Genomic DNA, 57,671 nt, shown 5'->3' with positions numbered 1-57,671 from the left:
CGCCACTTCTTTTGCCTTGTCGGTCTTCAGGTTCTCGAATGCCTTCGCGTGCGCTTCAGCCTTCCACTTGTTGTACTGCTCGCCGGTGTCCTTCTTGTTGTGGCAAACCTTGCACGCGTCCGCGCCGATGTACGTGGCATCCTGCGCGAATGCGGGCGCCGAGAATGCGCACACGGCCGCGACGGCTACTGCTATGGCTGCCCAATGGGTGAGTCTAACTCGCATCTTTACCCTCCTTATGCTGGACGCTTCGCACGGGGAAGCGTCTTGACTGCTGCTTCCAAATAGACGAGCAAGACATATGCCATATTCTCAATGGCAGAATTTGCAGCTCACCGTTGTGTTCACCGCGTGCGGCGCGCGCCCCGGCGTCGAGCCCGGGTGGCATCGCCGGCAATTCGGCGGATAGATCAGCGCGCGGTGCGGCGAAGGCGGCGCGGTGATGTGCTGCACGGATTCATGGCATACCGTGCAATTGTCCTTCGTCGGCGGATAGTGGCACGACGTGCAGTGGTTGTTCGTTGGTGCGCCCCACGCCGCTTTGTGCGATTCCGGCTCCGTGTTGCGGTGGCACTTCAGGCACGAATCCTCTTCGTGGCAGACGCTGCACTTGTTGCGATCGTACGAGGCCTCGATACCGTGGGCCTTTCGCCGCCACGTTGCGGTGTGATCGTCCGGCGCTTGCGTTGTGTGGCACGTGTCACAGAAATTCTGTTCGGTGTGGCACATCGCGCAGAATTTCGGATCGACGCGCGACTCGCTGCCGTGCGTGTGGGCCCATATCTCGGGCACATCGTGCTGGATGCGCGACTTTCCGCGATACTGCGGCACGACCTGCGCGCTCATTTCGTTGTGACACACGGAGCATTCGTTCAATTTCGGGTCGGTCTTGCCATGACAGTCCATGCACATCGGCTTGAGCGAACCGCCGGGCAATCCATCGACGTCCGGGTCCGCGCCGTGGCATTGGTCACACGCGACCTCTTTCGCGGCGTGCGGCTCGTGGCCCCATTTCAGCTCTGGCTTGATTCGCGACACGAGTTCATCGACGGTATAGTCGTCGCCGCGGGTGTGGCATTTGTTGCACACTTCGGGGGTCGGTTGGTCCATGTTAAACTCGTGGCAGACGACACAGGTTTCGTGATCGGCAATCGACATCCTGCCGCCTTCGGCGGGCTCGTGGCAGGTCGAACAATCGAGACTCTGCTCGGCGTGAATCTTGTGGTTGACGCGGACCCCGCGGTCTTTTTTGGCGGCCTTGGGCATAGTCGACGACACGCATGCGCCGATAACGACGCTTGCGGCCACCGCAAACACCAGCCAAAGTATCCGCTGACGCTGGGTCATGTCTTCACTCTCCACCTCTGCCCTAGAACCGAATCGTGTAGCCAGACCGAATCCGCCAATATGGCGAGTCGTCTGTGTCGTCATCCTCGAAGGTCACCCCGAGCGACAACGACTGGTTTGCTGCGAACGCCCACTTTCCTTCCAACGATACGGCGAAGATATCGTCGCTATACTCGACGGGCTTCACGTCGCGCAGCCGCACAGTGAAGTTGGAATCATAATAGAACGTATTGAGGGGGCTGTTGTTGCCGCCCAGCGAAGCGAGCGCGCGCCGGAACTGGTTCCGCGCATAGGGCCAGATGTTATAGTCGGTGTCGAGGGTTTCGTAGTGGCGGTAATCGACGCCGAAGGTCAGCGTGAATTCGTCCCACGACTTGCTCACTTCGCCGCCGACGTTCCAACTGTCCTCGAATTCGTCGATGTCCCAGTACTCGAACACGATGTTGCCGTCGAGACCCCAGACGAGATCGTCCGCCGATAATGTGGCTGCGTAGCGGACGAAATCCTGGTTCGTCTTATCGGGATACTCGAACGCCTGGTCCCAGTAGCTCCAACCCCAGCGCGGATAATCGTTGTCCACCTCGCGAATCTCGCCCTCGAGCGACAATGTAATCTTCTTGGTGAGGGGGCGATGCAGAACGAGCAGGAAATCGTCGTAGGACTGCTCCGGCCCGAGGATGCGGTAGAAGCTCGTAAGGCTGCTGGCGCGGTCATCGAGATCGCCGTAGAGCCCGCGGTAGCGCAGCTCGTAGCTGAGCAGCCATGAGGGGGCGTATCCGGTCGCTTGGAGCGTCAATTCGGAATGGGAGCCGTCGTGCAGATCGAGGCGCGCCATCAATCGAAGATTCTGCGTAATCGCCTGCCAAAGTGTAAGCGAAACAACGGAGTCGGCGATGTCATTGTCAGTCCCGCGCGGGTAGTCGTTGTACAGCAGGTCGCTCAAGCGCGGGCGGTAGTAGTGTTCGTAGTGAATTCGGTCCTCTTCGAGATAGTAGGCGTCCAGCGCGATGCGTGTGTTCGCGCCCGCCTGCCAGGCGATACCGCCGCCAACCGCGGGGTCGTCGAACGACTGATCGTACAGCGACGCCTGCCAGCCGCCGAATGCGTACCAGTCCCACGCGCCCATATTCTTTTTGAAGTACAAGCCGTCAATGCGCGCGAACGAGGGCCCTTCCTGTATCCGTTGGCGTCCGATTCGCAGTAGCGAATCTCCCCAGACGTCGTCAATATCGAGGTGAAGGTACACGACGTCGCCGGTGACGTCCGACCCTTCATTGTCATCGATATCGCGTAGCGGGTTGTTGCGTTCGCTGTCGGAATCGATGTCCTCCCGCAGCCAGAACATGCTGCGCACGTGGAAGTTCTCGTAGCCCGGGATTTCCAGGTTCAACTTGAGTGTCTGGTCCAGATCGACTTCTTCATTGTGCTTGGACCAGATCGCATCGGCGTCCGCGCTGAATTCGCCGCTAATCCATTTCTTCGGTTTTTCGGCGTCTTCCGGCGCGGCTTCCTCGGCCTTCACATCGGCCGAAGGCTCCGCCGGCGGCGTTTCGGCCGTTTTTTCAGCGGCCCCGGTCTGAGCTTCCGCGGGTGGTTGCGCTTCGGGCGACGCCTGTGCCGCATCGTCTGCCGCGACAACGGCCGCGGCCAGCACGCACACTGCGGCAATCAACCACGTGCAACGGATCACGCGCCGCATATGCCATCACTCGCATCGTAACCGCTCATAGTCCCCCGCACGTTGCTCACGGTCCGCTCGCGCCCCCAACCTTTTCGGGATAGAAGAAATCGTACAAGGCTTGCAGGCCGGTCATTTCCACGGGATCGTCGATGTTGAAGATGGGCGCCGCCGCGACGCTGCCATCGTGACATCCGGCTGTTCCTGCGCACGAATTGGGCAACACGGTTTCGCCGTCCGCGGCCTGGTTCGCCGAGGTAATCGGCGGGATGGGCATCCACGTGTGGGAGTGCAGCCTGTCCTCCTGCCCGGGTTCGTCGGAACGCGTCTGCGCCGGCATGTGGCACCCGACACAACGCGACGCGCCGGTACCTGCCGGGTCAACGGGATGGTTCGTATGGGCTTCGACCGCGGCCTCGGTCGGCCAATCGAACAGGTGGCAGGATTGGCAAAGGAGATTGTTTTCGTAAGGCCCGCGCGTGCGGACGGGCGCGTGCACGTCGTGGCAACGGTCGCAAGCGATGCGCACCGCGGCGTGCCTGCTTTGGAGAAAGCCCTTCACTTCTTTTCTGTGACATTGCGCACAAACGGCGGCCAACTCTTCGATGGGCCAGTTGGCCGGATTGATGAGCCCGCCCCCCACGCCGCCTGCCTGCACGTGCGCTTCGCTTCCGATGTGGCAGGTAGCGCACGCAATTAGGCGATGGTTTCCGATCAGGTGGTAGCGCATGTCTTCGGCGACACGGCCGTTATGGCAGGCAAGACAGGTCGCCGCACTGCCGATGTTCCCCGGCGTGCCCGTCGGACATCCGGCAAATAATACGGACGAAAAGGCTACGCCCACCGCCAGGGTAAAGCTGCCAACCCTGCTCACGCGTTCCCCCTTCTTGCCGCGCACTACCCCACGCAGCACAGGCATGAAAACACACGACCGCTTTCATGTCAAGGCCGGTCTGGCCGGGTTCGCGAATACAGGGTCGTGGGCGGCCCGTCGCAAATCCGGTGTAGCAAGTCCTGTTCCCTGTGTTCCCGCCGTGGCCGGATGGCCTTGCGATTTCGCAAAAACCGGGCTATAAGAGTGATACGCGGGCATCATTTGACGTATAGCGCCGGGAGTATCAGGCTTTGCCGTGGGCTACGGCACCGCCCTTGCTTAGTGGGTACCGGAACGGGCAATGCGGCTCCCGGAAGCCGTGGCCCTTCATGGGGGACGCATGAAGAGTTCTTTCGGTAATGCACTACGGTATTTCTTCTGGCTGTTGGGCCGGAACTGGCTGACGATTTTCGGCGCCACGCTGACGACGTTCAGCTTCATCATCATTGTCTCGCTGATTTGGTCGCAGGCTGTCGGGATCATTCGCGCGCCATACATCGGCATGATTACTTTCCTGTTCATGCCGGGATTCTTTGTGCTTGGACTGCTCATGATTCCGGTTGGCGCGGTTATCGCGCGGCGGCGTGACCGCAAGGCCGGGGTCGAGTCGGGACCGGGCAAGGACCTTGGGCTGCCGAAAATCGATTTTAATAACCCCCGCACCATTCGCGTGATGCTGATGATTGCGTTCCTGTCCGCCGTGAACTTCGTTGTGCTGGGCACGACAAGTTACAGCGGCGTTGTCTACATGGATTCGGTTGAATTCTGCGGCAAGGCGTGTCACTCGGTGATGGAGCCGGAGTTCGCGGCGTACGAGAATTCGCCGCATTCGCGTGTCGAATGCACCGCGTGCCACATCGGCCCCGGCGCGTCGTGGTTCGTAAAATCGAAGTTGTCCGGCGCCTGGCAATTGTTCGCTGTCACCTTCAACACCTACGAGCGGCCGATCGCGGCGCCGGTCGAGAACCTGCGCCCGTCGCGCGACACCTGCGAGCAGTGTCATCAGCCGAACAAGTTCACCGGCGACCGCGTGCGCGTTATCACGCACTTCTCCGAAGACGAAGCGAACACGCCCAATTACACCGTGCTCTTGATGCACATTGGCGGCGGCGGCTCCGAACACGGGATACACAGTTGGCACATCGATCCACGCCGCGAGACCACCTACACGGCGCTCGATCCGCAACGCCAGGAAATCGCGTCCATCCGCGTCAAGGAACCGGATGGCTCCATCACCGAGTTTTTCAAGGACGGAAAAGAACCGGCCCCCGAAGACCTCGCGAAGGCCGAAGTGCGCACGATGGACTGCATCGACTGTCACAACCGCCCCACGCACATCTTCGAATTGCCGAAGGATGCCGTCGATAAAGCGCTGAATCATGGAAAGATTGACAAGTCCCTGCCCTACATCCGAAAAGTCGCCGTCGAAGCGCTGACGGAAGCCGTAGGCGAAAAGGGCGACCTGGAAAAGATTACCCGAAGAATCGAATCGCACTTCCGCGAGAATCACCCCGATGTCCTGCAGGCAAAGGCTGACGCGGTGAACGCCGCAATCGCCGAAACCCAGGCGATATACAGCCGCAACGTGTTCCCGGGCATGAATGTCACCTGGGGGACCTACATCAACAACATCGGGCATTTCGACACGCTGGGCTGCTACCGCTGCCATGACGGCAGCTACAAGACAAAAGACGCATCGAAGATCGTCAGCGACGACTGTATGATGTGTCACACAATACTGGCAGTGGAAGAACAGAACCCGCAGGTCCTGACCGATCTGGGGATTCTCACTGCGTCCGAACCGGCTGGAGGGCAGGAGGCCACTCCCGGCGAAGAGACGGAATCCGGCGCGCAGCCCGGTTAATGACGACAGAAGCGACGGAGTCAAAACATGCTCAATCGCGCTACATTTTGCGCAGATGTGTTAGGACAATCCTGCGCAGCAAAAGACACTGCGGGATGTCTATTCATCGAGGGCAGAGTACATATTTGGGAAAAGTACCTATTATTGGGGCAAGTCTGTGGAAGTACAAATCGTGAAAACTGGCACGATTAGTGCGTGATTCGCATGCCCTTATGCCCATTGTGCACCGGGCTGATGTGAAAGGAGGTCGCCGTGTTGAGAACTTATACCCCAAATCGAACGGCCGGTGTGGCGCTGATGGTGCTTGCACTGGCCCTGGCGCTCGCGACAACGGGATGTCCCCGCACTACGAAAGTGGCGGGTTCAGTCCCGGACTTCGAGGTGGTCATCGACCAGGCCGGGGTAGATACCGGGGTGGTCGATGCCGCGCTTCTCGAAGAAGCGGACGAGAAGGCGGCGTACCCAGGGCAGTATAGCGGGCACGCTCCCGGGCTCGTGGTCACAATCACCAAAGTGAAGATACCCAAAGACCTGCGTCCGATTGTGGAATTCACGGCGACCGACGAACGGGGCGAGACGCTCGGCAAGAACGAACTCACCGACGTACGGTTCCTGCTCGCCTATCTCGAGGATCCCGGCAACGGCAGCACGATGAAGTACGTCAGCTACAACACTCGAGTCGAAAACCCGGATGGCGTATTGGACAGCGGGGACGAGGAAATCCAGGCGACGTACGATTTGGCGGCGCTGACCGGCGTGAAGCAAAAGAACAACGGCGTATTCAGGTATAAGTTCGCGACTGCGATTCCCGCGGATTACGACAAGGCCGCAAGCCATCAAATCGGCGGCCAATTCCGCCGGGTCTTCGGCGCGACGGGCGAGACGTATCGCGCGAATGCCATTCAGGCGTTCCGGCCCGACGGCGGCAAGGAAGTACTGACCCGCGACGTGGTCGACACGCAGACCTGCAACGAGTGCCATACGCGTCTGTCGCTGCACGGCGACATCCGCCGCGAGATTCAACTTTGCATCATGTGCCATACGCCACAAAGCACCGACGCCAACTCCGGCAACTCGGTCGACATGGCGGTCATGATTCACAAAATCCATATGGGCGAAGCGCTGCCGAGCGTAGAAGGCGGCACGCCCTACCAGATCGTCGGTTTTGGCAACACCGTCCACGACTATTCGGACGTGGTATTCCCGCAGGACATTCGCAATTGCGAAGTGTGCCACTCCGGAACGGCAAAAGACGGTTCGGCAACGTACCATCTCGACAATCCGACGATGGCGGGTTGTGCATCATGTCACGACCGCACATGGTTCGGAGATGACGCGGAGACACCGAACGGATACGAGCCGCACTTGATCGGCGTTCCGCTGGAAGACGATTCGCTGTGCTCGACGTGCCATCGTCCGACCGAGCCGGGTGTGGCGCCGATTTTCGAGGCGCACTTGCTTCCAACGGAGAGAGAAGAAGCACCCGGGTTGAAGTACGACGTTACCGGCTACAGCATCGTCGACGCCGATACGGCGCCCAAGCTGCAAATCACGTTTAACGCGATGAACGGCGACGGAACGCCGATTACCAACCTTGAATCCGATACGACAATTTCGCTTAGCGGCGTGATCGCGTGGCCGGTCGAAGAGTACACGACACGTATCCAGAATACGTTCAAAGGCTCCGGCGCGACCGGAACGTTCGTGAACAACGGCGGCGGCGCGTACACCTACACGTTCGGCAGTTCGCTTCCGCTCGGATCGGAAGACACGTTTGCGATGGCGCTTCAATCGCGCCGCACCTTCACGTATGACGGCGCGTCCGTCACGCAAGGCGTCGAAGGCAACGAGCGCTTCATCTTCACGTTGGGCGCGAAGGCCCCGGTCGAGCGGCGCGTGTCGGTGCTCGAAGAGAGCTGCACGAAGTGCCATAGCGAGATTCGCGCGCACGGCGAGCAGCGCGTGGGTGTGGACTACTGCCTGATGTGCCACACGACGCTTCAAACCGACGAGACACGCCGCGACCCGGCGCTCGGCTCCGATGCGGATCCCGAAACCGTCAACCTGAAAGACATGCTGCACGCGATTCACCGCGGCGAGGAACTCGAAAACGGGTATACCGCGTACGGGTTCGGCAACGTGGCGCATGTCTATGACGACGTCCGGTTCCCGGCCGACTTGAGCCAGTGCACGGTTTGCCACGCGGAGGGCGCGAGCAATCTTCCGACGGCACCGGAAGCCCTGCCAACGGTTATTACCGAGAATGGCGGCCAGCCCGTGTTGACGAAGCTTCCGCAGTCGGCGGCGTGCAATTCGTGCCATGACAGCTTTGCTGCGGTACTGCATGCCGCATTGAACTCCGACCTGCTTGGCGGCGAAGAGTCCTGCGAAGTGTGTCACGGAACCGAAGCGGAGTTTGCAGTGGAAGAAGTCCACATGATGACACCGTAACAGCCGGCAGTACGTCTCCTCCCATCGGGAGACTGTAGTTAGAAACGGGTCCCCCTCGCGCTGAAGCGGGCACGAGGGGGACTCGGCTTTTGTCGTATATCACGGCGTACTATCGCGTGTATTCATACATGCACTTCAACGGTATGTTCGACCGGCGCTGTCCGGAACTCTCCAGGCCCATCCGTGTTCTAACTGATGTGGCAGCAGTCAGCGGCCATGCGAGTTCCGGCAGCTCGTTCGGGGGAACGAGACGCTTGGCCGGCGCATGAGGGGGAAACGGATGAAACGGCTATCGTTCCTCGTGTTATCCGCTCTTGCCGGCTTTGCGCCCGCGGCCGATGCGCAGCCAGACGACCCAAGTCCTTTTGACAGCGGTACTCCATTCGCTTCGCACGGCGAGCTTGATGCGCTTGTACTCGCTTCGCTAACGGCGCGCGGCATCGAACCGGCGAATCTATGCGCCGACACTGTGTTTCTACGGCGTGTGTATCTCGACGTAATCGGTACGCTGCCCGAACCGCCAGAGGTCCGCGGGTTTTTGCAGGACGCCCGGCCCGACAAGCGGTCCGCCGTCATCGAATCTCTTTTGGAGCGCGAGGAATTCGCGGACTATTGGGCGCTCAAGTGGTGTGACGTGCTGCGAACGAAATCGGAATTCCCGGTAAACCTTTGGCCAAACGCCGTGCAGGCGTATCACCGTTGGATTCGCGAAGCAATCCATCGAAACGTGCCATACGACGAATTCGCACGCGAACTGCTCACGTCAAGCGGAAGCAACTTTCGCGTGCCTCAGGTGAATTTCTACCGCGCCGTCCAATCACGGGAACCGGAATCGCTTGCGGCGGCCGTGGCACTAACGTTCATGGGAGTCCGGCTAGATACGTGGAGCCCTGAACAACGCGCCAATCTGGCTGCATTCTTCTCGCGGGTGGCATACAAGAATACGAACGAGTGGAAGGAGGAAATCGTCCTTCTGGATCCAGGCCAGACCTCCCCGCTCAGTGTAGTTTTTCCAGACGCGACGGCAACGACAATTCCCGCGCGAGACGACCCAAGACACGCGTTCGCAGCGTGGTTGACTGCGCCGGCAAACGATTGGTTTGCGCGAAACGCCGTCAATCGCGTATGGGCCTGGATTTTTGGGCGTGGCATCGTTGACCCCGCGGACGACTTCCGCCCCGATAATCCGCCGGTGAATCCGGAGTTGCTGGCGTACTTGGAACGGCAATTTGTGGACGCCAAGTACGACGTTAAGCACTTGCTTCGTATGATTCTGAACTCGAGCACGTACCAGCAGTCACCGATTCCGCGATCCAAGGCCGCCGACGCCGAGCGGTATTTTGCGTGCTACCCCGTGCGCCGCCTGGATGCCGAGGTCGTTGTCGACGCCGTAAGTTGGTTGACGGCGACACCCGTCGAGTACTCGAGCGCCATCCCGGAGCCGTTCAGTTTCGTACCGGCATCCGAACGCACGATTGCCCTGGCCGATGGAAGCATTACCAGTTCAATGCTCGAATTGTTCGGCCGCCCGGCCCGAGACACGGGACTTCTGTCCGAACGGAGCAACGATCCTACTGACGAGCAACGCCGATTTCTCTTGAACTCGAGCGATATACAGCGCCGGATCGAGCGGAGCGAGCGGTTTCGCCGAATGCTCGAAGCAACGAAGAAGGACCGTGTCAACGCGATTCGAGCGATCTACGTCGCCGTATTGTCGCGACCTCCCACGGTAAACGAAATTGCCGTCGCAGGGCGATACGCGTCGGCCGAAGGAGTCGCGCCGCGGCAGGCAGCCGACGATCTGATATGGGCGCTAATCAACAGCAAAGAGTTCATGTACAGGCATTAGCGAATTGCCGGGAGATTTGGAGAGCGATGTTCGAGCGAACGCTTACAAGGCGAGAGGCGCTACGCAGCGCGGTCTTTGGCGCGGCGGGTTTGACGTTACTCGACCTGGGATTTGTACGGGTGCACGCCGCGCCAGCGTCAGCGACGGCCGCCATCCGGCAGGCAAAGGCGAAATCGGTCATCCAGATTTGGATGTGGGGCGGTCCATCCCACTTGGACACGTTCGATCCCAAACCGGGCGCGGGGTACGACTATTGCGGCCCGCTGAACAAGGCCATACCGACAAACGTCGACGGCATTCAAATCGGTGAACTGCTTCCCTCGCTGGCAAAGCAGGCCGACAAGTATTCGGTTGTTCGCAGCATGACGCATGGTGTGAACAGCCATGAGACAGCGTCCTACCGCGTGCAAACCGGGCACATGCCCGACCGGTTTGTGTATCCGACTGTTGGCGCTGTCGTCTCGAAGTTCAAAGGATACGACCACGGATATTCGGGAATGATCCCGCCGTACGTTATCTTGACGGAACTACAGGGTCGGTTTTCCGAAGAGGGCCTGCTCGGCCCGCGATACAAGCCTTTTGCGACCGGCGGCGACCCCAACCGTACGCCGTTCGCGGTCGAAGGTATCGTCGCGGACGGGATTTCGCTGCAACGGCAACAGAGCAGGCGCGAACTCCTTCATGCCCTGGACACGCTCGGCAAAGCCATACCGGAGAATCGGCAATTCCTTCTGTTCGACGCGTGCGAGGAACGGGCCTACGACCTGATTCTCGGTGACGCGCGCAAGTTGTTCGATCTATCCGACGAACCTGAAGGGCTTCGAGAACTTTACGGGCGAAATACGTTTGGCCAGTCGTGTCTGATGGCGCGACGCCTTGTCGAACGCGGCGTACCGTACGTTACGATCAATTACAAAGGATGGGATACGCATAAGCGGCATTTCGAGACCATGCGCCGCAAGTTGCCCGAAATGGATAAGGGCATGGCCGCCTTGTTGCAGGACATCTCCGATCGCGGGCTGCTCGACAGCACCATCGTCTGGTGGACCGGCGAATTCGGCCGCACGCCGCGGGTCCAATGGGAAGCGCCGTGGAATGGCGGGCGAGGCCACTTCGGCGCGTGCTTCAACAGTGTCGTCGCGGGCGGCGGGTTCAAGGGTGGGCACGTAGTAGGCGCCTCGAATGACACCGGCGAGGAGGTCACGGACCGCCCCGTAGCGCCCGAGGACCTCATAGGAAGCGTTTACGAACTTATGGGCATCGATGCGGAGCAGCCGTTGGCAAACGTGCGTGGCGTCACCGTACCGGTTTTGCCAGACAGCCAAGCAGGCGGCCACGGGGCGGGCCGCCTTCACGAGATCATGTGAACTCCATGAAGAAATGCGCATTGCTTCTGGTTGCGTCGCTTGTGTTCGTCGCATCGGGCCAATCGCCGCTTGCGCGAAACCCGCGCGTCGGCTACGTATATCCGGCGGGGGGTCAACAGGGGTCCGTCGTTCAGGTCACTGCCGGAGGACAGGCTTTGGCGGGAGCGGCAACCGTGTACCTTTCGGGGGAAGGAGTGCGTGGGACAGTCACGTATTACGCCAAGCCGCTGAACAACCAACAACTTCAGACGTTGGGTAGAAAGCTGAAGGACAGGCGCGACGAACTCGCAGGCAGGGCGAAGCCCGCCGCCGGAACGTCCGACTCGCAACGAGTAGCGGCCGAGCCGCCGAATGTCGACAAGGACCTTGTACCACTGCCCAACCATCCGTGGATTCAGAACATCGAGACAATGACCATGGACGAATTGGAACGCGTCGCGAGAAGGTTTTTCGACAAGAAGAACCAACTAAACGCGCAGATCGCGGAAATCGTCCTCGTTGACGTTACCATCGATCCCGCAGCGGTCCCCGGCGTACGCGAGCTGCGCCTGAAAACCGCGGCGGGCCTGACGAATCCAATACCGTTTCATGTCGGCACGTTGCCTGAAACGTCCGAAGTAGAACCAAACGATCCTCGCCCCTTCGCCGCCGACCATAGCGCGACGGAAATAGGATCGCCCACCGTCGTGAATGGGCAGATCATGCCCGGAGATCTTGACCGTTTCATGTTCCAAGCGAGCGCGGGCCAAAGTATCGTGGCTCGCGCGCGGGCGCGCGAACTCGTGCCGTACCTCGCCGATGCGGTCCCTGGCTGGTTCCAGGCTGTGCTCACGCTGTACGACGGCAATGGCCGCAGAGTCGCGTCAGCCGACGATCAATTCTTCAGTCCCGATCCGGTCCTCGCATGCACGATTCCCAAGGATGGGACGTACGTTTTGGAAACCCGCGACGCACTGTTCCGCGGCCGCGAGGACTTTGTGTACCGCATCGCGCTGGACAACACGGAGTCCGGAAGTCATAACTCCACCCGGCCCACCAGTTCGTCGCCGGAAACAAACGAAATTGAACCCAATAACACCGGGCAGTCAGCGCAGGCGATTGCGCCACCATGCATGATTGAGGGAACGATCGATCGGGAAGCCGACGCGGACGTGTACCGTTTTGAGGGCAAAAGCGGCATGGCGATTGTCGCGGAAGTGTATGCGCGGCGACTCGATTCTCCACTGGATTCGTTGTTGCGCCTTACCGATAGCACGGGCAATGTCCTCGCGTGGAATGATGACCATCCCGATGCCGAGAGGGGGCTCATTACGCATCACGCGGACTCGTACGTGACGGCGCAGCTACCGGCGGACGGCGCCTATTGCGTCGAAATATCGGACGCACAACACAACGCCGGACCCGACTTTCGGTATACGCTCCGGATTAGCCCGCCCCAACCTGATTTTGCATTGCGGATCGCTCCTTCCAGCATAAACGTTCAGGCCGGCCGCAGTGCGGTCGTCCACGCATACGCGCTCCGTAAAGACGGGTTTACCGGAGAAATCCGTCTTGCGATTAAAGGCGATCCCGCTGGCCTTACGCTGGACGGTGCGACGATTCCCGCGGGCGCAGACCATGTCCGCATGACACTTACCGCGGCCCGCGCATCGTCGGAAGAGCCAATTTCGATAGAGGTGGAGGGCCGCGCGGAAATCGCGCGAAGGGAGGTGTGCCGCCGTGCAACGCCCGCGGAGGACATGATGCAGGCGTTCAGCTACCGGCATCTGGTGACCGCCGAAAACTTGCTCGTATCGATCCTCGGGCCCAAAAAGCCGACTGGCCGGATCGCGCTTGCATCGGACGAGCCGGTCCGAATCCCGTTGGGTGGCGCGGCGCAAATATACGTGAAGGCGCCCATCGGCCCGATCCTGTCGGAGATAGAGCTGCGACTCAGCGATCCCCCCAAGGGCATAGCCCTCACCGACGTGGTCGTTGTTCCCGATGGAATGGTGCTCGAAGTTGCCGCTTCACCTGATGCAGCCGCTCCGGGATTGTCCGACAACTTGATTGTCGAAGCCTATCGAGAAGTGGACGGCCCGCAGCGAACGGAAAAACCTTCAGCGGCGAAGCGCCAGGTACCGGTTGGCGTGTTGCCGGCAATACCTTTTGAGGTCGCGGCACGATGAAACAGTGCGCGATATGGGAGGGTCGCGTGTCGAACGGTACCCAAGTGCTGCCCCGCCGGCTCATCGAGGTCGAAGGGGTTGCCGTCGTACCCGCGGCCAATCCGGCCCTGCCCGCTTTTTGAACGTACGCGCGCGACGTTACACCGTTACGGTCGTGCCGTCGAACTTCGTTAGCGTAAATCCGCTGAAGTCCTCGAAGTAGCATTTGCGCTGGTCTCGCAGAATCCCAAGCGCGACGGCCTCCCCGAGTTTGACCGCCTCCCAATAGTCCGAGCGCCAATGGATACCCGCAAAATTGCGCCCCGACGCTATATTGGCGGCAACTTTATTGAGCTCTCCGCCAACTGTCAAAACGTCCGGCCCGGTGTACGGTTCCAAATCCGAGCCGTCTGCGTTTGCGACGACCGGGTCCGGCAACACGAACGATTCGTCAAACCAAGCCTTCAGGATGGTCACACAGGCGCCTGCAACGGTCGCGTGGCCGGCGCCGTAGGCCGGATGGAGCGGCGATCCCTCGGGGTATCCCTGCGGCAATAGGTACGTGCCATAGAGATCGAACGTGGCCTGCACGGCCAGTGAATCCAGAATCTCGGAATCGATCGGGTAGTTTTTCGCACCCACCAAATGTTGGTGGACGCGCCCGCCGAACTCTTCCGGCCGCAGGCGCCGGTGTACGTACCACTTCTGGAACCACACGGCCTTCAGCGCGCGCGTCGCCACTTCGGTCACGAGGCTGAGAATGTGTGGACCGCCAAACGTGCCGAACGAATCCGTCGTGGTCGAAGCGGCGTAAGGATTTCCTGCGTCGAACGGCGCGCCCATCCCCAGCAAGATGAGGCAGGCGTTCAGATAGGCCTCGTACAGCGCGTCGATCTGAACGTACGCGGCAAGATCGCGCCCGTTGCGAATAAACCGCCGCGTGGAATCGGTCGCGTTGCCAGTCGCCGGGTTCACGCCGTTCTGGATCGCCAGCCACGAACTGAAATCCGTCATGTAATCGATGCCAGGCATGACGGTCTGCTGGCGCTGGGCGATCGACAGCGTCCCATACGGGACTTTCTTCAACAGAAACTGCGACAGGTACGGTCCCGCGAGGTCGCCAGGCGTGCTCCCACGGAAAATGTTCGCGGGGTTTATGACGCCGGACTCCGTGGGCCCCCGGAAATCCGAGAGTGCCGACATGTCGGCGCACGCATCTGCGATGGTCGAATCGGAATCGTAGTCCGAGAAATGCACGTCGCGCGCGAGCGCCATCCAATACAGCTCGCACATTTCCGCGGAGTTTTCGGCCGAATCGATGCGCGGCGCGGGCGGCATCGTGACGTGGTGGGCGTCCGGCCCTTCCATATCGAACGCCATGCCGGCCTGCGGATTACGCAGCGGCCGATCTCCGCCCAAAGAAATCGCCTCGAACAAGGCGAGGTCGTCGCCGGACAACGCCGCGAGCAACGCCAGATACGCCGCGTCTTTCACTTCTCCATTCGCCTTGTGCGGCAACCCTTTGCAGAAATTCGCGATGTACGGATAGTCCTCTTCCGCTCCGTTCGCAAGGTGAGTCGGGATCGGGAGGTCGCGCTGGTACGTGGCGGCTTTGGTGCGCAACCGGCACGCGCGTTTGCTGCGGCCTTCGGGCTCCAGCGGGTCACCCTTCTCTGGCGCGACGTCGTCTGCGTCGCTCGACGTCTCTAAAGCAGAGGATTGGGCCGATGCGGCAGCGGCCCCGCCAATCCCCGCGAGAAACGCGCGCCGGCTCCATGATGTATTCGATTGTGGGCTTTCCTCGCTGGAACCAATACCATTGTTGTCCATGGACGCAAACTCCCCTTTGCCTTCATGATGGTCCCACGGCAATTCTACACCAAGACTTGGTATGGCGTAACGCGCTACGGTACAGAGGGGGCCTTTGCGGCGGGTTCCGTGCGGTAGTACACGTGAATCATCGGTTGACCCGATCGATAGAAGTGGCAGGTGATCTTGTCCAGGTTCTCCCGCTGGGCCGTTTCTAACGCCTCGATGAACATGTCGTACCCCGGGGTCGAACTGCCGTTTATGCGCACGATAATGTCGTTGTTCTCGAAGCCCAGCACGGAGAGGAAATCCGCCAGCGTTTTGTCCAGAACGAGATCGCTGGCCGCCTTCATCCCGCGATACCCGTGAACGTCGCGCAATTGCTTGAGGCGGTTTCGGCCCATTTGGAGCAGCATGGTCCACTGCCCCGGCGAGATGTCCCACTCTTTCACGGTCGCGTTTGCGAACGGGTCTGCTTCGCCCTTGACCGACACCGACGCGGCGTGCGCCGCGATCTCCGCGGCCTCGGCGCTCACCCACTTCAACGCGTTGTCCCGCCGCACCGCTGCAGAAAGCCGGTCCGCACGGTTCAGTCTCTTGTACTGCTCAATGCGTTCCACGATTGGCTTCGCGGCGTCGCCGGAAAGCCGGCTGTCGCTCCATTCGAACGCGGAGAATTCCGTCCACGTCGCGAGACCTTGTCGATCGGTCGACACGATGTGTAGTTGCCGTCCATCGCTGCTAAAGCTCAACCCCGCGTGACTCAGGCGTTGCGCCGGGGCATTTGGCGTGTCGCGATCGAGGCGGAGTATCTCGCGTCCGGTAACGCCGTCGAGCACGATAAGTCTAAGATCGTCGAGTTCCGCGACGATGCGCTCGCCCGCGGACGAAAACGCGATTGCACCGAGCGCAAGTCTCGGGAATTCGTATTGCGCCGTCAGTTCCTCGCCGTTCGGAATGTCGTACACTCGCAGTCCCGCGCTGCCGGAGACAAAGATACGTTCGACGTGAGGAGCGAATGCCGCATCCGTGCTTCCCCCGGGATACATCGCCTTCCATAGCGGCTGACCCGTACTCGCATCGAACATCGCGATCTCGCTTTCCGTCTTGTCCATCGCAATCGTGAACACTTTGGAATCGTCCGCGCTGAAGAAGGGCAGATTGTGCGTGCTGGGTTGGCCGGCCGAAAACGCGCTCACCATATCGCCGGTATTCGCGTCGTAGGTTTCGATCTCGCCCGAGGTCGAGGCGATCGCGACGCGATCGGACTTTTGTGCGAACCCGGGATTGAACGGCGCGCCTTTCAACTTCAATTCGACGGTCGAGCCGTCGACTAGATTGCAGACCTTGGGGCGATTGTCTTCGCCGGTATAGAGCAAATACCTGCCCAGTGGCGAGAATCCCCACAATCGGCCGCCCAGTCCAGTCGTACCCAGATCTTCTATGACCGCCGTGACTTCTCCTTTTTGCGAATCGTACACGCCGCACTTTCCCAGCGTGGACGCGATGACGTACCGGCGAGAATCCCGATCGGCAAGGAATAATTCTTGAGTTGTCGCACCTGCAGGGAGCCGCGCCGGCCCCGCAAGCTCAGTGGGCGCGTGCCAGAGTTTAGCGGTTGAATCCTCGCTCGCGGTCAACACTTGGTCGCCCGATGGAAGAAACGCCACGCCGGTCACCGTTGCCGAATGCCCGCAAAGCGAATACGACACTCCTGCATCGCCGGCCGCGGGAACCATCTGCGCGACCGCGCCGTCGGGCGCGACAGCAATCCGCTTCCCGTCCGGCGCAAAGCTGAGGTCTCGAATGTCCGCGCCGAATTGTCTGGTTTGAATTCGCGTTCCATCCGCGATGCTCCAGACTATCACGTTGCCGTCCGCGCCACCGCTCGCGACGCGTTCGCCGTCGGGCGAAATCGCCAGACAATTGACGTCATTCGTGTGCCCGTCCATGCGGCGGACCACGCTCCACGCGGCCGTATCCCACACGGCAAGTGAATTGTCGAGCGATCCGCTCACCAGGTACGGCTTGCCCGGCGCCCACGCTACGGCAACGACATCGTTCAAATGCTCGGAAAGCACGGCTGTCGATTCGTGTGTGTCGAGGTTCCAAATCCGCACGGTATCGTCGCTGGACGCAGTCGCCAGCGCCCGGCCGTCCGCGCTGTATGCCACCGCGTTAACCGCCGCGCCGTGGCCTGCCAGGGAAAACCGCTGCTCAAGCGTCTCGACGCTGCAAATGGACACCTCCTTCGCCTTCCCCGCTACGGCCAACGATTGCCCGTCCGGACTGAAGCTCAGCGAAATCACGGGGCCATCCATCGCTTTTGCGCGACGCCGCTCGTTGCCCGACACCACGTCCCACACAATTACCGTTCCCGTGGAATCTCCGGATGCGGCGATGGCGCCGTCCCGGCTGACGGCGACATCGAGCACCGGCGCAGCGTGTCCTTGAAGCGTCGCAAGGTCTTGATTACATGCTTGCGCGAGATATCCCCACTCCCAATTCCGGTGCGTGGGTGGACATGCGGCCAGCAATGCGCGCGCCGCGTCGAATTGATTGTCTTGAACGCTCTGGTAGGCGAGGCGCACGTTGCTTACGTACAACTCACGCTCCGCGAGCCCCCGCGCTTCCGCTTCCTGCTCGCCTTTTTCGACAGCGAGTTGTTTCGCCTCCTCGGCCGCGAGCCGCTGGTTTCGTTCGTTCGCGTTGGCTTGCAGTATCTGCACGTACGACACGATTGCTACCGTGAGCAGCGCGGCGAGCGCGACGCTCGCAGTCACCACTTGCGCCTTGTACTTCCGCACGAACCGCCGCACCTGGTCGCGCACCGTGTACTCGTGCGATTCCACCAGCGCGCCCGACATGAACCGCTGAATTTCGCCCGCGATCTCCGCCGCGTTCTGATAGCGATCGGCCTGTTTCGTTTCGAGCGCCTTATTGCAGATGGTCACGAGTTCGGGCGGCGCACCCGGCGCCAGTTCCGCGGCCGACGCAAGTGGCGGGAGGTTGATGTGAAGAATCACATTCTGAAGCGGCGCCTTGTCGTAAGGCCGCGTGCCAGTCAGCAACATGTACAACACGGCGCCGAGCGCGTAAACGTCCGACCGCTCGTCCACGCTGTCGATATCGCCGCGCGCCTGTTCCGGCGCCATGTAGTGCGGTGTGCCGAGGATGGTGCCGTACAGGGTTTGCGCGCCCGGCCCCGCCGGGCCTTCCTTCAGCGCCTGCGCCGTCGCCTTCAATTCGGCCGCGTATACGTCCGCACGGCCCTTCAGCTTCGCCAACCCCCAATCGATGACGACCGTTTCACCGAAGCTGCCAATCATTACGTTGTCGGGTTTGATGTCGCGGTGGATGACGCCGCGATCATGCGCGTAGGCGATCGCGTGGCACAGATCGAGGTAGCGCGGCAGCAACTCGAGCCGTTCGCGCAGCGTCTTGCGGTTGGAAAGTTCCTTGCTCAGCGTTTGCCCGCGCACAAGCTTCATCGTGTAGTACAGCGCACCGTCCTCGCGATGGCCAAGCTCGTATACCGGCACGATCGAAGGGTGCTCGAGCTGTCCGGTGATACGCGCCTCCTGAAGGAAACGCGAAACCGCTTCGATCGATTCGCGGCTCGGCGTCGGCACATTCGACCCGATCGGTTCGTTCGACGGCGGGATCAGTTCCTTCAACGCTACGTCGCGCGCCATGAATTGATCGTGGACCAGCAGCACGCGGCCGTATCCCCCGCGGCCCTGCTCGCTGATGGCCTTGTACCGGTTCGGCGTTTCGAGCACACCGGTTTCCGGCGGTGGCGCGATCGCAACCGTTGCGTCCGGCGATGGCGCGACCGGGCGCACGCCCTCGTCCGTGATCGCGACAGCCCCGCCAAACGTTTTCACGACCTGCTCCGCGCCGCCGAACGTGTTCAGCGTGGCCTTCGCGTCTCCGGAATGCGCGCGAATGGCCTCGCCAACAAGGCGATCGATCAAGTCGTGATCCTGCTGCGTGAGTGCGCCTTGTTCGACGAGCCGCGCGTCAAGCGGCGTCGCAGGATCGATTGCCCACGCCGCGGCCGCCTGCATCAACCGGCTGGACGTGACCTTGCCGAGCTGAACAGCCAACACGCCGAAGAGCAAATTCCGGTCTTGTTCCATCTCGCGGACGTTTCCCTTGCCGATGGGCCGTGCGCCTTAACCCAGACAACACTAACGGTTTGGGGCCGATTCGTTCCAGCGGGTTCGCGGTAAGCGTTCTGCTAGAATCGTCTGGTCGCCATCGGGGGAAATGCTCATGAATCACGTAATCGTATTGCGATTCGCGCTCGCATGGTGTGTCGCGAACACCTTCGTAACTGGCTTCGTGTTCGCGCAAGATTCGACAATGGAACTGACGCCGGTACCCGCAACGGTGCGCGTACGGATGGACGGCACGATCCCGTCGCAGACATCCGCGACACTTCACGCGGCGCGCGGCGAGTTCGAATCGCTGCAGGTCGTCGTCACGGCGAAAGGCGGCCGCCTCACCGGGGTAGACGCGGAAATTGGCCCCTTCTCAAACGCGGCTGGAGCCCAACTGCCTCCGCAAGCATCGACGTTGTACCGCGTTTCCTACGTGCCGGTCCGGTATTCGGCGCCACGCGCGACCGAACCGCCGGGGCTAACGCCCGATCCGCTTGTCCCACTCATCGATCCATATGCGGGCCAAAAGAACGCGGCGCCGAAGTGGGACGGCGAGAAGCTTGAAGGCGCGCCGTTTGGCGCGGTGCCGTTCGAGGTTTGGCCGGGGCAGCATCAACCGCTCTGGCTCGACGTGAAGGCGCCCGCAGACGCCGCCCCCGGAGAATACACGGCGACCCTGCGCGTGCGCGCGAAGGAATCGCTGGCCGAGCTTCCAATTACCCTGACGGTTTGGGATTTCGCGCTCCCGTCTGGTCCAACACACGAGAACCATTTCGGCGGTGCAGACCGCGTCGCCTCGTATCATAAAGTCGAACAAGGAAGCGACGCGTACCTCGATATCGAGGAACGCTACTCCCAAATGTTCGCCGATCATCGGATTAATCCCTCTTTGCCGCGACGGTTGTGTCCCCGGCCGGGTGAGGACGGATCGGTTTCTTTCGACACTGCCGCAAAGGACAACATCACTGCGTTCGTATCGAAGTTCAACGTCACCAACATCGAGATTCCGCACGCCCCCTTCAACGAAACGTCCGACCGCGCGAAGGCGCTCGCGTTCTATCGTTCCTGGTACGCCTTTCTCGCGGACAATGGCTGGGCCGACCGGTCCTACCTCTACATGCTCGATGAGCCGAACACGGCGGAGGCCTACGAGCGCGTCCGGGAACTGGGCGCCCTTGTACGCGAAGCGGAGCCGCGTATCCGCCGCCTGGTTGTGGAACAGACCTATACGCAAGACCCCGCATGGGGAACGCTCGAAGACTCAATCGATATCTGGTGCCCGCTATTCGGTTTTGTCGATGGCGCCAGCATCGACCGCCTCACAAAGCAGGGCGGCACCGTGTGGAGCTACACCGCGCTTGTGCAGACGGCGCCGCCGTATCACCCCGAGTACGAAAAGGTCGCGAACGATCTGCCGCCGTTCTGGGCAATCGATTTCCCGCTCGCGTCGTATCGTATCGCGCCGTGGCTGAACTGGCGCTATGGCATCACCGGGCTGCTTTACTGGTCTTCCGTGTACTGGGGATCGCCGGACCGGAATCCGTGGCAGGACCCCGGCTTCCGCGTGCGCTGGAACGGCGAAGGTGCGCTGCTCTATCCCGGCACGGATGCGGGCATCGAGGGGCCGGTCGCGTCCATTCGACTGAAGGCGCTTCGCGACGGCATGGAGGACTACGAGTATTTCGCCCTGCTTGCCTCGCTCGGCAAGCGTGAGGAAGCCGACGCGATCGTTCGCGAGGCGGTGCCCACGTGGGGGACGTGGAACCAGGACCCGCTCGCGATACCCGCGCTCCGCGAGCGCCTGGCCCAGGCCATCCTCGCCGCGAAACGTTGACCGGTCGCCGCGAACACGATACATTTCCGTGACCAATCGCCTTGGGGTGGTGCGGAGAGGGGTGCGCGCATGAGCAATTTCAGTTGGCCGATTGACGGCAGCATCGTGGGTCTGTACATCGTCGTGACGATGGTCGCGGGCATTGCCGTGCGCAAGTACGTCGGGAAGGTCGAGCAGTTCCTGATTGCCGGACGCGAGATGAACCTCTACCTCGGCATCGCGTCCCTCGCCGCAACCGAATTCGGCATCGTGACGTGCATGTACACCGCGCAAAACGGATTCGAGAAGGGCTTTGCGGGCGCGGTGCCGGGGATTCTGCAGGCTGCCGCAATGTTCCTCATTGGATACACCGGCTTTTGCGTGAAGCCGCTGCGCGACGCAGGTGTGATGACCATTCCCGAATTGTTTCAGCAGCGCTTCGGCTCGCGCATACGATGGCTTGCGGGCGTTGTGATAGTGCTTGGCGGTCTGCTCAACATGGGCGTGTTTCTACGCACCGGCGGCGAATTTCTGATCAACGCGACGGGCCTCGGCGACCAGTCCGCCATCGTTGCAGCGGCTGGTGATGGCGCGGCGATGGAAACGCCCGCGGATGCGCCCGCAACGGCGGCGACCGCCGCTCCTCCGGAAGAGAACTGGTTTCAGGCGCACAAGCTCGAATTGATGATGACGGCGCTGCTTGTCGCCGTCGCCGTCTACACCATTCTCGGCGGAATGTTGTCCGTGTTGGTCACCGACTTTCTCCAGTTTGTCGTGATGAGTATCGGGCTTCTCGCCGTAACCGTGCTGATTCTCGTCAATGTCGGATGGACAAACCTGGTCAATACGGTCAGCACGCATCACGGTGCAGGCGGGTTCAATCCCTTCGTGAACCCCACGATGGGCTGGTCGTACGTCATCTTTCAGGCCTTCCTCAATACCGCCGCGGTGCTGACGTGGCAGACCACCATCCAGCGCCTGCTCGCGGCAAAAGACACGGCAACCGGCCGCAAAATCTATACGCGCACAAGCTTCTTCTTTGTGTGCCGCTTTCTCATTCCCGCGATTTGGGGCATTGCCGCGCTTGCCGTGCTCGCGCCAACCGTCGTTGACGCGGCAAACCATCAGTTTGTGGCGGGCGGAAAAACCTACTCGACACTCCACGCCATGCCGCTGTTCCTTAATCTCAGCGTGCCGATCGGACTGACCGGCCTCGTTATCGCAGCGATGCTCGCCGCGGACATGTCCACCGATTCGTCGTACATGCTCACCTGGAGCAGCGTCATCTACAACGATATCCTCGCGCCGTTCCGGAAAGGCGTCTGGAGCGAAAGGCGGGGACTGCTCTGGAGCCGCACGATTGTTGCGCTCATTGGCGTGTTCCTGCTCTGCTACGGACTCTGGTTCGAGTTGAAAGGCGATCTCTGGACCTATCTCGGCGTGACCGGAACGATATACTTGGCGAGCATGTCTACGCTGCTCATTGCCTGCTGCTACTGGAAGGACGCAAACGACTGGGGCGCCGCCGGAGCGATCATTGTCGGCGCGATCTTCCCCGTGCTCTTCCTCGTGCTGGAGCAAATCGACGCGACTGAACCCTTCGCGAAGTGGATTGGCGCGAACGTCTCCGGCATCGCGGCGTACATACTGGCCGGAGTTGCGATGGTTGTTGGCTCGTTGTTGAAGAATGCGATTACGCCGAAAGGAGCGCACACATGAACACGGGCGGACACTGGTTCTGGTTCTGGCTGACGATGGCGTGCGTGGCGTGGTACTCGACCATTACCGTTTACGTCGCGATCAAAGGCGTTATCGACATTCAGGGAATGCTGAAGCGGCTTCGCGAGCAAGGGAATTCGGCGGAATGACCTCCGCTTCTGCGCGGCCGTTGACGCCGCCGTGACGTGTTCGTGCCGGTCAAGAGCGTTTCACAGCCGGCTGCACCGCGTGCTCGTCATCGTACTCGATCTTTTCGAGTATCGAGTGCGCGTACGACCCTCCTTTACCCTCCGAAGCAGCAGGGCTACGGAGGGCGGGTGACGACTCACGGACAGGAGCACGAAACAGACGGTGTGCTCAATCTTGAATTGCTCTAATTCTTCTTCCGGCGGTACGCCGCCGTCGACAGGATTAGCATCACCGCGGCGATCGGCGCGATTTCCGCCAAGCTCGCTTTGCTTGGCGCGGCCTTCGATGTCGTCGTGCCGATACATGAGAAACCCGGGCCCACGGTGTGGCGGAACGGTTCCGCCGCGCTGTTCGGATTGCCCGCCGCGTCGTGCGCAACACCCGCCGCGATGTCCGCGCCCACCTGCCCGGTGATACGGGCTGGAAGCAACCTGAAATCGAACTGCGTGTACGCCTTCGAGGCGGCCGCGAAGCCTTCGAGCGTGCAATTCACGAGCGTGATGTCCGCGGCGGTGAAGTCGCTCACCGGCTCGCTGAACGTCGCCGTCACGTCGATAATTCGCGTGATGTTGCTCGGTTCCGGCGTCGTCGAGGACATTGCTACGGTTGGCCCAATCCCATCGAGCGATCGCGAAAACGTCTCCGCTTCCCGGTTCGGATTGCCGCCCGCGTCTTCTGCCACGCCGCTACCGATATCCGCCGCGACGAGCCCGCTGCTCAACGGTACGAGGTTGAACGTGTACACGGCGCCGCTGCCATCAAAGTTCTTGACTGTCGCGTTCGTCGGAACGATATCGGTTTTCGTGAATCCCGTAACCGGCTCGCTGAACGTCACCGTCACCGGAATGGTCGTCAGGTTCGTCGGGTTGCTTGAACTCGATGTCATCGTGCACGTGGGTTCGGTCACATCGAAGTTCACGACCTGCGACCGTTCGGTGTCCGACAAACACGCGACCGCGGTCTCCGGCACAAGCGCCAGTTCCTCTGCCTTCGCGATGGCCTCGGCGATGCTGGGCTGTCCGCTCACGAGGTTCATCACAATCACCGTTGCGCCGGCATTGATGTCGATCTCGTACTCCCAGAACGGCTGCCCGTTGCCGTTCGCGAACGTAATACTCGATATTCCCTGGCGCCGGTTCGGCCCCTGAAACACGTGGCTCAGCCGCGGATCGGGCGACTTGCCGGCCGTGTAATCCTCGTACGAAACGACCCAGTCATCCGCGGTTGTCGCCACCAGCGGCGCCTGCGACGTCGCCGCGATTACGGTGTCCGATTCCGATCCCAGATTGTTCAATATCAGCAGCGAAGCCGTCGTGTCGCCGCCGTTATTCTTGATGATGTTGAGCCAACGGCAGAACGAATCGTCGTCGGGCACGAACACCTTGCGCTGCACTCTCAGCGAACCGATCGTTTGCGGCGCGAACTCGATCTCGCGTCCATCGCAAACGAACTCGACCGCGCCGTTCAGGTTATAGCCGGTTCCATCGACGAACAGATTGCTGTACCCGTTGAACGCGTCCGTGAGAGCGGTGGAAGTAGTCCCCCCTCCGCTCGTCGTCGCCGCCACCGCGCCCGTGAACGCAGCGTCCAGCGCCGCGCCCGAGGCGTTCGAGCTCGTCGCAAAGGTGACATCGGTATTTATAAGGAATTCGAGGCCGGACGCGTCGATCAGCGAAACGCTGCCGATTCCCGCCAAGGCGCAGGGAACCGCGGCCAGTAATCCTGCGAACCCCCACAAACTGCGGCGCAACATGGCTCTTCCCCTTCTCCGTACTTCACTACACAGTATACGCGAATGGCTCCCCCGTTACGCCACGCGCGATCATTTCTTACTCGACATCTGTAACGTCGCAAGGACGTGCGAAGGTGACATCTCGGGGCCTACGGCCGCGAAAACGCCCGTCGCGCCCGGGACCGCCAACTCGCCGATGGTGCGATAAAACGAGTTACGCTCCTTCGCGGTCGCGAAGCGTGCCTTCGCCCAGTCGCTGACGCAGCCCATCCCCTGCTCGCGCTCCAACACCGTATGGCCATGGAAAATCATTGCCGCCTCATACGCAGGCTCCGCCAGCGGTTGCATCTCGGCTGCGGCGAAATCGTCCGCGAGCCGTTGGCCGTACGCGTTGATTTCGGTCCCGACGAGAATGGGCATATCTCGATCGTGCGCGAGCGCAACAAATTCGTGCAACAATCGGACTTTCTTTGCGCGCGCATCAGGGTCGGTGATATTCCAATTGCGATCGGGAATGATATTCACCGCCGCAACACCGTTGGCCTGCATCAGATCGAGCATGGCCGCCATGTCCCGCTCGCCCGAACTTGTACCGTCCAACCACGCGTACGTGGGTACCGCCCCCGCGCCCGCGAAAAATCTGGCCACGTCCTTCAGCACCGGAAAGTCCGGTCCTTCCGGCTTCACATATCCCGCGCCGCCCGCTTTCATGACTTTGGAGCGAATCAGCGCCTGAAACACGGGCGGATCCTGAAACATGCCGATCAGTTTGTCGCCCGGCGCGTCCAACGTCCGCGACCAAAACTCCGCGCGGATCTTTTCGTCGGGGAACCGTTGCTGCGACTTGTTGTCGTACGCGATACACACATGCCGCTCGGTCGGATTGCCGTTCGGCGTCAGCGTCAGCACGTCGTTCTCGTAGTCCAACGCTACCGCGCCAAGCACGGCGTTTACGCGCTCGACGATCGCGCGCGTGCGCGACTGCGCCGTCTGTTTCAGCATCGGCAGCAGTCCCGGTTCGTGCAGTTTCGACGAGACGAATCCCGCGCCCATGAAATACGCGATGCCCGGCTCGCCCGGCGAGTTGATCTCGTGCGCGCCGTACTCCGGCACGTAGATGCGCGTCTCCAACCCCGCGCACGCGCGTAGGCCCAGCATCGCGCACGCGGAGAAGAACTCGTCGATGCCGTCCAACACGTCGAAATCGACCAAACCCACCGCCGCCAGCCCGTTTACGCGCGCCTTCCATGCGACGGCGGACGGCGACAACCCATAGCCATTGAATGAAAAGAAGGTGTGGCAATGCAGGTTTACGGCGCGGCCCATGGGAGGCAATTCGATGTCGCCCATGCGCGCGCGGTCCCACAGGGTTTCCAGCGCTTGCCGCCGGACACCCGGATCGAAGTCGTTCAACTGAAGCTCTATGACGTGTTGTGTTGCAGGCATGCGGTCTGAGTTCCCCCGTCAATACAAGTAGATTTCTAACGAATGATACACGAGCGCGCAGTGATTGTGGAGCCGTACGCGGAGGGAGGCAAATCTACTGGTGGCGCGCCAGAATCTCGTCGAGCTCCGTGCGCCACTCGCCGGAGAGCGCAGGCACGGACAACGCGCGGCGAATGCCGTCTACATCTATTGCATCGGTGTCGGAAAAGTGGATGATGTGGACGTCATGCACCGAGAGCCCGTGAGGGTCCGCCTCGATCAACTCGATCGCGTCGCCCGCCGCAACATCACCTTCTTCGACCACGCGCAGGTAGAATCCGCTGCGGCGGCTGCGAAGAAAGCGTTTCACGAATGCGGCGTCACCCATTTTGATGCCGAGCTTGAAGCACGGTACGCGCGGCTGCGTCACCTGCACCACCGCGGTACCGGCGCGGAACGTATCGCCGATACACACGTTGCGCTCGAGCATGCCCTCGACCGTCAGGTTCTCGCCGAACAATCCGAAGGGCATACGCTCGCGCTGAAGTTCTGTCTTCCAAAACGCGTAGTGCTCGACCGGATACGCGTAGACGGCCTTATCGGCGCCGCCGTGGAACCGCAAATCAGCCTGGCCGTCGCCATCGATGTTGAGCTTCCGCACCGCCACGCGGCCTTCGACCGGCTCCTTGAAAATGCCCGTCTCGACGGGCCCCTTCGGTCCCGCGACCGTCCGGGGCAGCGACACATTGAGGGAAATCAGACGCATGGGAATCCTTACCGATTCGCTGACGCAAAACTAACTGTTCATTGCGCTATGACAACGCATTTGATCCGGTATACTAACGCAAGCTGCGGATTGTCAGGCAACAAAGGAGACCTCCATGAACATCATCGACGCAATTCTTCAAGAATACCAACACGAGTCGGGCGTGACCCGCAAAGTACTCGAACGCGTCCCGGACGAACATTGGGCCTGGAAGCCGCACGCAAAATCCATGAGCATGGGCGAGCTCGCATCGCACCTTGCGGAAATCCACTGGTGGGCCGAAGGCACGATGAACGACGACGTTTGGGTTATGGACATGGCGACGTTCAAACCGTATGTCGGCGCGAACAAGGCGGAAGTCCTTGCGGCGTTCGACAAAAACGTCGCGAATGCCGCCGCCGCGATGAAGGGCGCCTCGAACGAGCACATGATGAAGACGTGGAGCATGAAAACGCCGGACGGCAACGTCATGATGTCCATGCCGCGCGTTGTCGTGATTCGTTCGTTCATACTGAACCACTCCGTACACCATCGCGGGCAATTGACCGTGTATCTTCGACTGAAGGACGTGCCGCTGCCGCAGGTGTACGGCCCCACCGCGGACGAAACGGCAATGGGACAATAAGCAGCGCACAGGGCGGCGCCGCGTGGCGCCGCCCTGTGTGCAAGTCCGTTATGCTTGCTTCGGCTTCTCGCCGAACGGCAATTTCGTCTCGCCCGGCCGCGCCAGCGCCGGCGCCGCAATGGGCCCGAACTCGAGCTTCTCGGGCATCGTGTTGTAGGGGCTGTTCCAGACTTCCTCCCACGTGAGAATGCGGCCGGTGTAGGCGGCCATGCGCGCGGCGATGCCCATCATCGTGCTTTTGCACATGTAGTCGCCATTGTTGATCGGTTCGCCCTTGCGGATCGACGCAAACAGCTCGTTGTGCTCGTTCTGGTACATGTCGTCTTTTTCCGTCGGTTCGTGCTGCCACGTCTTGCCGTCGCGGTACTCGATTTTGTGGTCCTGCAGATGTGCGATCCCTTTCGTGCCCATCACATGATCGTTCACGTCCGTGTCCGTGTTGTCCCACTGCCGGCACGAGCTGTACGCGCGCACGCCGTTCGCGTATTCGTACACCGCGTTGAAATGATCGTAGATGTTCCCGAACTTCGCGTCCGTGCGGACCGCGCGCCCGCCGTTCGCCCACACCTTCACGGGCGTCACGTCGCCCATGGCCCACGCGAGCTTATCGAGGCTGTGGATATGCTGCTCGACGTTGAAGTCGCCGGACAGCCAATCGTAGAAGTACCAGTTGCGGCACTGGAACTCCATGTCCGACCATTCGGGCAATCGGTCCTTCGGCGGCCACGGCGTGCCGGTGTTGTACTTTGTCTCCATCGCGACGATATCGCCGATGTCGCCGTCGTGGATGTGCTTCATGATGTCGCGCTTGGCGAAGTGGTAGCGGTAGCACAGGCCGGAGACAATCGATAGGTTCTTTGCTTTCGCCATCTCGCAGCTTTCAAGGACAGACCGCACGCCGGCCGGATCGACTGCAATCGGCTTTTCCACGAAGCAGTGTTTGCCCTGCTCGACGGCGTAGCGCAGGATCATCGGACGAAACGCCGGCGTCTCCCCCATTACCAGAACGTCGCACGAATCGATGACCTTCTTATACGCGTCGAACCCGGTGAACATGTGATCCTTGTCCACCTGGACCCGGTCGGCGATCGGGCTATAGCTCTTCAGCTTGTTCACCGCCCCGTCAATCTTGTCCGCGAACAGATCGCCCATCGCGACCAGTTTCGTATTCGGATCGGCCATCAACGCCTGTTGCGCCGCACCCGTGCCCCGGTTGCCGCTACCGGACAAACCGATGCGGAGGGCGCTATTCTCCGCCGCGTAGACGGAGTTTGCCGCGAGTATGCGGGTCGTCGCGGCGACGGCCGCCGCGCTGCCCGCGACGCGAATAAAGTCCCGGCGGGACGGATGTTCAGAGGTCGATTCCTTCATGAGAACTAACTCCCCTTGTGGGTCGTGGACACGTTTCGGCTGCGGATTCGCGCTCCGCAGCCAAGGATGCCGACATGGTAGTGAAACGCATGCCGGCATTGCCAATCGCTGCTACACGGGCTACTTCAAGTCACTCCGCATAGCCAGGTACTCCTATGGAGTGCGGCAGCAGAGTCCGCTTCGGATGGCGCTGCCGCCTTGGCTTCCGGCGGAGCCGGGTCCCGGGCCGACAGACACCGCACCATTCCAGAGAGCAGCGCTGTGAGGACCAAAGCGGTAGCGCCGTCCATCTTCGCAAAGCCTCGGTGGACTCTGCTACCGCACTCCACATGGTCGCGTGATTGTTCGCAATGCGGCGACGGAGTCTTCCGTGCCCCTATTCCATAGGCCAGCGTGTTGCACTGGATTGACCACAAGACACGCGAATGGGGTGGGATTCCGACTTTTGCGAAACGAGGGTGAATCACTTGTCTACATCATAGAGCTTCCGGTGCATACGGGGTTGCCACTGCCGACTTTTGCCCGCATTGTCACCTCATTTCACTCTTACTTCTCCTTTGTTTTGTCAACCAAACAGGGGTCGTTTCGCATTTCTTTGACACCTTCTTCCCTTCACACCTTCACACTTTCCCCCTCGTTCCCCACTCGCTATTCGCTACTCGCTTTCCGAGTGCAACGCGGTGGGCTAAGAGATGAGGGCACCTCACAAGTGCACGGGCACGTGAGGGCGCTCGGGGACGCCTGCGGCGGTGCGGAGTGCGCCGTACGCCGTTTCGAGGTGGCGGCGCATGCGCGCGATGTCGGGCATCGCCGCGGCATCGGCAATCACGGACACCGCGAGGGTCTGGTTGTAGGTGAGGATGCCGAAGGTGACGCTGACCTCGGGCGCGACAGGAAGGTACGGATAGTAGGCCGTCATGCGGCGGCCAAGGAGGTACAGAGGGATTTGGGGGCCAGGTACATTCGTGACAACGGTGTTGATCGCCGGGAAGCCGGAGAACGTAGTGAGCAACGTCGAAACAGCAGGCATGCGCGTGAGGCGGCCCACCGCGGACTGGAGCATTGGACCGGCCTGAATGGCGCGAAGGGCGCCATGCAGCGCGTGGGCGATGTGTATTTCCTTCAGGCGCGTCGTGTGCGCGTGGACGCGTTCAAACAGTTCGATGGGGTCGTCGATCCCGAGCGGGATTTGCACGGGCAGCATCGAGACTCGGTTGCCCATCTGGCCGCGCTCGTGTTCGTGACGGAGACTGACGGGAACCATGACGCGGAGCGTCTTGCGGTCGGGGCGGACGCCGTGCGCCTTCAGGTAGCGGCGGACAGCCAAGCCGACGACGGTGAGCATGACGTCGTTGACCGTGCCGCCAAGCGCCGCGCGGACCGCGCGGACTTCCGCAAAGGAGTGTTCGCACCACGCGAGGCGCTTCCTGCCGGAGAGGCGGTGGGCGTTGAACGGCATCCGATCGATAGGCAACGAGAAGGTGCGGACGACACCCAAGACCTCTTTCCATGTGGTGAGGGTGGTGTCGAACGACAACGATTCGAGGAACTTTGCCGCGCCTTGCTTGGCTTCCGTCCAACGAGTCACTTCTTCGACAGCGGTGTCCCAGAGCGCGTCGAGGATGGGACGGGCCGAAACGTCATTTCGACGCGGACGGTTGTCGGTGACGGGAACGTCTATCGGCTTGCGTCGGTGGTCGTGCATGACAGCGCCTAGCTCGACGCCGGTTATCCCATCGGCGAGGCAGTGATGCACTTTTGAAATGATGGCGGAGCGGCCGCCCTCGAGCCCGTTGACGAGATAGAGTTCCCACAGCGGCTTGTCGCGGTCGAGCATCTTGCCAAGGATGCGCCCGGACAAGGCACTCAGTTGCGATACCGTGCATTGCGCCGGCGCAGTGACCTCGAAGATGTGCCGGAAAATGTCGAAGTCCGGATCGGCGCGCCAGGTCGGATAGCCGAGGTGCAGCGGAGTCGGAACCATAACCTGCCGGTAGCGCGGGAGCAGGTGCAGGCGGGACGCGACGTGCTTCACAAAGCGCGCGAGCGAGATGCGTCCGTCGTAGATACAGACGCTCCCAATATGCATCGGCGCGACGGGGGATTCGATGTCAATGAAGATCGCGTCGAGCGCGCTGAAACGGCGCGGCAGTTTCGTGTGGGCCATTGTGGGTCCCCCAAGTTGGCCCGTAGACATAATCAGGGTAGAACGAATCGGGAAAAGTTGCAAGTTGAATACTTGTGTGGACGTAAACCGTCTACACGTAGAGGCCATCGCGGGCTGACAAGCGCAGTGGGGATACGTACAATGCGCCGACGAGGGGTGAACTGAAGCATGTCGAATTCCGCTACAAAATTCGTGCTTGCCATCGACCTGGGTACGGGCGGGCCGAAGATCGCGCTGGTGTCCACGCGCGGGGAAATCGTTGCGCACGAGACGGAGGACCTTGCGATCACGTTCACGCCGGACGGCGGCGCGGAGCAGGACGCCAACGAGTGGTGGAATTCCGCGGTGCGCGCGACGCGGAGGATTTTGGAGCGAAGCGAAGTGCCGCGCGAGGATATCGTAGCCGCGAGTGTGACGACGCAGTGGTCGCTGACCGTGCCGGTGGACAAGGACGGCGAGCCGGTCTCGAACGCGATCTGCTGGATGGACACGCGCGGCGCGAAGTATTGCAAGGCGCTGAGGGACAGCCCAATCAAGATTGCGGGATGTGGTCCGGTAAAGTTGTGGCGCTGGCTCCGGATTACGGGCGGAATGCCGCAGGATTCGGGAAATGATTCGCTCGCGCACGTGTTGTTTCTGAAAAACGACCGGCCCGACGTGTATCGGGCAGCGCACAAACTGCTCGAACCGATGGACTTTTTCACGCACCGGCTTACCGGCAGGTTCGCTGCGTGTTACGGCGGGGTGTTTGCGCTGTGGGTGGCAGACATGCGCGACGCGAACAGGCTTCTCTATCACGACGGATTGATGAAGATGGCAGGCATCGACCGCGAGAAGTTGGCGGACCTCGTGCCGCCCTTGACGGTGTTGGGCAATTTGACCGAGCGCGCTGCGAATGAATTGGGACTGCACACCGATGTGCAGGTGATAGTCGGAACGGGCGACAATCACTCGTGCACCATCGGCTCCGGCGCGGTGCGCGATTACGAAGGGCACGTGTACGTGGGAACCACATCGTGGCTCGCGTGCCATGTGCCGTGGAAGAAACTCGATATCTTCCACATGCTGACGACGGTGCCGGCGGCAATCCCCGGGCGCAATATCGTGATGGCGCAGCAGGGCACCGGCGGAGAATGTTTTAAGTGGCTGAAGGACAATGTTCTCTTCGCGCCTGGCGAGGCGCCGGCGGATGCCTTCGAGCAAATGAACGATCTGGCGAAGACCGTTCCGCCGGGAAGCGACGGGCTGATGTTCACGCCATTTCTTACGGGCGCGATGACGCCGGTGGACGACCATTACACGCGCAGCGCATTCGTGAACCAGACGCTGAAGACGACGCGCGCGCATTTCTGTCGGGCGGTGATGGAAGGGGTGTCGTACAATTTGCGGTGGCTGTTGCCGCACGTCGAGAAGTTCATCGGGCGGCGCTTCGAGTCGCTCAGTTTCATCGGTGGCGGCGCGCAGTCGGGCACGTGGTGTCAGATCATGGCGGACGTGTTGGACAGACCGATCCGCCAAATCGAGGAACCGCGCCAGGCGAATGTGCGCGGGGCCGCGCTGCTCGCGGCGATGGCGCTGAAATACATTACATTCGAGGAAGTATCTGCCGCCGTTCAAGTGCAAAAAACGTACTTGCCCTGCAACGAAAACCGCTTAGTATATGGACGTATGTTTAAGGAGTTTGAGTCATTCTATGGCGGGAACAAAAGTATGTTTCGGCGGATCAATGGCGTTCAACACAAATAGTTCGCACAAACATGAGTGGGCCAATGGCGCGCGCGCAATCTTCATCGTGGCCATGTGCTATTGCGGGTGCGGACATCCCCCAGAATGCTACCCACCGAACCCTGAAGATTTGATCGCGCCGACTTCGGCACAACGCGAAGGTCTTCAAAGATTCTTTGCCGCGCTGGGTCACAAGTTACCAACGGAGTCGAGTGTCTCCATAAGACGCCGTGGTTCGCCCTCGCTTGCTTTGCCGGAAGCATCTATCTATTGGGAACCGACCAGCCTTCCGGTATTGCGGGGGAGCGCAATAAAAGCACGAGAATCGGACGGGATGGTGACTGCATTCATTACAGGCGACCCTTTTCATGGTCCGCCTGGGTTTGCAGCCGAAGTAGATGAGGACGTGCCGGAGGCCACGGCGTGGGCGGCGGCCGAACCCGTCCTGCGGTATTATGGCCTGTCTACATCGCGCGTTGAGTACGAACTGAAATTGGAGGATTTGTCGACGGGCCGTTCGTGGCGAGTCTCGACACAAGACAATACACACGACCCGTCAAATATGGCCAATGTCGAAATTACTGTTTCGGCGACGACGGGCAAAGTAATCGCAGTGAGATATGGACCCATCCTGCAGAATAGCCAAAAGTAGGGCAAGCAACCGGCAGTACGCGGATAATCCGCTCTGCTGCGAATCGCGAGAGGAGTTAATAGATGTCGGACAATGGGCACGGCCCGCTCGATCTGGAACAAGCGCTGCACCCGTATCGCGGGAAGTTTAGCAGTCATGCGAAGTTGCCGGCGGCGGGGGTGAGCCGCGCGGATGTGCTACAGGAAATGGAAACGATTGCGGGGCTCGAGGAGAAGCGCTGGCGCGAGGGGTACGCGTCCGGCTCGGTGTATCACGGCGGGCAAGAACACATTGAATTCCTTAACAAGGTGTACGCGCTGAATTCGCAGGCAAACCAATTGCACGCGGACATCTGGCCGAGCGCGTTCAAGTACGAAGCGGAAATCGTGTCGATGGTCGCGCACATGCTCAACGGCGAGGCAACGGGCGCGCCCGTTGGGAGCGAGGGCGGTGTGTGCGGGTGCGTGTCATCCGGCGGGACCGAGAGCATTATGCTCGCGATGAAGACCTACCGCGATTGGGGCCGCGCGACAAAGGATATCACCGAACCAGAGATGGTAATTCCCGTGTCGGCGCATCCCGCCTTCGACAAAGCAGCGCAGTATTTTGGGATCAAGCAGGCGAAGTATCCGCTCGATGCGGCGTTCCGCGCGGATGTGAAAGCCGCCGAAGCAGCGATCACGAAGAATACCGTGGTCATGATCGGCTCCGCTCCAAATTTTCCGTACGGGACGATCGATCCGATTGAACAATTGGCCGAACTGGCACGTGAGCGTGGCATCGGTTTTCATACCGATTCCTGCCTCGGCGGGTTCCTGCTGCCGTGGGCGGAGAAGTTGGGGCATCCGGTACCGCCGTTCGATTTTCGTGTGCCGGGTGTCACGTCGATGACGTGCGACACGCACAAGTACGGGTACGCCGCAAAAGGCACGTCGGTGGTGCTGTATCGCAACGCGGAATTGCGCCGGCACCAGTACTTCACGACGTCGGATTGGCCCGGCGGCCTCTACCACTCCCCCACGTTCGCGGGCAGCCGGCCGGGCGGGTTGAGCGCGGCGTGTTGGGCGGCGCTAGTGACCATGGGCGAAGACGGTTACCTCAACGCGACGAAATCCATCCTGGATGCGGTCGATGTGATGAAGGCGGGGGTGCGTTTGATTCCTGAACTGCAGCTCTTCGGCGAATCGGTCGGGGTGTTCGCCTTTGGTTCGGATCAAATTAACTCTTACGAACTGCTCGATGCGATGTCCGCAAAGGGCTGGGCGCTCACGGGACTTCAGTTCCCGCCGGGCATCCACGTCAGCCCCACGCTGCGTCACGCGCAGCCGGGAGTCGCCGAACGGTTCATTCGGGATCTGAAGGACGCCGTCGCGCACGTGAAGGCACACCCGAATCCCGAAGGCGGCATGGCGCCAATCTACGGCATGGCGGCGACGGTCCCGGATCGGGCAGTCGTGCACGATCTGCTGAAGAGCTTTATGGACATGTATTATCAAGTCTAGATCACTTTTCGGTGAAAGAAGGCGCTATAATTACAGCATCTGCTGGAGACTTAATCCATGACACAAGCACTTGAGAAAGCAATTGCAGCGCTCCAGGTCATTTCTGACGAAGAGCAGGACGCGATTGCCGCATTGATCATGGAGGAGTTGGCTGACGAACAGCGCTGGGACGATGCGTTTTCGAATTCACAGGAAGTCCTGTCGCGCATGACAAAGGAAGCGCGCGAAGACGCACAATATGGTCGGGTTAGGGAAGCCGGAATAGACGAACTGCGAAGTCGATCTTAACGGACGGCTTCCGGGCAATGTTCAAACGACTGCCGAATGACGTGAAGACACTCGCGCGAAGATCCTACAGGCCTTGGTGGACCAATACGATGCATCCAAGTCAACACTTCGAACGCATTCATGCTAATGAGCCGTTACATTCCGTGCGTATTGGGAAGGGGTGGCGTGCGGTTGGGTTGGTTGAAAACGACTCAATTACGTGGATTTGGATTGGGTCACACGGCGATTACGATCAACTTCTCCGCAATCAGTAGCCGCCCGGGAGAATAACATGATGAGAACGGCAATATGTGTCCTGACCGCCTTGGTGCTCGCGATTCAAGTCGAAGCAACTGGTAATCGAAATGTTCGCATTGTGAGTATTGGATTCAGCGCAAGGCCGGTAGCGCAATTTCTGGATGTCGTAAAGCGAGAGGCAGCCAAAGGCGCGGACCTGATTGTATTGCCGGAGACGTGCACGGGCAATGAAAAACCGGAGGCCGTAGACGGTCCTGCGATCCAGGCGATGCAGGCGGTTGCGCGAGAGCATAAGACGTATGTCGTCTGTCCAATCGATCGGATGAAGGGAACGACGCGGCTGAACACGGCGGTGTTGATCGATCGCGCGGGTAGCGTGGCGGGCATGTATGACAAGGTGTACCCGTACTTCTCGGAGTACGACCTGAAACCTCCGGTAACGCCGGGTACCGACGTTCCCGTGTTCGACACGGACTTCGGCAAGCTGGGGATCGCGATTTGTTTCGACGTGAACTTCCCGGACGTATGGCAGCAGTTAGCGGACAAGGGCGCGGAAATCGTGGTCTGGCCAAGCGCGTATTCCGCGGGATCATCGTTGCAGGCGCACGCGCTGAACCATCACTTCTATATCGTGACGTCCACGCTGCTGGCGGATTGCATCGTCTACGACATCACCGGCGAGTTGCTGCTCAGCGAAAAGCGCGACGATATCAACGTGTCGCGGATCACGCTCGATCTCGACCGGGGAATCTATCACCAGAACTTTAATATGGACGGACGCGATCGGCTTTTGAAAGAACACACCGGTGAGGTCGCGCAAGAAAAATGGCTCGACAAGGAGCAGTGGTTTGTCCTGCGGTCGACAAAGCCGGGCGCAAGTGCCCGGGCGCTTGCTAAAGAATACGGCATGACCGAACTGCGCGATTACAAGTCGGCAAGCAGGAAGAAGATCGACGCGATGCGTCAAGAAAACGTCGCGCGATCGGCGAAATGATCGCGCGCAGTTCTCCTCTCCTGCGTCTCGTCGTAATCTTACTGTCAATACCACACGCGCATGCTGAATTCCCGCTTGCCGGCGAATGGCCGTGCGCCGGACGCAATGCCGGACTGGATGCACATTCTCCGTTGAAGGGCAATATCACCGCGCCCACCGTTGTTTGGAAACATGGCATCGGCAGTATCGAGTCGTATTTGGCGATCACTCCTTCCACCGAAACGACTGTTGTGAAACTTCCCACCCTGGCGAACGCCCCGGTTCCGGATTATGCCTCGTCCGACCACTGGGGGCTGCGACCGCCGCATGGAAATGTCGCAGGACGCGACCAATCCATCCCGCGCGATGCGCACGTGACGTATGCGGACGCGCTGCCGGACCTTCCGGGGCTGGAAAAGTTCGAAGTGCGCCGCACCGGAACAGTCGCGTGTTTCGCGTGGGAAAACGGCGCATGGTCGCAGGTGTGGGAGACAGCAAGGCAGGACTTCGGCGATTCGGTGCAGATGCTGCCGATCGCGGGCGACTTCGACGCGGACGGGAAACTGGACCTTGCGTTCCTCCCTTGGTGGCAATTGATCGTTCTCGATGCAGCGACGGGTGAGCAGAAGTACGCGTGCCGGTTTACCGAGGGCCGCAGCTACGGGTATTTCGGCGCGCACGATCTCGACGGAAACGGAACGCAGGAATTCGTCGTGATGGCGGATTTCGCGAAACACATCGATGTGCTGGGATTTCGCGATGGGAAGCTGACGTTGCTCTGGCAGCGGCCCATCGAGTTGGACATCTCCGATCCGCGGAAAATTCTGCGCGTAAACCCCGATTGCGTCACCGACGTGGATGGCGACGGGAAGAAAGAGATCATCGCGTGCGGGTACAACGATCGCGCCGCGGCGGCGTGGGCCATTACGGTCCATGACGGGATGACGGGCGATGTGCGTGCCGAGTGGACGAACGTGTTCTTAAGTGGTGTCGTTGACGTGGACAGCGACGGCGCGGCGGAGTTGCTCGCAACGCGGTGCAGTGGCAATGGCGTTCCGGAAACGGCAGGTGCGTTTATTCTCGATTATCGAAACGGGCATTGGGACACCGCCTGGGAAGACGCAACATGTGGCTGGCAAATGTCGGAAAAGCCGCTTTCACTCAATATCAACAGCGGTGCAACGTTCGCGAATCGCACTGCGCTCGTGCGCAGTGCCGGGGACGGCGCGTTCGCGGTCTTTAGACGAGCCGGTTCGACGCGTCAGAAATCGCTTGTGATGTCGCGATGGAGCGAGTCCGGTTTCGCACCGGTGTACGAAGCGCGCGGCGAGGATATCGACGCGATTGCGATTGGCGACTCTGGCGCTACGCTGGCGCGCGCGGTTTACGCAGACGAACCGTCCGCGCACCTTGAAGTCTCGAACGCCAGCGTGACGGTAATTGAATCGCGAAAGGCGCCGGTTGCCACAGCGCCCGTCGCCGTTGCGTACTGCGAACGGTCTAAGTCCCGCTATGTGATCGCGTGCGGGCACGGCGAGTCCATCGTGGCGTTCCGTGTTGACGGCAAGGAATTAGAAACGGCCTGGCGGGTATCTGGCCGCGGCCAGAGCATAAGCTGGCCGCAGACGCTTGGGCCCGTTGTTGCGGATTTGCGTGGTGACGGCGGGCGGCAGGTGGTTTACGCGACGCAGAGTCCCGCGGGGTGCGCGCGGATAGTCGCCCGGGAGATCGAAGGCGATGTTGTGTGGACGCACGACTTTGCGCAGATTCCCGGAACGCCGCCGGTGTGGAATTCCGGCGGCGCGATACTGTGGCGCGCGGGCCATTTCACTTCGAGGGAACGGCAGGACGTGCTCGTTACGGTGCGGCGTTCGATGATGCACAGCGACGAGACGGCATTGTTGTCGGGTGTGGACGGTCGCGAAATCTGGCGGCGCAACCGGCAAAAGAACGAAATGCACAACCGCGGCGTAGGCGGAGTACCGTTTGCGCTCGCGGATTTCAACGACGATGGTTTAGACGATCCCGCCACGTTCTACCCAAGCCAGTTATACACCCTCGCGGGAAACACCGGCGCGAACATCACCTTCACGAACACCGTTTGGCCGCAAGTGGGACCGAACCCCGTATACTTCGGCATCTCCATCGCACGCGATCTGGATCGCGACGGCATCGCGGAGATCGTTATGGCGGGCAGTCAAATGACCGGCGCGATCAAACGCGACGGAAGCTTGCTGTGGCACGACGCCGTCGGGACGTCGCCAAATACGTTTGCGTTCGGCGATTTCGATGGCAATGGCAAGGAAGAAATCATCGGCATCGTATACCCGGATGGCGTTCGCTGTTACGATGCGATGACGGGTTCCGTAATCTGGAAACTCGCCCCGCCAACGAATGAAACTCCGACCGGCGCGGCGAGCGCAGACATCAATTCCGACGGGATTGACGAGGCAATAGTATCCGCAGGCTCGACCTTATACAGCATCGGCCACGATGCGAAAAACAGCGCCGGCACAGTTCTTTGGTCACTTTCCTTCCCGGCAGCTATTGGTCCCCCGGCCATCGCTGCCACTGACGCTTCAGGCACCGCCTCCATACTTGTCACCGGCCAGGACGGCCAAATCTACTGCGTTCGTTGAAAGAATTCCGAATGGTCCGAATGGCTTCCGACTTCTGGCTCCTGACTCCTGACTCCTTTCTTCGGTATACTTATCTCGTAAGCAGGCCGGACGGCCGCGGCGTCCTTGTGGCGTCGAGGAAAGTCCGAACTCCACAGGGCAGGGTGCTTGGTAACGCCAAGGCGGGGCGACCCGACGGAAAGTGGAACAGAAAGCATACCGCCTACGTTACGCGTTTCGCGTGACCGGCAAGGGTGAAATGGTGCGGTAAGAGCGCACCAGCAACCTGGCAACAGGTTGGCTCGTCAAACCCCACCCGGAGCAATTCCAAATAGGGGAGCAATGGAACGGCCCGTTCCGCTCCCGGGTAGGAAGCTTGAGGCGCGCGGCGACGCGCGTCCCAGATGAATGGCCGTCTCAGGGCCGCAAGGCCCCAGACAGAATTCGGCTTACAGGCCTGCTTACGACTTGCGTTTTCTCGGCCCTTTGGATGCCGTGGCGACTTTGCGTCGTGTCTTGGATGGCCGGGAGATGATACGGCGTCCCTTCTTACGCTCCTCTTCTTGTCCTCGGCGCAAGTCGTCGAAGATAGCCTTAATGTCATACCCGAACCGGGCGGCATGTTCGCGGCGGATTTGACGAATCTCTTCGACGATCGGGTCTATCCACAGCTTATTCATCGACTATCAACTCCTCTGGCGTACATATTATACACGGGGAGTACCCGCCATTCCTGCACAACCTGTCAATTGCCGTTCTCAATTCAGCGTTTGCAATGTGACGGCAATTCCACGTCACAAGATAGGCAGCGCCATACACTGTGGCGGCGGCAATATGGGTTGCATCACCCATGAAAGTCGCCGGCACGATACGCTTCAACACCAAGCGCCGGGCCAACGCCATCACCTCGTCATTAACGTCAAGAACAGGCATACCGACTGTCAACTCGATCCGCCTTCTTGCGGCGGCTCGATCGCCAGCCTCGATTTCTCGCAGGACCTGCTCCGAGATCACGAATTTGAAATACTTGCGCTGCGTGTCCCACCACTGCCGCGTAATGACCTGGTGTGCCTTGATGATAGGATCGCGACTCGGGCGCGCAGCCAAGTAACTGAAGATAGTCGATTCGATGTAGACCCGTGATTTCACGGCAGGAATCGTTTCGTTCGACTCGAATTCATGTGCCCACCATACTACTCGACGCTTTTGAGTTTCGGAAATTCTTCGATTTTGGCTGCTTTACTGCGCGTGCGGCAAGGGTGAAATGGAACGGCCCGTTCCGCTCCCGGGTAGGAAGCTTGAGGCGCGCGGCGACGCGCGCCCCAAATGAATGGCCGTCTCAAGGCCGCAAGACCCTAGACAGAATTCGGCTTACACGCCTGCTTACATTTGACCCAGTTAGGGAATAGAGGCTGTCATCGCGTCGAGAAGTTCGCGTCTACCAAAGGTCCGTGCCAATTCCAAGGGTGAATACTGCTCCTGCGAATTTGAGGGGATGCATGTAGGATCGGCGCCGAAAGCAACGAGAAGTTCTACAGCGCTAATTAGCATCGGCATTAAACATTCCCGTTCTTCTTCCAGCGACAAAGCTGCACCGACGATCACGCTCAAGGGTGTGCCAAATTTACTGTCAATATTGGCATCGGCACCCGCACGCAACAACGCCTCTACTATTGATAAATAGACGTCCGGCGTCGCAGCCCTATTTAGGCGTCCATCATCCCCATGCACCGTGAGATACATCATCGCCTCGACTAGCGGCGGAAAAGTATAATCGCCTTCGGGTTGTCCATTGGGGTTTACGCCTTGGTCCAATCCCAATTTCACTACACGCAGATTCCCCGTTCTAACTGCAGGACCGAGATTGTGCAGTTTGCCTCCTTGGCTTAGGATAAAATCAAAAGCATCGGACACATGCGCGCTACCTGCATAGTCAAGCACTGAGTATCCAGTTGCGTCCACATAGTTGATGTCCGCGCCCTTGTCGAGCAACAACTCCAACGATTCGATCGAGCCTGCAGTGGCAGCGGAGCGCAGCCCCAAGTCAGGTGACCCGCCATATTCCAGCACGATTTCGACAATCCTTGGATAATCATTGTACGAGCCTGGCCATGCTTCGTCTGCAATAGCTCCATTCTGCAAGAGAAACTCAACCATATCTGCATGCCCCTTCATGGCCGCTTCGGTCACGGGAGGCGACATAAATTGGTTCCTGTCGTCCGCGGTCGCGCCATGTGCCATTAGCAGTCGTGCCATTTGCACATTTCCGGTTTGCGCCGCAACTGGCATTAGCGGACCCGGAATTGTTCCTATTGACGAAATTCTCATGATGTAACCGTTGCGTGCACCAACACCCAATAGATTGAATTGGAGCCGTTTTCGTGCTAATTCAACATTGCCGGATTGTACCGCCTTTTCGAGCGTGACGTACTGCTTAAGATAAATGGTGGGCACGCTTGTCAGAATTAGGAGCATGATAACGCTCCAGATAATCGGCCGATTCATACATCGGAAATGCGTGGGAACAGCAGGCCAATATCTTGATGCCCTTCCGCAACCGAGCCAGATCACTAGATTGAACGCTACCAACGTCCAAAAGACCACAAATGCAAAAACAACGCCGCCATCAGTCATCGTGCGCCAAAACGTAATTCGGTCAAAATGGTCATCAAACGTGACTATGAAGTATGTCGCTCGCGGAGTTATGACCGCAGCAGGCAACAAAATTAGCGCGGCCGCAATTCGCTGAGCCGCGCGCCCTCCTCGGGTTCGCAAGACGGCGATAGCGATGGGTACAAGAATTGGTGTCCAGTACCCCAAAACGAGCAGAAGTCCGAACAGATCGCCCATGGGGATATATTAAAGCACAAAGTGGCTCTGTGTACTAATACGCATTAGGCGCTCAACGTCGATTAGGTCACGCCGCTTTCGGCGCGAGCGATAAGCCTTCCTTCCCATTTGCATCCACCAACACCCAGTCGCCCTCCTTCACCCGGCCTTCGAGGATTTCGATGGCGAGCGGGTCGAGGACCATGCGTTGGATGGCGCGTTTGAGGGGGCGGGCGCCGAACGCGGGGTCGTAGCCGTGCTCGGCGAGGATGTCGCGCGCGGCGTCCGTGAGTTCGATGGCGATCTTTTTATCTTCGACGCGTTTGAGCAGGCGCTTGATCTGCACGTCCACAATCTTGCGGATGTGTTCACGTTCGAGCGGGTGAAACACGACGATGTCGTCAATGCGGTTTACGAACTCGGGGCGGAAGTGCCGTTTGAGCACGCCGAGCACGTGCTCGACCTTTTCGTCGTAAGTGCCGTCGGTTTCCTGGAACACTTCGCTGCCGATGTTCGAGGTCATAATGACCACGGTGTTCTTGAAGTCCACGGTGCGGCCTTGGCTGTCGGTGACGCGGCCGTCATCGAGTAGTTGCAGCAAGACGTTGAAGACGTCGTGGTGCGCCTTCTCGATCTCGTCGAACAGGATGACGCTGTAGGGGCGGCGACGTACGGCCTCCGTGAGCTGTCCGCCTTCTTCATAACCGACGTATCCCGGCGGTGCGCCGATGAGACGCGACACGGAAAACTTCTCCATGTACTCGGACATGTCGATGCGGACCATCGCGTTTTCGTCGTCGAACAACAACTCCGCGAGCGCGCGGGCAAGTTCGGTTTTACCGACGCCGGTTGGACCGAGGAAGATAAATGAACCGATGGGCCGGTTCGGCTCCTTCAAACCGGCGCGTGCACGGCGCACGGCGTCGGACACGACGCGGATGCCGTCCTTTTGTCCGATGACTCGCTCGGAAAGCCGCTCCTCCATCTTGAGCAGCCGTTGCATCTCCCCTTCCATCATTTTGGTGACGGGGATACCGGTCCAGTTCGCGACGATTTTTGCGACGTTTTCCTCGGTGACTTCCTCTTTGAGGAAGCTGCCTTTTTTCTGTACTTCGGCGAGGTGCTTGTTTTCTGCCTCGATTCTCTTCTGCAGCTCGGCGATGGTGCCATAGCGCAATTGCGCGACCTTATCGAGTTGGCCCGCGCGCTCGGCGATTTCTTCCTGGCGCTTGGCCTCGTCGATTTCATTCTTGATCTTGCGGATGCGCTCGATGACGTCTTTTTCCGCCTGCCACTGGGCCTTCTTCGCGTTCAACTCTTCGCGTAGGTTGGCGAGTTCGTGCTCGATGCCTTCGCGCTGTTCGCGGCCCGCCTTATCGGTTTCCTTTTTCAGCGCGAGGTGCTCTATCTCGAGTTGGCGGATGCGGCGATCGAGCACGTCGATTTCGTAGGGCATCGAGTCGATCTCGATGCGCAGACGCGAGGCAGCCTCGTCGATCAGGTCGATCGCCTTGTCCGGCAGGAAGCGGTCGCTGATATAGCGGTGGCTCAAAACCGCCGCCGCCACGAGCGCGGTGTCCTGAATGCGTACGCCGTGGTGGACCTCGTAGCGCTCCTTCAGGCCGCGCAGGATCGCAATCGTGCTTTCGACGTCCGGTTCGCCCGCGTAGACGGGTTGGAAGCGGCGTTCGAGCGCGGCGTCCTTTTCGACGTGCTTGCGGTACTCGTCGAGTGTGGTTGCGCCAATGCAGTGGAGTTCGCCGCGCGCCAAGGCCGGTTTCAGCATGTTGGACGCGTCCATCGCCCCTTCCGCGCCACCGGCGCCGACGAGCGTGTGTAATTCATCGATAAAGAGAATGATGTTGCCTTCGCCTTCCTGCACTTCGCGCAGGACGGCCTTCAAGCGGTCTTCAAATTCCCCGCGAAATTTCGACCCGGCGATGAGGGCTCCGAGGTCCAATTGCGCGATGCGCTTGTTCTTGAGACTTTCGGGCACGTCCCCGGCGACGATGCGCTGGGCGAGACCCTCGACGATGGCGGTCTTGCCCACGCCGGGTTCGCCGATGAGCACGGGATTGTTCTTCGTGCGGCGGGACAGCACTTGAATGACGCGGCGAATTTCCTCGTCGCGCCCGATAACGGGGTCGAGCTTGCCGGCGCGGGCGAGTTGCGTAAGGTCGCGGCTGTATTTCGCGAGGGCTTCGTACGTTTCTTCGGCGTTCGGATCGGTCACGCGCTGCGTACCGCGCACGTCCTTTAACGCCGCGAGCACCGCATCGTGCGTCACGCCTGCCGACCTCAGAATCTCGGACACCGCATCCCCTCGAACGTCGATCATGCCGATGAGCATATGCTCGGTGCTGAGGTATTCGTCCTTGAGTTGCTGCGCGACTTTCCAGCCGGCGTCGAGCACGCGCTGGGCCGCTGTGCTGAGACCGGGCATGCCCGCCGCGCCACTGACGTGCGGCAACTGCGCCATGCGCTGCTGCACCTGCCCGCGCACCGCGTCTACGTGCACGCCCATCCGCTGAAGAATCGAGCCAACGACGCCCCGCTCCTGCGCGAGCAAAGCATCCAGCAAGTGCAGCGGAGTCAACTCCGGGTTGCCCTTCTGCGACGCGAGGTCTTGCGCTTCTGCCAGCGCTTCCTGGGCTTTAATGGTCAATTTGTCCAAACGCATTTCGGCAATTTCCTTTTGACAGACGAATTCACCGAATCAAAGGCAAAAGCCGTACCAACTTCCAACGACGGCAAACCAACGAGTTATGTAAAGTGTACACTGCCAACTGTTTCAATTTCGGCCATACCCGGTCTATTATTAAACACATCTGGGGCCGAAGGTTTACCCAAATCGGGTCCCGAGTTGCTGGTTCGCGCATTCCCTGCGCACGGGAGACCGAGTTAATGTATATCAACGTTTGCTGCTGACGTCGGTCAGGCCTTGGAGGAAGAGTCCGGTGTAATTGATGCGCAGAAATCTGTATTGCGCCGGGAGCGTTAGAGCGATCGCCCACGTGCATGCGGCGCCTGGCACAATCGCGATGCGCAGTGAAGCGAGGAGGCAACAATGCCAAGTCTATTGATTCAAATCTGGAATTTCATAACAAGCCTTCTTTGGTACATTGTATTTCATGACATTATCGACATTGTTTTCATGAACAACCCATAACGGCGCCGGTCAGTTCGTCAAAGTCTCATTACGCCCGGAGCTGTTCTCCGCAGTTACGAGAAATGCCTCCGCGCGAAGTATCTCCGTATTCTTCCCTTGCTGCACCTCCTCCGCAACCGGCTCGACGATGACATCCGGATCGATACCATTAAACTCAATCGGCTTGCCGTCGGCGCGCACGCGGCTGCGCGTGGCCATGATCACGCTGGCGACGCCTGACGGAAACGACCATTTCCGTTTCGCGCTGGATGACCCCGCCGTTTTCGTACCGAAGATGCGCGCCCCCGTGTGCTCCGCGATATCGCGCGCAAGCGTTTCGCCCGCGGAGATGCAGCCCGCGTCGATGATCACCGCGACGGGCCTGGGAATCGACTTCACATTCGCGATGAGAGCCTCGTCGTAGCCCCCGCCGCCGTTTCCGCGCAGGTCTACGATCCATCCCTTCGTATCCGTCACGCGCTCGAGCGCCTGCTTGACGCCTTCCGCGACACCCTGATCCACGCGCCGCAGGTACAAGTATCCAACACCGCTGTCCAGCCTCTTAAAGAAACACGACCGGCCGAAGGCCATCGTGTTTTCGGGAAAGTTGTAGGTATGCGGCCAACCGCGCGCCTCGGTGTCGCACGTCACCGAAACCTCCCTCTCCCCGCTGCTCGCAAGATAGCGAATCGTGTGCGTTTCGCCCTGCTTCCCGCGCAACGGAATCCTGTATGCGTGCAACCGCGCCCGCTGCGGCGACGACGCAAGCGAATGCTTCCACTCTTCCTCCGCGTGCCTTTCCAGATACTCGTACGCACTCGTCCCGTCAATCTGCGTAATCACTGTGCCAATCTTGGAGAGCTCACCAAGGATCGGGTTCGCGAACATGACGACAACTTTCTTCTCTGCGGCGGGCATGAAGCTAATCGCGGGGTAATACTCGGGCTCCGGTTGCGGCGGCACTACGCGCGCATCCGCGATTTGCATGTGCGAATCGCGCAGCACGCGAAACGCATCCGTCACAACCCCGAGAAACTCGCCGTCGCTCGCACAGGCATTCGCGCGCGCTTCCAGCATTGGCTTGGCCGCGTCCCACTCGCCGCGAATGTTCTTCAGATCGAAGAATGGATACGTATCGTCCACCGTCTGGGCAAACGCCCGCCAGTCGGCAACGTACTTCGGTTGCGGCTCTTGCGCCTGAACGATGGTAGCCGCGCAAACCGCACACGCCATCAAGATTGTTCGCATTAACGCCCCCTGCGCACTGCGCGAAATCGATACATTGTGTGTTCCGCCAATCGTAGCGCATCGCCCGGTCCGCCCGCACACCGCATATCCGATTGTTTCAAATCGATTAGAACTTGGTTAAGTACTTCTTCTTCGTCGCCGGCCGGATTCCTAACCACGACCTAACTCCGATTTAATGCGCGCCGACTAACGTCTCCGCGAGTTTCTTGGCTGTGGGGCTAAGGGTATTCATTCCGCTCGGGTGCTTTTCAAACTTTATTGGGAGACGGCTTATGCGAAACCGTGTTCGTATGTCGATGAGTTTGCTGCTATTTCTTGGCGTGGCCCATTCGTCGTTTGCGGCGCTTGTACTCAACGAAGCCCTGTTCAACGTTCCGGATGGCAGTGACACTGGCTTCGAATTCGTGGAAATCAAGGGCGACCCCAGCGAGAGCGTCGCCAACGTTTGGTTGCTCGAGATCGACAGCAACGGCGGAACGAATGGGCAGATTCTGAACGCAGTCGATCTGTCCAGCGCCGGAACGGTCGGGACGAACGGTCTGTTGCTCGTTCGCGCGTCAACGCCGCTCGTACCCGCGGCGGATGCGGCGACTTCAATTGTGGTCCATACATTTGTCGGATCGAACGGCCTTGAGAACAACACGACGACTCTCGCATTGGTAACAAACTTCACCGGAAGCATCGGTTTCGATCTCGACACGAATAACGACGGAACGATCGACGTGGCGCTCCCGTGGACGACAACGCTGGACGCCGTGACGAACCAGGATAGCGGCGGCGGCGACTTCCCCCACGCCGACGATCTGGGCGGGACGGTGCTGCCGATCTTCCCAGGGTTCTCGCCCGACTACATTATGCGCGACCCCGGTAATCCGACGGTGTGGATACAATCGGATGTTCTCGGCAACGGCGTGTCGCCGTACGCAGGCCCTTACACGTTATCTGCAACCGAAATCAGCGACCTTACGTTCGCGGGACTCACGGCCACACCCGGGAGCGCAAACGCAAGCCCGGCCCCGGGAATGCCAGCCGTTTCCGTTCCCAAATTCAATGAGTAGACCCGGCGAGCCGCAAACGGGCTCTTGATGAGAAGCTTGGGACCCGGGCTCTGGAGGCGCGTACCCACATATCATCGTGTGCGTGGCGCGAGCGCGAATTGGCGCCTCGATGATAGCTATAGTCGAGGCGGGTATCGGAGGTAGCAGTAGCACCTACGATACCCGCCGTGGCCTATTTGCTGTTCCGAAGCTGGACGTGCCTCTCGTCCCGAAGTTTCCCGCTTTGTAACGCGCGCTTGAAGAGCTCCGCTTTGCTCTACCTTTAATTCCAGGGGCCTCGCCAGTCGCAGGACGACTACTCGTAAATCATTTTCCTGGTCATACCGCCATCGACGACAAAATTCTGCCCGGTAACGAAGCCGGACTTCGTCGAATCCGCCAGAAACAGACAAAGTCCCGCGATGTCGTCCGGCGTGCCGACGCGCCCGGCCGGATGCTGTCGATGATCGCGTTCGCTCAACGCGGCCTGCTTTCGAAGCGACGACTTTCTCCACGCCGACACATCGATCCAGCCGGGACTGATCGCGTTCACGCGGATGCCGCGATCCCCCAGCGTAACCGCGAGCGCATGCGTCAGTCCGATTAGTCCAGCCTTTGAAGCGGAATACGGCTCGGTGTTTGGTTCGGACATCAGGGCGCGCGTCGACGCGATACTCACGATCGCGCTTCCGGGCGGCATGTGCGGTGCGGCGTGCCGCGCGAACAGATACGGGCCGCGCAGGTTGACGTCGATCACTTTGTCCCAATCCGCGGCGGAGCGATCGAACAGCCCACCAGTCCAGCCAATACCCGCGACATTAATCAGACCATCGATCTGCCGCGACTTCGTCACAACGCTGTGAACTGTCTCGCGAATGTCGTCTTCGCTGGCGACATCGCACACCAACGAAGTAACGTGAAGACCCTCGGTGCGCATCGTCTGCTGGATTTCGCTGCCCGCCTCCGGATCGCAGTCCGCGACCCACACGTGCGCGCCGGCTCGCGCGAACGTCTGCGTGATTGCCATGCCGATGCCCTGCGCCCCGCCGGTCACAATCACGCATTTACCGTCGAACGCCATATTCGTGCCTTCCCAATTTGCCCTAGCGAATGCGAACGAACGCAGCCGAATGCCACACCCACGGCGCGCTCAGCACCGCCGCGGCATTCCAGCCCAGTAGAAATGTCTTGGCCATTCGCGCGCTGTACGGCGCGGCCTTCCACATCACAAGTGCGTCCGCAACAAACCACACCGCGCCGAGCGCAAGAACAGCCGTCGTGATGCCCTCACGGAACCAATAATAGACCCACGCCGATTCTGAGGCCAACATGATCGCAACAACGAATTTGGCAGGCGCCCGGCCGAGCAACACCGCGGTCGTTCTTCGTCCCGCCGCCTTGTCCGGTTCGATGTCCATGCTCGCGCCAAAGAGGTGCGAGTGCATGGCAAACGCCGCACCAAATATGAACGCTTGCCAGGGCAATTGCTGCACATCGTTCAACCAACTGCTCAAGACGAAAACGAGCAAATACCCCGACTGATTGAGCAAGTCGACAACGGGCCAGTTCTTGAATCCCCATCGCGGCCCATTGTAGGTGATGACGGCGGCGCATAGTGCGGCGATCAGGCCAATGGCCTTCACGCCTTCCGCGAAAGTGAAGTACACAAAGAACGGAATCTGCGCGAGGATAATGCCAATAGGCAAAATCGCGCGCTCCGCGTCTGTCGGCCGCGCGCCGAATATATAGGAATCCTTGCGCGGGTTTTGCCGGTCCGTCGCCCAGTCCGCGATGTCGTTCCACCCATAAATCATCAAACCAAGCGGGAACGTTACGTACACAATCCCAATCCAAAAAGGAATCGAGTCGAATACGTTCGCGCCGCCCGCGGGCAGCAAATAGAACCAGATGGACGTGGTCCAAAACCCCGGCCGCGCAACTTTAAGCCAAAGGCCAAACCGCATATCGTTTGCCCACCTCGCCCGTGCCCGCACCCAACCCACACCGCTGCCGGCGCGTATCCTAACAGATGCGTGGAACACCGTTGGCTTGACTGCGTGCCCGGCCCACAGCACAATGCGGCCCCAGCGGGTCGAGGGTCCCCACAATGGAAAATCTCAAGGGCGGCGATGTCATCGCGCGCATGTTGAAGGCCGAAGGGGTCGAGAAAGTTTTCGGCATCATCGACGGCACGTACTTCGGTTTCTATTCGAGTCTGCGCAAGTACGGCATCGATCTCATCACGCCGCGCCACGAAACGAGCGCGGCGCACATGGCCGGCGCCTACGCGCGCATCACCGGCAAACTCGGCGTTTGCATGGCCAGCAACGGGCCCGGCGTCGCAAACGTGCTGCCGGGTGTCGCCGTTGAAAACGGCGAGGGCAATCGTGTCCTCCTCATCACCAGCTCGCGCCGCACGGGTATCGGCTACCCGGATCGTGGCGGCACCTACCAGTATTTCAATCAAGTCGGTGTCATCAAGCCCATGTCGAAATGGAGCGGCGCCGCGCCGTCGTTCGCGCGCGTGCCGGAGTTGGTTCGGCGCGCCTTCCGCAAATCGTTCCAGGGGCGGCCCGGCGTCGTCCACATCGACGTGCCCGAAAACATCATGAACGGCGATGACGCCGCCCCGCCGTTTCTGGAACCGGCGCAGTATCGGCGCACGGAACCGATCGCGCCGAGCGCATCCCAAGTCGATGCGGCCGCCGCGCTGCTTCTTAACGCGTCGCTTCCAATCGTCCACGCGGGCAGCGGCGTTATCCACGCGCTCGCATTCGACGAATTGAAGGAACTTGCCGAATGCCTGCACGCACCGGTCACCACGAGTTGGGCCGCGCGCGGCATCTTCCCCGAAGACCATGAACTCGCGATCTCGATGATTCACGTCGAACTGAACCACCGCGTGCGCAACGACGCGGACGTTGTGTTGACGCTGGGTTCGCGCCTCGGCGAAACCGACTGGTGGGGTAAAGCCCCCTATTGGCGTCAGCCCGCGCAACAGAAAATGATACAGGTAGACATCGATGAGGACATCCTCGGCTTGAACAAGCCGACCGCGGTAGCCGTACTCGCCGACGTAAAGCTCTTTCTGCGCGCGCTCATCGACGCCGTTAAAGGCAAACTGAGCGATTCAATACGCAACGCGCGGCGCGAACAGGTCTCCAGGTACGCGGCGATGCGCGCGGCGCACCGCGCGCAACTCGACGAACGGCTCGCGGGCAACCTCAACGCCGGCCACGTCGCCCGCGCGTGCGAACTAATCTACGACAAGGACGCAATTTGCGTTATCGATGGCGGCAACACCGCCGTATGGACCAACTTTTACCGCACCGTCACATCGCCCAACACCATTCTCCAGACCGCGAAATTCGGCATGCTCGGTGCGGGCGTCGCGCAGGCGCTCGGCGCAAAAGTCGCCACGCCGAACCGCCAGGTTTACTGCGTCATCGGCGACGGCGCGATGGGCTTCCAGCCGCAGGAGATCGAAACCGCCGTGCGAAACAAACTTGCGGTCACCTACCTGGTCTGTTGCGACAAGCAATGGGGCATGGTGAAAATGAACCAGCAGTTTACGCTGCAGAAATACCGAAAGATCGTCGAAGGACTCAGCCAGAAATTCACGTCGCTCGCGCCGCTGAACGAGACCCTTGGCCCATTAGACTCCATCAACTCCGATCTCGGCGAAATCCAATGGAACAAACTGGCCGAAAGCATGGGCGCCCACGGCGAACGTGTGGATGCGCCCGATCAACTCAAGCCCGCGTTGGAACGGTCCCTTTCGTCCGGCGTCTGTTCTGTCATCCATTGCGACGTCGATCCCGTCGCCCACATGTGGGCCCCCAGCCTCAAAGCGTTCAAGGACATGCACCAGGAACCCGCAGGACGGTAGTTGGCGCAACCATGGGCGAGCACGACACACCACACCGAGGGGGCTGGATTCGTAAGGCAATCGCGGTCGTACTTGGATTCTTGGTCTTACTTTACGCTGGCGCCGTCGCCCTAGCATATGTATATCAAACCCGCCTCTTGTTCCCGGAGAGACCTGTCAGCACCCGAAAACCTTCGGACGTCGGGTTTCAATTCTGCGAAACCGTCACGCTTCGTGTGGGCGAAAACACGTCCGAGGCATGGCTGCTCCCTCGCGAGAATGCGCGCGGTGTCGTGTTGTTCTCGCATGGACTTGGGCAGACCATGGCCGAACGCCTCGAAATGGGGAAGGCATTTCACGACTTGGGATTCGACGTATTCATGTACGAATACGGCGGCTACTGGAACAGCTCGGGCGAACCATCTGAAAAGCGCTGCTTTGAAGATGTGAACGCAGCCTGGTCGTATCTCACCGACACGAAGGAATACGGCGCCAACGAGATACTCGTATTTGGCGAATCGATGGGCACCGGCCCAAGTGTTGAGATCGCGCACCGCAAGCGACCCGGAGCTCTCGTCCTAATGAGCCCGTTTACCAGCCTGGTCGATGTCGCTCAACGTCGAATGAAGCTATTGCCGGTGGGATTGCTGCTCCGACACCGATTCGACAATGCTGCCAAAATCAGGGACGTGACCTGTCCCGTGCTCATAATGCACGGCGTGGACGATCACGAAGTGCCATTTGCGCAGGGGCAACGGTTGTTTGAGTTGGCAAATGAACCAAAAACGTTAGTACGCATGCGCGGGGGTCATGACGCGTTCTGGATCGCGCAGGAGGAATTCAAGGACCGTGTCGAGACTTTCGCAGCGCTCCTGTTCCCCAGGTTGGCGGAGCCGTACGCAAAGTGACTTCCAATCTCGACAGCGTTCGCCTGAATTTCAATCCCGAAAACGTATGGATTGTGAATCTGATCATCGCCGTAATCATGTTCGGCGTGGCGCTGGACTTGAAAGCAGACGATTTCCGGCGCGTGCTGCGCCAGCCAAAACCAGTGCTCATCGGGCTGCTCGCGCAATTCCTATTGTTTCCTGCATGCACCTTCCTACTGACACTCCTCTTGCGCCCGCACCCCAGCATCGCACTCGGAATGATTCTCGTCGCGGCTTGCCCCGGGGGCAACATGAGCAATTTCATCACGTACCTCGCGAAGGGCAATACGGCGCTGTCCGTAAGCATGACAGCGGTTTCTACGTTCGCAGCGATACTCATGACGCCATTGAACTTCTCGTTCTATGCCGGCCTGAACGCGAACACCGCGCCGCTGCTCCAACGCGTGGAACTGCGTTCCGGCGAGATGCTCCTCACTGTGCTCGTCATCCTCGGCGTTCCCCTGCTCGCGGGCCTCATCGTGGCGCGCCAGCTTCCTCGTATCGCGGACCGTTTACACAAGCCCTTCAAAGTCCTTTCGGTGCTCGGCCTGCTTTTCATCATTGCGGCGGCGTTCGCGAAAGACTTCGGCATATTCGTCGCGCATATGGGCGTCATTCTTGCCGCCGTTGTCCCGCACAATCTGCTGGCATTCGCTACCGGTCTTGGCGCGGCATCGCTCCTTCGACAAAACTCGCCTGACACGCGCGCCATCACTATCGAGGTAGGAATCCAAAACTCCGCGCTTGGCCTTGCCCTGATTTTTCAATTCTTTCCCGATCTCGGCGGCATGGCGATGGTCGCGGGGTTCTGGGGAATCTGGCACATTGTCGCCGGCCTTACTATCGCGTTCTTCTGGTCCCGCGTCGGGCCTTTGCCCGCGCCCGCGCAGGAAGCCGCGTAATGTCCGCGAGCGGCCAGCCTTCGGTCCTCGTTACCGGCGCATGCGGCTATCTCGGCTCGGAAACGATCAAGGAACTGGCGCGGCGGCGCAGTTCCTTTTCTGCGATCGTCGCGCTCGATATTCGCGAAACGCCGGCGGGGCAACGCTGTGCCGGCGTGACGTACGTGGCGACCGACGTACGTGAATCCACTATTGAGACGGTACTTCGCGATAATCGCATTCATACCGTCGTCCATCTCGCCTCGATCGTTACGCCCGGCAAAAAGTCGAACCGCGAATTCGAGCGTTCCGTCGATGTCCTCGGCACGCGCAATATCGTCGAATGCTGCCTGCGCGCGGACGTGAAGCACATCATCGTTGCGAGCAGCGGCGCGGCCTACGGATATTACGCCGACAATCCGCTACCCCTGCGCGAAGATGATGCCCTGCGCGGCAATCCCGAGTTCTCCTACTCCGACCACAAGCGGCAGGTCGAAGAAATGCTCGCATCGTACCGTCGCTCGAACCCGGACTTGAAGCAACTCATACTTCGTCCCGGCACGATTCTCGGCGCGACGACAACGAACCAGATCACCGCCCTGTTCGAGCGAAGCGCGATTCTTGGCGTCGCCGGCGCGTCAACGCCCTTCGTGTTTATCTGGGATCAAGACGTGGTTGCGTGTATCGTGAAGGGGATCGCCGAACAGCGCGAGGGCATATACAATCTGGCGGGCGACGGAACAGTCACGATGAAGGAGATCGCGGCGATGCTCCACAAACGGTATATCTCGGTCCCCCCCGTCCTGCTGACCATGGCCCTTCGTCTCCTGAAATCGTTCGGCCTCTCACAGTACGGGCCCGAGCAGGTCAACTTTCTGCGTTACCGCCCCGTGCTCGCAAACGACCGCCTCAAACACGAATTCGGCTACACGCCCCAAAAGACTTCGCGCGAAACGTTCGAGTTCTACGCGCGCAGCAAGGGTCTGCTCTGACCGTGGGCCGGTTCGACGGCAAGTGCGTGCTCGTTACCGGCGCGGCGGGCGGCATCGGGTCCGCACTGTGCCGCGCGTTCGCGCGCGGGGGCGCGTCAATCGCGTTGATGGACATCGACACAGCCGCGATGGAACGCGTACAGACCAGCCTGATCGAATCCGGCACGCGCACCACAGCGGTTACAACCGACATTACCAATGAGCTAAATTGCCAAACGGCCGTTGAACATGTCGTGTCGGAGTTCGGCGGCATTGACATCTTGGTCAACAATGCCGGCATTACGCATTTCAGCCTCGCGGAACAGACCGATCCCCACGTCATAAAACGCGTGCTCGACGTAAACTTCTTCGGCGCGGTGCATTGCACGACCGCGGCGCTGCCATCGCTCATCGAACGGCGCGGCGCGATAGGCGTTATCAGCAGCATCGCCGGTTTCGCGCCGTTGGTCGGCCGCGCAGGCTACTGCGCGAGCAAGCACGCTCTCCACGGGTACTTCGAAACGTTGCGCTGCGAAGTCAAACGCCACGGCGTCAGCGTAACCATGATCTGCCCGGGCTTTACCCAAACGAATCTCGACAGGACCGCGCTCACGGCAGACGGTTCCGTGGCCACCGCGGGCCGCACTGAAGTGGGCCAACCGGCCGACCCCGACGTTCTCGCACACGCTATCGTCCACGCCCTCGCGAAACGCCGCCGCATTCTCGTTGACTCGCCGATCGGAAAGACATCGTGGCTGGTCCGGCGCATCGCCCCACCGCTGTACGACGCCATCATGACCTACCGAATGCGCGCCGAATTCCGCAGGGGCAATTCCTAGCCGCCCTACGCGACTTGAACCTGCGCCCGCATCGGCCCTCGGAGGCGCGGAGTGCAACAGGTTGGTACAGGAGGTAAGAGCACTCTCGAGACCCCAAATCAAAAATCGATGATTTAGCGATTTCCGTGCAGAAAATACTGGCACGGTTCTTGGACGGGTATCCCTCGAAGAGGTAGCGGAGGGATCGATATGAACCGTGCTAACCAACTCGCGAGACTAAAGCCCGCCTTCGGCCTCGCGGCAACGCTTGCGGTTGTTGTATGTGCCTATGGCCAAATCGATTACAGCGGCGTAAAGCGCGCGAACGCAACACCGATCTCGCCGGATTCGCATGGCGCAAAGGGCCTCAAGCAACGCGATTCCGCGGCACTTGCCGCGTCGAGCAGAGTGCCGGAAATCCGTCAGGTCGACGAACCCATTGACAACCAAATACCATTGTTCGGGCCCAACGGCAAGGCCCTGTCGGTCACCTACGTTAACGTGACCGACACGGTTATCCTCCCCGGCGCCAAACGTCTCGGCATGAATCTCGGCGCCCGCGAAATTTACGGCTCGGCCCAAATTATGAAGAACATCCTTCCGAACCCCGGCTTCGAGGCCGCCGAATATGGAACGCTTTTTCACACCTCCGGCGATTCCACCGGGACCAACTTTTTCCAGGAGTTCTGGGACACGAGTTGGAACGTCGACCGCTGGGGCATCGGCCAGCCGGAAGGATTTTGGGACGGCGGGACCTACGAGGTCATGTTCGGCCAAGCGAAAGGCCGCACAGGCCAGATCGCCCATTTCAGCCACTCCGCCGACAACCGCAATGTATTCGGGTTGGCGGACGACGGAACGGCGCCGGCATACCTCGATGTCGTCTCTGCGCGCAAAACATTGGAAGGCATCGCCGGATATCCGGGCATGGAATTGGACCCGGTCGATACAACGACTACTCGCCCAGGCAGCCCCGGAACGCAGTCGTTCCATTTGCGGCCGCAGTCCGAAACGTGGGAACCGTCCTACGCGCTGTACATGGACAGTTTCTGGCGCGATAGCGACCGCACCGCGAGCAAGATGTTGATTGTCGAAGGCCCGTGGCGCCTCGCCTTTTGGGCCAAAGGCCAAAACAACGGCACACAGATTCGCTTCGAATTTCGCCGCGAGGGCGAAGGCACCTTCTTCAACGAAACCGTGACCCTTTCGACCGAATGGCAGCGCTTCGAATTCAACCGCCTCATCCCCGTCGGACAAGACAAACGCCGTGATTACACCGCCGACGAATACCATCCATTGCTCGTGTTCCGCGTGTTCGCGCTTACGGGCGACGACGCCTGGATGGACGACATCGAACTGTATCGCAGCGATCAATCCAACCCGACCGCGTTCAACGACACACTCGTCGGCAAATTGAAAGAACTCCGCCCCGGCGTTCTACGCGATTGGGGCAATCAACTCGGTTCGAGCCTCGACAACCAACTCGCGGAACCCTTCGCGCGCAAGACGCTCGGTTGGCGTCCCCATAGTCAGAATCCCAGCGAATTCAGTTACTCCCTGCACGAATTTCTCGAGCTGTGCAAGGAGGTCGGTTCCGAACCGTGGTACGTCATCCCGCCGATTTGGACCCACGACGAGATGGTGAACCTGTCGGAATACCTCTGCGCCCCGGCGGATGGCGCGCACCCCTACGCCGAGTACCGCGCCGCACTGGGCCAAGTCGAACCCTGGACGTCGGTCTTCCCGACGATCCATCTGGAATGGGGCAACGAAATGTGGGGGTCCGGTTCCGGCACCGATCCGTTCTTCGGCGCGTCCGCCCTCGGCGGCCAGCGCCTCGGCACAATGGCCAACGAGCGCTTCGGCATCATGCGCGACTACGGCCCGTATTTCGATCCATCGAAGTTCAACTTCATCATCGGCGGCCAGGTTGGGTGGCCCGGCCGTCAGGAAGAGATCGAGCGGTTCAGTTCCAATCACAACACCGTAGCGCTCGCCCCCTACTTCGGGTCCCTGTCCACCTCATGGGGATCGGACTCCGAAATCTTCGGGCCGCTCCTTGCCAAACCGTTCTACGAAACCGAGCAGGGCAACATGCGCCACAGCGTGAACTACCTCGACGACGCCGGCCAGGGCACGCGCGCTGCCATCTACGAGATCAATTTCCACACGACCGGCGGCGACGTCCCGCTCGATATTCGAAACGACTTCGTCACCAGCCATGCCGGAGGTGTCGCGATGCCGTTGTTCATGCTCCATTACATGAAGGAACTTGGCGTGCGCGAGCTGTGCGCGTTTCAGGCGCTGCAGCATTCCTTCAATCGCGGCAACGGCGAACACGTCCGCATCTGGGGTTGTCTGCGCGATCTTAACTACTCCGGCCGCAAACGTCCCACCTGGCTCGGCATGGAACTCGTCAATAAAGCCATTCGCGGTGACATGGTCCAAACCGTCCACACCGGAAAGAAGACTGCTTGGACCCAACCCGCAATCAACAGCGTCTATAGCCCGACCACGGTCGACCATGTGCAATCCTATGCGTTTAAGGATGCCTCCGCGTACGGCATCGTGCTCTTCAATCTCAGCCTGACTGATCAACAGCGCGTGCG

General features: G+C 60.2%; 40 protein-coding genes and 1 other RNA gene (2 of these 41 cut by a window edge). 23 read left to right on the top strand and 18 right to left on the bottom strand.

Annotation, left to right across the window (positions count from 1 at the left end):
* The 4 genes from HUU46_14160 to HUU46_14145 form a co-directional block, all read right to left on the bottom strand.
* Positions 1–225, bottom strand: partial view of a hypothetical protein gene (locus tag HUU46_14160; protein NUM54785.1) — the beginning only. The gene continues 378 nt to the left of window position 1, outside the view; 225 of the gene's 603 nt are visible here — the first part of the coding sequence; the start codon lies at positions 223–225; its stop codon lies beyond the left edge, outside the window.
* Positions 226–312: 87 nt separating this feature from the next.
* Entirely contained in the window at positions 313–1,347 is a 1,035-nt protein-coding gene (locus HUU46_14155; GenBank protein ID NUM54784.1) for a hypothetical protein, read from the bottom strand.
* 22 nt (positions 1,348–1,369) lie between these two features.
* Positions 1,370–3,046: a hypothetical protein gene (locus HUU46_14150; protein NUM54783.1), complete on the bottom strand. Its 1,677-nt coding sequence runs from the start codon at positions 3,044–3,046 to the stop codon at positions 1,370–1,372.
* A gap of 46 nt (positions 3,047–3,092) precedes the next feature.
* Positions 3,093–3,944, bottom strand: a complete 852-nt coding sequence (locus HUU46_14145; GenBank protein NUM54782.1) for a hypothetical protein — start codon at positions 3,942–3,944, stop codon at positions 3,093–3,095.
* A 295-nt stretch (positions 3,945–4,239) separates the two neighbouring features.
* Here HUU46_14145 and HUU46_14140 point away from each other — a divergent pair, with 295 nt between their 5' ends.
* From HUU46_14140 to HUU46_14120, 5 genes are all read left to right on the top strand, one after another.
* The gene (locus HUU46_14140; GenBank protein NUM54781.1) at positions 4,240–5,763 is read left to right on the top strand and encodes a NapC/NirT family cytochrome c; all 1,524 of its coding nucleotides are present in this window, start codon (positions 4,240–4,242) and stop codon (positions 5,761–5,763) included.
* A gap of 255 nt (positions 5,764–6,018) precedes the next feature.
* Positions 6,019–8,214 (top strand): OmcA/MtrC family decaheme c-type cytochrome, encoded by a 2,196-nt coding sequence (locus tag HUU46_14135; protein NUM54780.1) that lies wholly within the window; start codon positions 6,019–6,021, stop codon positions 8,212–8,214.
* Between the two features lie 280 nt (positions 8,215–8,494).
* Entirely contained in the window at positions 8,495–10,063 is a 1,569-nt protein-coding gene (locus HUU46_14130; protein NUM54779.1) for a DUF1553 domain-containing protein, read from the top strand.
* A 26-nt stretch (positions 10,064–10,089) separates the two neighbouring features.
* Complete coding sequence (locus HUU46_14125; GenBank protein ID NUM54778.1) at positions 10,090–11,430, top strand: DUF1501 domain-containing protein; 1,341 nt, start codon at positions 10,090–10,092, stop codon at positions 11,428–11,430.
* A complete protein-coding gene (locus HUU46_14120; protein ID NUM54777.1) occupies positions 11,427–13,598 on the top strand; it encodes a hypothetical protein in 2,172 nt (723 codons plus the stop codon). The genes HUU46_14125 and HUU46_14120 overlap by 4 nt, the downstream gene beginning before the upstream one ends.
* A 138-nt stretch (positions 13,599–13,736) precedes the next feature.
* Here HUU46_14120 and HUU46_14115 read toward each other — a convergent pair whose 3' ends face one another.
* Together HUU46_14115 and HUU46_14110 are read right to left on the bottom strand one after the other, a co-directional pair.
* Positions 13,737–15,200, bottom strand: a complete 1,464-nt coding sequence (locus HUU46_14115) for a vanadium-dependent haloperoxidase (protein NUM54776.1) — start codon at positions 15,198–15,200, stop codon at positions 13,737–13,739.
* Positions 15,201–15,481: 281 nt separating this feature from the next.
* On the bottom strand, positions 15,482–19,528 hold the full coding sequence (locus HUU46_14110; protein ID NUM54775.1) for a protein kinase: 4,047 nt from the start codon (positions 19,526–19,528) through the stop codon (positions 15,482–15,484).
* 136 nt (positions 19,529–19,664) lie between these two features.
* On the opposite strand from HUU46_14110, the gene HUU46_14105 reads away from it, so the two are divergent.
* From HUU46_14105 to HUU46_14095, 3 genes are all read left to right on the top strand, one after another.
* Entirely contained in the window at positions 19,665–21,386 is a 1,722-nt protein-coding gene (locus tag HUU46_14105) for a DUF4091 domain-containing protein (protein NUM54774.1), read from the top strand.
* 69 nt (positions 21,387–21,455) lie between these two features.
* On the top strand, positions 21,456–23,084 hold the full coding sequence (locus HUU46_14100; GenBank protein NUM54773.1) for a sodium:solute symporter family protein: 1,629 nt from the start codon (positions 21,456–21,458) through the stop codon (positions 23,082–23,084).
* Positions 23,081–23,233, top strand: coding sequence for a hypothetical protein (locus HUU46_14095; protein NUM54772.1), 153 nt, complete (start codon positions 23,081–23,083; stop codon positions 23,231–23,233). Before HUU46_14100 ends, HUU46_14095 begins: the two co-directional genes overlap by 4 nt.
* A gap of 224 nt (positions 23,234–23,457) precedes the next feature.
* On the opposite strand, the gene HUU46_14090 is transcribed toward HUU46_14095, so the two are convergent.
* The 3 genes from HUU46_14090 to HUU46_14080 form a co-directional block, all read right to left on the bottom strand.
* Complete coding sequence (locus HUU46_14090) at positions 23,458–25,026, bottom strand: hypothetical protein (GenBank protein NUM54771.1); 1,569 nt, start codon at positions 25,024–25,026, stop codon at positions 23,458–23,460.
* A 69-nt stretch (positions 25,027–25,095) separates the two neighbouring features.
* The gene (locus tag HUU46_14085; protein NUM54770.1) at positions 25,096–26,451 is read right to left on the bottom strand and encodes a hypothetical protein; all 1,356 of its coding nucleotides are present in this window, start codon (positions 26,449–26,451) and stop codon (positions 25,096–25,098) included.
* 94 nt (positions 26,452–26,545) lie between these two features.
* Entirely contained in the window at positions 26,546–27,196 is a 651-nt protein-coding gene (locus HUU46_14080; protein ID NUM54769.1) for an MOSC domain-containing protein, read from the bottom strand.
* 115 nt (positions 27,197–27,311) lie between these two features.
* Here HUU46_14080 and HUU46_14075 point away from each other — a divergent pair, with 115 nt between their 5' ends.
* Entirely contained in the window at positions 27,312–27,821 is a 510-nt protein-coding gene (locus HUU46_14075) for a DinB family protein (protein NUM54768.1), read from the top strand.
* Positions 27,822–27,869: 48 nt separating this feature from the next.
* On the opposite strand, the gene HUU46_14070 is transcribed toward HUU46_14075, so the two are convergent.
* Entirely contained in the window at positions 27,870–29,192 is a 1,323-nt protein-coding gene (locus HUU46_14070; protein ID NUM54767.1) for a Gfo/Idh/MocA family oxidoreductase, read from the bottom strand.
* A 703-nt stretch (positions 29,193–29,895) separates the two neighbouring features.
* On the bottom strand, positions 29,896–31,359 hold the full coding sequence (locus tag HUU46_14065) for a wax ester/triacylglycerol synthase family O-acyltransferase (protein NUM54766.1): 1,464 nt from the start codon (positions 31,357–31,359) through the stop codon (positions 29,896–29,898).
* A 168-nt stretch (positions 31,360–31,527) separates the two neighbouring features.
* Here HUU46_14065 and HUU46_14060 point away from each other — a divergent pair, with 168 nt between their 5' ends.
* The 7 genes from HUU46_14060 to rnpB all read left to right on the top strand — a co-directional run bounded on the left by HUU46_14060 (position 31,528) and on the right by rnpB (position 39,801).
* Positions 31,528–33,105, top strand: coding sequence for a xylulose kinase (locus tag HUU46_14060; protein ID NUM54765.1), 1,578 nt, complete (start codon positions 31,528–31,530; stop codon positions 33,103–33,105).
* The gene (locus HUU46_14055; GenBank protein ID NUM54764.1) at positions 33,053–33,736 is read left to right on the top strand and encodes a hypothetical protein; all 684 of its coding nucleotides are present in this window, start codon (positions 33,053–33,055) and stop codon (positions 33,734–33,736) included. The genes HUU46_14060 and HUU46_14055 overlap by 53 nt, the downstream gene beginning before the upstream one ends.
* A 62-nt stretch (positions 33,737–33,798) precedes the next feature.
* Positions 33,799–35,217, top strand: a complete 1,419-nt coding sequence (locus HUU46_14050; GenBank protein NUM54763.1) for an aspartate aminotransferase family protein — start codon at positions 33,799–33,801, stop codon at positions 35,215–35,217.
* A 57-nt stretch (positions 35,218–35,274) separates the two neighbouring features.
* Positions 35,275–35,505, top strand: coding sequence for a hypothetical protein (locus tag HUU46_14045; GenBank protein ID NUM54762.1), 231 nt, complete (start codon positions 35,275–35,277; stop codon positions 35,503–35,505).
* 271 nt (positions 35,506–35,776) lie between these two features.
* The gene (locus HUU46_14040; protein NUM54761.1) at positions 35,777–36,736 is read left to right on the top strand and encodes a carbon-nitrogen hydrolase family protein; all 960 of its coding nucleotides are present in this window, start codon (positions 35,777–35,779) and stop codon (positions 36,734–36,736) included.
* Positions 36,737–36,867: 131 nt separating this feature from the next.
* The gene (locus HUU46_14035) at positions 36,868–39,354 is read left to right on the top strand and encodes a VCBS repeat-containing protein (protein NUM54760.1); all 2,487 of its coding nucleotides are present in this window, start codon (positions 36,868–36,870) and stop codon (positions 39,352–39,354) included.
* Positions 39,355–39,432: 78 nt separating this feature from the next.
* Positions 39,433–39,801: RNase P RNA component class A (gene rnpB / locus HUU46_14030), an RNA gene on the top strand.
* Here the strand turns inward: rnpB and HUU46_14025 are convergent.
* The 5 genes from HUU46_14025 to HUU46_14005 form a co-directional block, all read right to left on the bottom strand.
* Positions 39,795–40,004, bottom strand: coding sequence for a hypothetical protein (locus tag HUU46_14025; protein ID NUM54759.1), 210 nt, complete (start codon positions 40,002–40,004; stop codon positions 39,795–39,797). The two genes, rnpB and HUU46_14025, sit on opposite strands and share 7 nt — an antisense overlap.
* Position 40,005: 1 nt before the next feature.
* Positions 40,006–40,482, bottom strand: a complete 477-nt coding sequence (locus tag HUU46_14020) for a type II toxin-antitoxin system VapC family toxin (protein NUM54758.1) — start codon at positions 40,480–40,482, stop codon at positions 40,006–40,008.
* Positions 40,483–40,731: 249 nt separating this feature from the next.
* Positions 40,732–41,808, bottom strand: coding sequence for an ankyrin repeat domain-containing protein (locus tag HUU46_14015; protein NUM54757.1), 1,077 nt, complete (start codon positions 41,806–41,808; stop codon positions 40,732–40,734).
* A gap of 442 nt (positions 41,809–42,250) precedes the next feature.
* Positions 42,251–44,842, bottom strand: coding sequence for an ATP-dependent chaperone ClpB (gene clpB, locus HUU46_14010; GenBank protein NUM54756.1), 2,592 nt, complete (start codon positions 44,840–44,842; stop codon positions 42,251–42,253).
* A 498-nt stretch (positions 44,843–45,340) separates the two neighbouring features.
* Entirely contained in the window at positions 45,341–46,558 is a 1,218-nt protein-coding gene (locus tag HUU46_14005; protein NUM54755.1) for a hypothetical protein, read from the bottom strand.
* A gap of 272 nt (positions 46,559–46,830) precedes the next feature.
* Between HUU46_14005 and HUU46_14000 the strand changes: the two genes are divergently transcribed.
* Positions 46,831–47,616 carry a hypothetical protein gene (locus tag HUU46_14000; protein ID NUM54754.1) on the top strand — a complete coding sequence of 262 codons (786 nt, stop codon included), beginning with the start codon at positions 46,831–46,833 and terminating at the stop codon, positions 47,614–47,616.
* Between the two features lie 295 nt (positions 47,617–47,911).
* Here the strand turns inward: HUU46_14000 and HUU46_13995 are convergent, their stop codons facing one another.
* Together HUU46_13995 and HUU46_13990 are read right to left on the bottom strand one after the other, a co-directional pair.
* Positions 47,912–48,676: an SDR family oxidoreductase gene (locus tag HUU46_13995; GenBank protein NUM54753.1), complete on the bottom strand. Its 765-nt coding sequence runs from the start codon at positions 48,674–48,676 to the stop codon at positions 47,912–47,914.
* 22 nt (positions 48,677–48,698) lie between these two features.
* The gene (locus HUU46_13990; protein NUM54752.1) at positions 48,699–49,559 is read right to left on the bottom strand and encodes a UbiA family prenyltransferase; all 861 of its coding nucleotides are present in this window, start codon (positions 49,557–49,559) and stop codon (positions 48,699–48,701) included.
* Between the two features lie 143 nt (positions 49,560–49,702).
* Here HUU46_13990 and HUU46_13985 point away from each other — a divergent pair, with 143 nt between their 5' ends.
* The 6 genes from HUU46_13985 to HUU46_13960 all read left to right on the top strand — a co-directional run.
* Complete coding sequence (locus HUU46_13985) at positions 49,703–51,484, top strand: thiamine pyrophosphate-binding protein (protein NUM54751.1); 1,782 nt, start codon at positions 49,703–49,705, stop codon at positions 51,482–51,484.
* 215 nt (positions 51,485–51,699) lie between these two features.
* On the top strand, positions 51,700–52,371 hold the full coding sequence (locus tag HUU46_13980; protein ID NUM54750.1) for an alpha/beta hydrolase: 672 nt from the start codon (positions 51,700–51,702) through the stop codon (positions 52,369–52,371).
* Positions 52,372–52,448: 77 nt separating this feature from the next.
* Positions 52,449–53,294 (top strand): bile acid:sodium symporter family protein, encoded by an 846-nt coding sequence (locus HUU46_13975; protein NUM54749.1) that lies wholly within the window; start codon positions 52,449–52,451, stop codon positions 53,292–53,294.
* Positions 53,294–54,265: an SDR family oxidoreductase gene (locus HUU46_13970; protein ID NUM54748.1), complete on the top strand. Its 972-nt coding sequence runs from the start codon at positions 53,294–53,296 to the stop codon at positions 54,263–54,265. The genes HUU46_13975 and HUU46_13970 overlap by 1 nt, the downstream gene beginning before the upstream one ends.
* 2 nt (positions 54,266–54,267) lie before the next feature.
* Positions 54,268–55,083 (top strand): SDR family oxidoreductase, encoded by an 816-nt coding sequence (locus HUU46_13965; GenBank protein ID NUM54747.1) that lies wholly within the window; start codon positions 54,268–54,270, stop codon positions 55,081–55,083.
* A gap of 189 nt (positions 55,084–55,272) precedes the next feature.
* Positions 55,273–57,671, top strand: partial view of a hypothetical protein gene (locus tag HUU46_13960; protein ID NUM54746.1) — the 5' portion only. Its footprint extends 193 nt past the window's final position; 2,399 of the gene's 2,592 nt are visible here — the first part of the coding sequence; it begins with the start codon at positions 55,273–55,275; its stop codon lies beyond the right edge, outside the window.

This window comes from Candidatus Hydrogenedentota bacterium (assembly GCA_013359265.1).
Classification (GTDB): Bacteria; Hydrogenedentota; Hydrogenedentia; order Hydrogenedentales; family SLHB01; genus JABWCD01.
This window is presented reverse-complemented; position numbering and strand designations above follow the sequence as displayed.

Coding starts and splice junctions, on each gene's coding strand:
- HUU46_14090 (NUM54771.1), bottom strand. CDS start 25,026: ATGTTGCGCCGCAGTTTGTGGGGGTTCGCAGGATTACTGGCCGCGGTT.
- HUU46_14065 (NUM54766.1), bottom strand. CDS start 31,359: ATGGCCCACACGAAACTGCCGCGCCGTTTCAGCGCGCTCGACGCGATC.
- HUU46_14150 (NUM54783.1), bottom strand. CDS start 3,046: ATGCGGCGCGTGATCCGTTGCACGTGGTTGATTGCCGCAGTGTGCGTG.
- HUU46_14005 (NUM54755.1), bottom strand. CDS start 46,558: ATGCGAACAATCTTGATGGCGTGTGCGGTTTGCGCGGCTACCATCGTT.
- HUU46_14095 (NUM54772.1), top strand. CDS start 23,081: ATGAACACGGGCGGACACTGGTTCTGGTTCTGGCTGACGATGGCGTGC.
- HUU46_14140 (NUM54781.1), top strand. CDS start 4,240: ATGAAGAGTTCTTTCGGTAATGCACTACGGTATTTCTTCTGGCTGTTG.
- HUU46_14015 (NUM54757.1), bottom strand. CDS start 41,808: ATGCTCCTAATTCTGACAAGCGTGCCCACCATTTATCTTAAGCAGTAC.
- HUU46_14110 (NUM54775.1), bottom strand. CDS start 19,528: ATGGAACAAGACCGGAATTTGCTCTTCGGCGTGTTGGCTGTTCAGCTC.
- clpB (NUM54756.1), bottom strand. CDS start 44,842: ATGCGTTTGGACAAATTGACCATTAAAGCCCAGGAAGCGCTGGCAGAA.
- HUU46_14145 (NUM54782.1), bottom strand. CDS start 3,944: ATGCCTGTGCTGCGTGGGGTAGTGCGCGGCAAGAAGGGGGAACGCGTG.
- HUU46_13970 (NUM54748.1), top strand. CDS start 53,294: ATGTCCGCGAGCGGCCAGCCTTCGGTCCTCGTTACCGGCGCATGCGGC.
- HUU46_14050 (NUM54763.1), top strand. CDS start 33,799: ATGTCGGACAATGGGCACGGCCCGCTCGATCTGGAACAAGCGCTGCAC.
- HUU46_14045 (NUM54762.1), top strand. CDS start 35,275: ATGACACAAGCACTTGAGAAAGCAATTGCAGCGCTCCAGGTCATTTCT.
- HUU46_14100 (NUM54773.1), top strand. CDS start 21,456: ATGAGCAATTTCAGTTGGCCGATTGACGGCAGCATCGTGGGTCTGTAC.
- HUU46_14085 (NUM54770.1), bottom strand. CDS start 26,451: ATGCCTGCAACACAACACGTCATAGAGCTTCAGTTGAACGACTTCGAT.
- HUU46_14000 (NUM54754.1), top strand. CDS start 46,831: ATGCGAAACCGTGTTCGTATGTCGATGAGTTTGCTGCTATTTCTTGGC.
- HUU46_14105 (NUM54774.1), top strand. CDS start 19,665: ATGAATCACGTAATCGTATTGCGATTCGCGCTCGCATGGTGTGTCGCG.
- HUU46_14040 (NUM54761.1), top strand. CDS start 35,777: ATGATGAGAACGGCAATATGTGTCCTGACCGCCTTGGTGCTCGCGATT.
- HUU46_14075 (NUM54768.1), top strand. CDS start 27,312: ATGAACATCATCGACGCAATTCTTCAAGAATACCAACACGAGTCGGGC.
- HUU46_14060 (NUM54765.1), top strand. CDS start 31,528: ATGTCGAATTCCGCTACAAAATTCGTGCTTGCCATCGACCTGGGTACG.
- HUU46_14055 (NUM54764.1), top strand. CDS start 33,053: ATGGCGGGAACAAAAGTATGTTTCGGCGGATCAATGGCGTTCAACACA.
- HUU46_14125 (NUM54778.1), top strand. CDS start 10,090: ATGTTCGAGCGAACGCTTACAAGGCGAGAGGCGCTACGCAGCGCGGTC.
- HUU46_13990 (NUM54752.1), bottom strand. CDS start 49,559: ATGCGGTTTGGCCTTTGGCTTAAAGTTGCGCGGCCGGGGTTTTGGACC.
- HUU46_14130 (NUM54779.1), top strand. CDS start 8,495: ATGAAACGGCTATCGTTCCTCGTGTTATCCGCTCTTGCCGGCTTTGCG.
- HUU46_14155 (NUM54784.1), bottom strand. CDS start 1,347: ATGACCCAGCGTCAGCGGATACTTTGGCTGGTGTTTGCGGTGGCCGCA.
- HUU46_13985 (NUM54751.1), top strand. CDS start 49,703: ATGGAAAATCTCAAGGGCGGCGATGTCATCGCGCGCATGTTGAAGGCC.
- HUU46_14080 (NUM54769.1), bottom strand. CDS start 27,196: ATGCGTCTGATTTCCCTCAATGTGTCGCTGCCCCGGACGGTCGCGGGA.
- HUU46_14070 (NUM54767.1), bottom strand. CDS start 29,192: ATGAAGGAATCGACCTCTGAACATCCGTCCCGCCGGGACTTTATTCGC.
- HUU46_13975 (NUM54749.1), top strand. CDS start 52,449: ATGTTCGGCGTGGCGCTGGACTTGAAAGCAGACGATTTCCGGCGCGTG.
- HUU46_13995 (NUM54753.1), bottom strand. CDS start 48,676: ATGGCGTTCGACGGTAAATGCGTGATTGTGACCGGCGGGGCGCAGGGC.